We start from the raw sequence: 55411 nt of genomic DNA, 5'->3' as shown, positions 1-55411 counted from the left end.
CCGGCCCCTGGCCCCTTTCCTGGTCCTGTCCCGCGCCCGCGACCTCCACCAGCTCGGTCGTCACCCGCTCGGCCAGCGGAAGCCCGCCGGCCGAGTCCAGGTTCGCCCGCATGCGGGTGGGATCGACCCGCAGGCGGTCCAGGCTGGTGCGTAGCCAGGTCACGGCAGAGCCGGTGCTGCGCAGCAGCTCGCCGAGCGGGCGCCACTCCGCGTGCCACGCGCCCGCCGCACGCTGCAGCTCGTGCGCCGCGCTGCCGAGCAGCGTGCTCACCAGGCCGGGAGCCTGCGCGCTCGCGGCGGCAGCCGCGACGGCGGCGACGGGGTTGCGCTTGTGCGGCATCGCCGACGAACCGCCCGAGCCCGCATCGACCTCGAACACCTCGGCCACCTCGGTCTGCGCGAGCACGGTGACATCCCGCACGATCTTGGACACCGCCGCGCTCACCGCGCCGAGCGCGGAGGCGAGCGCACCGACCCTGCCGCGGTCGGTGTGCCAGGGCAGGCCGGGATCGGCCAGCTCGAGGTGGCGGGCGAGGGCGGTGACCACGTCGGGCCCGCGTGCCCCCAGCGAGGCCAGCGTTCCCGTCGCACCGCCGAGCTGCACGGCCAGCCGCCCGCGCGCCGTGGACAGCTGCTCGCGCGCAGCGCACACCGCGGACAGCCAGCAGGCGGCCGTCAGCCCGAACGTCACCGGCTGCGCCTGCTGCAGCAGTGTGCGGCCGGACTGCACGGTAGCCGCGTGCCGCTCGGCGAGCCGCGCCAGCGCGTCCCCGCACCCGGCCAGCTCGTCGAGCAACACGTCAAGCGCACGGGCGGAGACCAGCATCGTGGCCGTGTCGAGAACGTCCTGGCTGGTCGCACCGAAATGGACATACCGGCGCGCCTGCTCGTCCACCCGGGCGCTCAGCGCCCGGACCAGCGGGCCTGCCGGGTTGCCGATCCCGGTCGCCTCGGCACCGAGCTCGGCCGGGTCGAAGTCCGACGCGTGGCACTGCCCGGCTATGCGCTCGGCGTCGGCAGCCGGGAGCAACCCGCAGTCCGCCTCGGCCCGCGCGAGCGCGGCCTCGAAGTCGAGCATCGCCTGGAGCCAGGCCGTGTCATCGACCGCGGCCCGCACCGGCCCGGCGGCGAGCATCGGATCGAACAGTTCAGACATCGAAGAAGACTGTCTCGCGTTCGCCCTGCACATGCACGTCGAAGGTGTACCCGTCGGTGCTCGGCCGGGCAAGGAGGGTCTGCCTGCGGTCATCGGGCACCGTGCTCAGCACCGGGTCGGCCGCGTTGGCCTCGGGCCGGTCGGCGAAGTACGCGCGGGTGACGACCCGGTGCAGCATGCCCCGCGCGAACACCGATAGGTCCACGTGCGGTGCTTGCAGCACCCCGCTGCGGTCCGGCACACGGCCGGGTATCACGGTGAGGATGCCGTAGTCGCCGCTGCGGGTGTCGCTGCGCCCGAACCCCCGGAATCCGCTGCCGATCTCGGCGGAGCGGGGGTCCTCGGGATGTGCGAAGCGCCCGTGCTCGTCACACTGCCAGGTCTCCACGAGGGCGTCGGTGATCGGCTCACCGGCGCCGTCGATGACCCTGCCCCGGATCCACACCGCCGACGGCGTGCCTTCCGGCACGACGAACGGGCCGTCCTGCCAGGTCAACCCGATGTGCAGGTACGGGCCGACCGTCTGGGACGGGGTGCTGGGCAACGTGCTGCTAGTGGTCATGGTCGTCGTCCTCGAACGGCGTGGCCTCGCGGCCGCGGAGCACGATGTCGAACTCGAACCCGAGCGCCCAGTGGTCGGTCGTGCGGTTCATGTCGAAGCGCGATACCAGCCTGTTCCTGGCCGCCTCCGGAACGGAGTTGAAGATCGGGTCCTGGTCGAACAGGGGGTCGTCGGGGAAGTACATCTGCGTGACGAGCCGCTGGGTGAGCGACCTGCCGAACAGGGAGAAGTGAATGTGCGCGGGCCGCCACGCGTTGTGGTGGTTCTTCCACGGGTACGCGCCCGGTTTGATCGTGGTGAACTCGTACCGCCCGTGCTCGTCGGTCAGCGTGCGCCCCGCCCCGTCGAAGTTCGGGTCCAGCGGGGAGGGCCAGACATCCGCGTCGTGCCGGTACCGGCCACCGGCGTTGGCCTGCCAGATCTCCACGAGCGAGTTCGGCACGGCCCGGCCGTCGCCGTCGAGCACCCTTCCGTGCACCACGATCCGCTGCCCGACGGGTTCGCCGGGGTGCTGCACCGTCAGGTCGTTGTCCCGCTCTCCGATGCGCCCCTCACCGAGCACCGGGCCGGTGATCTCCGTGGCCGACTGCGGCAGCGTCAGCGGCTGCCGCAGCGGATGGCGCAGCGCGGTCGACCGGTAGTCGGGCGAGTCCAGCGGTGGGTGTGTCCCATCGGGGTCGGGCCGGTAGGCGGGCAACGCGAGGGTCCGCTGGTGGCGGGCGCTCACGGCCGGATCCCCTCGACGACCACCGCGAGGCCCTGGCCCACCCCGATGCACAGCGCGGCGAGCCCCCACCTGCCTCCGGAGCGCCGTAGCTGGTGGGCCAGCTGGGTGATGACCCGCCCGCCGGAGGCGCCGAGCGGGTGGCCGATCGCGATCGCCCCGCCGTTGATGTTGACGATCTCCGGGTCGAGCTCGGGCCAGTCGGCCAGGCAGGCAAGCGACTGTGCGGCGAAGGCCTCGTTCAGCTCCACAGCGGCCAGGTCCGGCCAGCCGATCCCGGCACGCCGCAGCGCGGTCTCCGCCGCCTGGACCGGCCCGATGCCGAACACGTGCGGATCCACACCGGCCGCGCCGCGCCCGGCGACCCGCGCCAGCGGCGTACGCCCCAGCCGGTCGGCCGCGGCCTCGTCGCCGAGCAGCAACGCCGCCGCGCCGTCGTTGAGCGGCGAGGAGTTGCCCGCGGTCACGGTACCGTCCGCGCGGAAGACCGGCTTGAGCGCGGCCAGCTTGTCCAGCGAGGTGTCGCCACGCATCGACTCGTCCCGGCTCAGCTCCGTCCCGGGCACGGCGACGACATGGCTGTCGTAGAAGCCGTCGTCCCAGGCGCGTGCCGCCCGCTGGTGGCTGCGCAGCGCGAACTCGTCCTGCCGGGCACGGTCGATCTTGTACTGCTCGGCGAGGATCTCGGTGCCCTCCCCCAGCGACACCGTCCACTGCTCCGGCATGTCCGGGTTCGTCATGCGCCACCCGAGCGTGCTCGAGTGCAGCGTCGCGTGACCGGCAGGGAACGCCTTCTCCGGTTTCGGAAGCACCCAGGGTGCCCTGCTCATCGACTCGACGCCACCCGCGGCGACCAGCGAGGCATCCCCGAGCGCGATGGTGCGGGAGGCCTGCATCGCCGCGTCCATGCTCGAGCCGCACAGCCGGTTGACGGTCGTCGCCGGGACCGAGGTGGGCCAGCCGGCAAGCAGCGCGGCCATCCGGGCCACGTTGCGATTGTCCTCCCCCGCCTGGTTGGCGTCGCCGAGACACACCTCGTCGACCGTCGCCGGGTCGCAGGAGGTGCGCTCGGCGAGCGCACCGAGCACGACCGCGGCCAGATCGTCCGGCCGCACCCCGGACAGCCCGCCGCCGTGCCGGCCGAACGGGGTCCGCACCCCGTCGTAGATGTACACCTCGTTGGTCATGCCGGTCCTTCCCTGCTCAGCCTTCCCCGTTCAGCCTTCCTTGCCGTCCGGACCCCCGGTGAGCGCACGCAACGCCGTCAGCTCCCCGGCCGTCGGGGCCGTCGTGGTGCCCACCTCCGAGGCGACAGCGAGCTCCCAGCCGGTGGCCTCGCGTACCTGCTGCACGGTCACGCCGGGATGAACCTGCTCCAGCACCAGCTCTGCTGTGCCGGGGTCAGGCCGGAACACCCCGAGGTCGGTGATGACCATGGTGGGCCCCGCACCCGGCAGGCCGAGACGCGCGCGGTCACCGGCGCCCGACCCGTGCCCGACCGAGGTCACGAAGTCCACCTTGTCCACGAAGCTACGCCTGCTCTGCTTGACGACGATGAACACCTCGCGGCACGAGGCCGCGATCTCGGGTGCGCCTCCGGCCCCCGGCAGCCGCACACCAGGATTCGCGTAGTCCCCGCCGATGACGGTCGTGTTGATGTTGCCGAACCGGTCGAGCTGGGCCGCGGAGAGGAAGCCGACGTCGATCCGGCCGGGTTGCAGCCAGTAGTTGAACACCTCGGGGACGCCGACCACGGCGTCCGCAGTCTCGGCAAGGATGCCGTCGCCGATGGACAGCGGCAGGCTGTCCGGTCTGGCACCCAGCGCACCGGACTCGTAGATCAGCGTCAGGTTCGGCGCGTGGCCGCGCCGCGCCAGGTTGGCAGCCGTGGACGGCAGGCCGATCCCGACGAAGCACGACGTGCCGTCGCGGAGCGCGCGTGCCGCGGCGACCGACATCATCTCGCTCGCGGTGTGGGCGGCGTGCCCGCTCGTCTCCACGCTCGTCCCGGTCATGTAAGCACCGCCTCTGTCAACCACTTCTCGAACGTTGCCCTGTCCCTGCTGATCGCGTCCCACTCCTGGTAGTAGGTGTTGTCCCGGTCGCTGTAGCCCTGCGCGTACGACGGGTGGGCACCGCCTGCGACCTCGGCGACGGCCGTCACGGCCCAGGACGGCAGCACGACCTGGCCCGCAACCGGACTCAGCTCGTCGGTGACCTCCTCGACAGTGACGATACTGCGCCCAGCGGCCAGCACCGCCTCCTTCTGCACCCCGACCAGCCCCCACATCTGGACGTTTCCCGCCCGGTCGGCCCGCTGCGCGTGGATGACCGTGACATCCGGGTTGATCGCCGGAACCGCGGTGAGCCGCTCGCCGGTGAACGGGCAGGTGATCGGCTTGATCGTGGTGGTGACCGACGGCAGGTCGGTGCCGGTGTAGCCGCGCATCACGGCAAAGGGCAGCCCCGAGGCACCCGCGACGTAGCGGTTGGCCATCCCGGCATGGCTGTGCTCCTCGAGCTCCAGCGGCGCGGGCCAAGCGTTCTGCACCGCGTCCCGGAACCGGTGCAGGGAGCCGACCCCGGGATTGCCGCCCCAGGAGAAGACCAGCTTCCGCGCGCAGCCCGCGCCGATCAGCTGGTCGTAGACGATGTCCGGGGTCATACGCACCAGGGTGAGGTCCCGCCTGCCCTGGCGGATGATCTCGTGCCCCGCCGCGACCGGGATGAGGTGGGTGAACCCCTCGAGGGCCACCTGGTCCCCGTCGCTGACCAGCTCGGTCACCGCTTCGGCGAGCGTCACGATCTCGGCCACGTCATCACCTCACGCAGTCAAGTGTGCGTATGCCGCACATATGTTCTTAATATGAACATAGTGGCTCACCGCTGGCGCGTCAATCCCGGAGCCGGCCCGAGCGACCGCCTGGTATGTTCGACACGATGTCCTCCCCCACGGGTGCGCCTCGCCTGAGCTTCCGGGGCAGGCAAGCCGCTACGGGGCGCGCACTCGTCATGGCCATCGTCAACAGGACGCCGGACTCCTTCTACGACTCGGGTGCCACCTACGGCTTCCGCGAGGCAATGGTCGCGGTCGAGCGGGCCGTCGCCGACGGCGCCGACATCGTCGACATCGGTGGCGTGAAGGCCGGCCCCGGGCCCGACGTCGGTATCGACGAGGAGATCCGCCGCGTGGCGCCACTGGTGGCCGCCGTGCGTGCGCGCTTTCCCGACCTGATCATCAGCGTGGACACCTGGCGCGCCGAGGTAGGCAGGCGTGCCTGCACCGAGGGTGCGGACCTGCTCAACGACACCTGGCAGGGCGTCGACCCACGGCTGGCCGAGGTGGCGGCCGAGTTCGGCGCGGGGTATGTCTGCTCGCACACCGGTGGAGCGACGCCCCGCACCAGGCCGCATCGCGTGCACTACCCGGATGTGGTGCGCTCGGTGCTCGACGAGCTCGTGCGCAGGGCAGAGCAGGTCGTCGAACTGGGTGTCCCCCGAGAGGGTGTGCTCATCGACCCTACGCACGACTTCGGCAAGAACACCTGGCACAGCCTCGAGCTGCTGCGCAGGACACGCGAGCTGACCACGACACCGTGGCCCGTGCTGATGGCGTTGTCCAATAAGGACTTCGTCGGCGAGACCCTCGGTGTCGAGCTCGCCGACCGGCCGGACGGGACGCTCGCGGCGACGGCCGTAGCGGCCTGGGAAGGCGCGGCTGCGTTCCGCGCCCACGACACCCGGCGTACCAGGCAGGTCGTCGACATGGTCGCGAGCATGCGCGGGACCCGCGCGCCTGCCAGGACCGTGCGCGGGCTGGCCTGAGGCGTATCGAACAGCACCCCGTGTACGCAACGCCCCGCGGGTCGGGTGGATCCGCACCACCCGAACGTGCATAGTGATGAACTCGCCCGGATGACGTTCGAGGACGAGAGGAACACACCGTGAAGCGCCCGGCCGTCGTCGTGCTTGCCGCGACCTTCCTCACCGCCTGCACGAGCGGTGCCGACGACCCAGCCGAGCCTGCGGATCCTCCCTCGGCACCTCCTTCCGCGCCCCAGTCGCCGTCCGAGCAGCAGGAGCCGGACTCCACCGTCGTGCACGTGCGGGTGACCGGACCGCAGGACACCGTCATGCTGGTCGCACGGGACGGCCAGCAGTCACAGGTGGAACTGGAGGGCGAGCCGTTCGACTTCGAGTTCACCGAGACAGGGACCGCGTCGGGGCACCTGGACATCCGGGTGTTCGCCAAGTCCGAGCACCCCGAGGAGGAACCGGTCCGGTGCTCGATCTCGCTCGACGGGGAGGTCGCCATCGAGGACTCGGCGTCCACCGTCGACGAGAACGGGATCGCCGAGGTCAGCTGCACCCTGGCCCGCTCGACCTAGCGGTTGCTCCAGGGCCCGGGGCCGTCACAGCGGCCGGACAAGGGCTCGATACACGCCAGAGTCCGGACCCGCCTCACCCGTCCCAGTGCCCGGCCAGCTCGCCTGCCGGCACGATACCCGGCGCGGTGGCGGGCGTCGCGCCGTCGACACCGGCCAGCGAGGCGGGCGGCACGCCCGCGCGGTCCAGTGCGGCGGCGGTCACGGCCACCCTGGCGCGGTCGCCACCGTCGGCGAGCTTGACCGCCACGGCGGTGCCATCGCCGCACGCCGCCACGTACATACCTTCCGCGCCGTCCTTGGCCAGCATCCCGGGTACCGCCGTCATCAGCAGGGTCGCCGAGCGCCCGTTGCCACCCACCATCTCCGGGTGCGCGCGCATCGCCGACGCGACGGTGCCCTCCGGCGTGCCGTCGGCTGCCGCGGCGATCCGGCCGATACAGCGGGCCACCCCGCGCAACGACAGCGCGAACAGCGGGGCGCCGCAGCCGTCCACAGCGACGTGCGCGACCGCCTCGCCGGACAGCTCCGTCACGGTGCGCTCGATCTCGCGCTGCACCGGATGGTCCGGGTCCAGGTAGTTCGCCGTGGAGTGCCCGCGCAGCTTCGACACGGCGAGCATCGCGGCGTGCTTGCCCGAGCAGTTCTGCGGCAGCCGCTCGGCACCGCGCCCTGCGGCCAGCCACTCCCGCCGGGCCGCCTCGCCCGCTGGCAGGCCAGGGGTGTTGCCCAGATCCGGCTCGTCAAGGCCGTAGCCTGCCAGCAACCGGCGGACACCATCGACGTGCCTCGCTTCCCCGGAATGGCTGGCAACAGCGAGCGCGAGCAGCTCGGCGGGCAGCTCGAGCCCGCAGCGCACCAACGCGGTCCCCTGCACCGGCTTCAGTGTCGACCGCGGGTAGCACGCGGCATCCACATCGCCCATCGCGAGCAGCTCGGAGCCGTGCGCGCCGAGCACCACCACAGAGCCGTAGTGCACGCTCTCCACGAGCCCGGAACGCATCACGTGGGCGACCGGCTCGTGCGCCGGAACGCGCCTGTCCGCGGCGGGCATACCCCTCCTCTGCCGTACCGTGCCGCCGTCCGTCACGCGGTGCGCAGCGCCAGTGCCTCCGCATCGACGATGTCGATCGCACCGTAGCGGACCCGGATCAGCCCGTCCCCCTCGAACTCCTTGAGTACCTTGTTCAGCGAGGGCCTGCGCACGCCGAGCATCGCGGCGAGGGTGCGCTGCGGAAGGGGGACCTCTCCGCTGGTGGACTCCTCGATGAGCAACGTAGCCACCTGCTCCGGCAGGCTCCTGCCGAGCACGCCGAGCAGCCTGCTCTGGCTGGCCGCCAGCCGCATCGCTATGCTCGACAGCCAGCGTCGGGCGATCGGTGGCCTCTTGACCAGCAACTTCTCGAACTGGGAGCTGTCGAGGTGCAGCACGGTGGCGTCGTCGACCGCTCGTGCCGTGTACGGGAACGGCATGTCAAGCAGGTACTCGACATCGCCATCCACATCGCCCGGTTGCAGGAGGTGCACGACGACCCGCCTGCCACCCGAGCCGACCGACAGCTCGACCCGGCCGCTGCGCACGATCCACACCCCTGCCGAGGCCGTGCCCGCGGTATAGAGCACCGTCCCCGGCCGGTAACGGCGGGTCCGCAACAGGCCCGCGAGCGCCGAGATGTCCTCGCGCCCCAACGGGGCGGCCTCACCCCTGCCGACGCAGCGGGCGACCCACGCGGCCTGCCGGATCCCCTCCTCTTCCGGGCCTGCGGAGCCGAGCATGCGCAGCGGGCCGTCCAGGAACGAGCCGTACGCACCGAGCAGGGGAGAGTCGGACACCCCGCCAGTGTGTCACGTGCCCCCAACCATGCACGCCCGGAGACCACACGCGGAATGCCGCGGAACGGGACCGGGCCCGGGCCCGGGCTCGGGGCCTCTCAGCGGTCGGTCGTGAGGATCGCGCCCTCGGTGAGGCTGCCGCAGTACAGCGTGCCGCCCTGCTCCCGCACGCCGGTGAGCATCGTGAACCCCTCGACCGTCCCGCCGCGCCGCCGCACGACGCCGCCGGTCGCGTCGAACGCCACGGCGCCGACCTCGCGTCCCGGGGACGGCTGCAGGGAGGTGGGCAGCCTGCGCACGAGCGACCGCGCCGCCGCAGGCATACGCTGCACGAGCGGGAGCGCCGGGACGGCAGGGCTGGGTATCGCGACCCAGATCAACCCGTCGGACCCTGTGGAGGCGTTGTCCGGGTAACCGCTCAGCCCCTCGGCGAACACTTCCCGCTGCCCTGCCCGGTCGCCGGCTATCCAGAGCCGGTGTAGCCGGCAGGTGGTGGTCTCGGCGATCACCACGAACGACTCGTCCGGGGCGAGCGCGACCCCGTTGGCGAACTGCAGGCCACCTGCCACCTCGGTGACCGTGCCGTCCGGGTCGCGCCGGAACACCCTGCCCGTTCCGGTGCGCTCGATCATGTCCGAGCGGAAATCCGGGATGGGGAAGCGCTGCGAGGAGTCGCTGAAGAACACCGTGCCGTCGGCCCCGACCGCGGCGTTGTTGCATCCCAGGATGCGACTGCCCGCGACGCTGTCCACCAGCGTGCGCACCTCGCCTGTCCGGATCGTCACCGCGAGCAGCCCGTGGTCGGATGCGCAGACCAGCAGCTCGTCCGCGCCGTAGAGCTCGATGCCCAACGGCCTGCCCGCGACACGCGCCACCGTGTCGATGCGGTTGCCGCCGCCGGCGACCCGGATGATCCGCCCGTCGTCGAGACCGGCGTAGACCTGCCCGTCGTCATCGACGACGACGTCCTCGGGCCCGGTGCCGTTGACCGGGATGAGCTGCGTACCGGTGAACGAGGTGATCGTCATGGCATCTCCCGTCAGCGATAGGTCAACAGATCGGAGGAGTCGTTCTCCAGGTGGCCGTGCTCGTTGAACGACACCAGGTTGGTCCCGGAGCGACCCGTGACGAGCTTGGTGATACCCCCGTTGCAGGTCACCCTGTGCAGGCCGATGAAGGTCTCCGCCTGCTGGCCGAGCACGCGCGCCACGAGCGCGCCGATCACGCCACCCGAGGTGAACACCACCGCGTCCTCTCCCTTACCGAGCGACCCGAGGACCTCGTCGAACGCGGCGTGCACGCGGCAGGCGAACTCCGGCCACCCCTCGGCCCCGTCCACGGCCGAACCCGCCCGGACCCACTGCCCCAGCGCCGAATCCAGCGCGGCCTGGAACGTGCGGGGGTCGGCCAGCTCGCTGCCGTCGAGCGCGGTGTGCGCGGCGAGCACCTCCTGGTGGGCGTACTCGTTCCAGCGGGCGTCCTGCCGCGCGTCGAAACCCGCGGCCTCCGCGGTGTCGCGCTGGCGCCGCATCGTGCCGCTGAACACGTGGGTGACGCGCGGGCCCCTGCGCCGCAGCTCGTCTCCCACCACGGCAGCCTGCCGCAGTCCCCGCTCGGACAGCGCATCGTAGTCGTGCGAGCCGAACGACGCCTGCCCGTGCCGGACGAGGTAGATCGCACCCATCAGGCGGCCCCTCCCGGACGGTGACCCGCGATGATCTGCTCGCAACGCCACTCGAGGTAGCCGACGAACATCCAGAAGTCGGCGAAGGCCGGGTTCGTCGTGTACCCGTCGTGGTAACGCCGGTAGATCTGCTGGATGATCACGGCGAGCCGGAACAGCCCGTAGACCTCGTAGAACGTCCAGTTCTCCGGGGAGAGCCCCGTCCGCTCGGTGTAGCGGGCGACCACCTCGTCCCTGGTGAGCATGCCGGGTAGGTGCGTTGACTGGCGCCTGCTGCTGTGCATGATCTCGTCGTCGTCGGCCTGCACCCAGTAGGCCAGCGTGGCGCCGAGCTCCATCAGCGGGTCGCCGAGTGTGGCCATCTCCCAGTCGAGCACACCGACGACGTTCATCGTCTCCGGCGCGTCGAACACGATGTTGTCGAAACGGAAGTCGTTGTGGATCAGGCAGATCCGGACATCGTCCGGCTGGTTGGCGTCCAGCCAGCGCATCACGCTCTCGAAGTCGCCGACGTTGTCCGTGCGTGCCTTGCGGTACCGATCCGACCAGCCGTCGATCTGCCTGCGCACGTACCCGGCGCCCTTACCGAGGTCGGCGAGCCCCGCCGCGTGCACGTCCACGTTGTGCAGCTCGACGAGCGTGTCGACGAACCTCCTCGACAGGTCCCTCGCGCCATCCTCGCCGAGCTCGAGCCCCTCCGGGAGGTCGCTGCGCAGGATGATGCCGGGCAGGCGCCGCATGACATAGAACTCCGAGCCGATCACGCCAGGGTCGTCGCAGTAGGCGAGCATCTCCGGCACGTACGGGAACTCGCGTCTCAACCCGGCCTGCACGCGGTACTCCCTGCCCATGTCGTGCGCGGAGGCCGCCTTGACCCCGGCAGGCGGCCTGCGCAGGACCAGCTCCCGGTCGGGGTAGGTCAGCAGGTAGGTGAGGTTGGACGCGCCCCGGGAGAACTGCCGCACCGCAGGCGGGCCGGACAGCCCTGCCACCCGCTCGCTCAGCCAGGCGTGCACAGCGTCCGTGTCGAAGGCGTCCTCCTCGCGGAGGGCATCGGGGTTGTCGAACACGTCTGTCACGAGAACTTCCTCACCCATCCCAGCGGGGCGAAACGCAGGACCTGTGCCAGCAGCGTCCACGGCCACCACGGCACGTAGGCCTTCGGACGTTCCTTCTCGATGGCCGAGACCAGGGCCTTGGCTCCCGTGTTCGCGTCCACCATCAGCGGGGTCTTACCCGCCCGTCCGGTCATCTCCGACTCGATGAAGCCCGGGTACAGCGTGGTCACGGTGATCGGCCCGCGATGGTGTTGCGCCCGGATGCCCTCCGCGAGGGAGGCGGCTGCGGCCTTGGACGCGGCGTATGCGGTGACAGGACCCCGCATGCCGCGCACGGCGGCGACCGACGAGACCACGACGAGATGCCCGGAGCGTTGCTCGGTGAAGATCTCGACGGCGGCCTCGCACTGGGCGAGCAGCCCACCGATATTGGTCTCCAGCGTCTGCTTGTTCGCCTCGAAGTAGCCCGTACCGATCGGCTGCCCCTTACCGAGCCCCGCGTTGGCGATCACGCGGTCCAGCGACCCCAGCTCGGCGCGGAACTCGCCGAAGGTCCGGAACACCGCGTGATGGTCGCAGACATCGAGCTTCTTGGTGACCACGGTGATGTCCGGGTACGAACGGCGCAGCTCCGCGGCGAGCTCGTCCAGCCGGTCCGTGCGGCGGGCACACAGGCCGAGGTTGCAGCCCTTCGCCGCGAACTCCCGTGCCATCCCCTCACCGAGGCCGGAGCTCGCCCCGGTGATCACGATATTGGTCCGTCCCCGTGTCATCCGGCACCCTTCTCTGTCGGGTCCGCTCCCGCCGCGTCGCGTGCGCGCGCGGCTTCCTGGTACGGCGCGAGCTCGTTGCGCGCCACGACCCCGAGGTGCACCTCGTCCGGGCCGTCGGCCATGCGCAGCGAGCGCGCGTTCGCGAAGGCGGCCGCCAGCGGGACGTCGTCGGTGAAGCCCGCAGCGCCGTGCATACGCATCGCCGTGTCGATCACTCGTTCGGCCATCTCCGGAACGGCGGCCTTGATCTGCGACACCTCGGAGTACGCCCCCGCGATGCCCTGGGTGTCGAGCAGCCACGCGGCGTGCAGCACCAGCAGGCGCGCCTGGTTGATCTCGATCCGCGCGCGGGCGATCCGTTCCCGGTTGCCACCGAGGTTGGCCAGCGGCTTACCGAAAGCCACCCGCTCGGTGCCGCGCCGCAGCGCCAGCTCCAGCGCCCGCTCGGCGAGCCCGATCAACCGCATGCAGTGGTGCACCCGGCCCGGCCCCAGCCTGCCCTGCGCGATCTCGAAGCCGCGCCCGAGCCCTGCGACGACGTTCTCGCGCGGCACACGCACATCGGTGAAGGTGACCTCGCCGTGCCCGTACGGCTCGTCCCGGTAGCCGAACACGGGAAGCATCCGCTCGACCCGGAAGCCCGGCGCATCCGTCGGCACGATCACCATCGAGTGCCGCGCGTGCCGGTGCGCGTCCGCGTCCGTCACCGCCATGAAGATCACGAAACCGCAGTTCGGGTGGCCGACCCCGGTACTGAACCACTTGCGGCCGTTCAGCACGACCTCGTCGCCGTCGGCGACCGCGGTCGCGGCCATGTTCGTCGCGTCCGACGAGGCGACGTCCGGTTCGGTCATGCAGAAGGCCGAGCGGATCCGCCCCTCCAGCAACGGTTCGAGCCATTGCTTGCGCTGGTACTGGCTCCCGTAGTGCAGCAACACCTCGGCGTTACCGGTGTCCGGTGCGTTGCAGTTGAAGATCTCCGGCGCGATGAACGAGCGGCCCATCAGCTCGGCGAGCGGAGCGTAGTCCACATGCGACATCCCGCTTCCGTCCGATGCCGGGGGCAGGAAGAGGTTCCACAACCCCTCGGCGCGCGCCTTGCCCTTGAGCTCGTCGATGACGGGAAGGACCACCCACGGATCGTCCAGGCCGCGCAGCGATCGGTGGTACTCCGCCTCGACCGGCTCGATCTCGCGCGCGATGAACTCGGCGACCCGGTGCCGGTACTCGGCGGCCGCCTGCGATGGCGAGAAGTCCATGCCGGTACACGCTACAGTAGCTATCGAGCATTGCTCAACAGCCTGCGAAGGGAGGTCCATGACACGACGGCCCGCTCCGTCCGGCACCGGGCGGAGCGCGACACGGCGCAGCAGGCAGGACCCCGTCCAGCGGCGCGAGCAGCTGATCGGTATCGGGCTGGAGATGCTCACGCGGCGCCCGCTGCACCAGATCACCGTCGACGACGTGGCCGCCGGCGCCGGGATCTCGCGCAGCCTGCTGTTCCACTACTTCCCCACCAAGCGGGACTACTACGCCGAGGTGGTCCGCGCGGCCAGCAGGCGCCTGCTGCACGCGATGTGGGTCCGCGAGGACTCCGCGGGGCGCGCGGGCACCATCGAGGCGATCCTGACCGAGTACCTCGACTTCCTCGAGCGCAGGCACGAGCCGTACCTGGCACTGCTGCGCAGCTCCGGCGCCGAGGACTGGGCGCGGGAGATCTTCGAGGAGACCCGGGCCGCGCTGGCCGGGAAGCTGATCGGCGCGCTCGGGATCGAGCAGCCCAGCGAGCTGGAACGCGCAGCGGTGACCGCGTGGCTGTCCTTCGCAGAGGAGCTCGGACTGACCTGGGCCCGGCACACGATCGGCGACCGTGCCGAGGTGTTGCGCCTGCTCACCGGAACGCTGCGGCGGGCGGTGCACCTCGCCGGGCAGCGGGCCGAGTCCGCACGTTAGCGCTATGCCCCGGACAGCTCGTTGCGGAGCAGCTTTCCGGTGGCGTTGCGCGGCAGGACGTCCAGGAACACCACTTCCCGCGGCACCTTGTAGCGCGCCAGGTTGGCCTTGACGTAGTTCTTGATCTCCTCGGCGTCCGTCTTCGCGCCCTCTGCAGGCACGACACAGGCTTTCAGGCGCTGCCCGAACTCCTCGTCGTCGACCCCGACGACGGCCGCCTCCAGCACGTCCGCACGCTCGGCGAGCAGGTTCTCCACCTCCAGGGGGAAGACGTTCTCCCCGCCCGAGACGATCATGTCGTCGTCGCGGCCAACGACGAACAGCAACCCCTGCTCGTCGAAGTACCCGACGTCACCGCTGGAGAGCAGCCCGTTGATGAGCTCCTTGTTCCTGCCGTCGGTGTAGCCCTGGAAGCTCAGCCCGCTACCGACGAAGATGCGTCCGATCCGGCCCGGCTCGGTCACGCTGTTGCCCTGCTCGTCGTAGAGCTCGATCCGGCAGCCGACGGGAGCCTTCCCCGCGGTGCTGGGGTGGGCGCGCAGCTCCTGCGGTGTCGCCACGCTGGCGACGGCCACCTCGGTGGAGCCGTAGAGGTTGTAGAGCACGTCGCCGAAGACATCCATGGTCCGGGTGACGACATCGCTGGGGATCGCCGAGCCCGCGGCGAAGATGATCCGCAGCGAGGACGTGTCGTACTTGGCGAGCACGCCGGGGTCGAGGTCGATGATGCGTTGCAGCATCGTCGGGACCACGACCAGCGCGGTGCACCGGTGCTCGGCGACGCGCCGCAGCGTGTCCTCCGGATCGAACTTGCGGGTCAGCACCACCTTGCAGCCGAGCGCCCAGGACAGCAGCGCCTGGGACAGCCCGGTGCCGTGGAAGATCGGGGCCGCCATGTAGGTCACGCCCCCCTTGCGCAACGGGATCCGGTCCAGGAACTGCGCTGAGGCCAGCGGGGAGGTCCGTTCCCGGGGCGCGCCCTTCGGCGTACCGGTGGTTCCGCTGGTGAGCAGGATGAACCCGCCCGGTTGGTCCGGCGTGTCCACCGGCTGGTCGTCCGTGCTGGCGATGAGCTCCTCGAGCACCGGGATCGAGCGGTCCGACAGGGTGCTGTCCTGGTCCACCCACGCCAGGTAACGATCGACGTGCGGGTCCACCGCGTCGAGCAGGTCGGTGAACTCCTCGTCGTAGATGAGCGCCTTGACGCCCTCGCGCCTGGTGACGTCGGCGAGCTGCGGCTTGGCGAAGCCGGTGTTCATCATCAGCAGCTTCGCGCCGAGCTTGCCGGAGGCGGCCATCGCGGTCACCAGCCCGCGGTGGTCCCTGCACAGCGCAGCGATCACCGTGCCGGATCGCACGCCCCGCGTCGCCAGCGCACGGGCCAGCGCGTTCGCCCGCTTGTTCAGCTGGTCGTAGGTCAGCTCGCCCAGCTCGTCGGCCAGCGCGACCGAGCCGCCGTGTTCCCGGGCGCCCATGTCGATCACGCCGGCGAACGGGCCGTACTTGCGGATGGCCAGCAACGACCTGATTCCCTCGTCGGGGCGACCGACGAGGCCGGAGCGCCGCAGCACCACAACGCTGCGCCCCAGGACACCGGCCTTGTGCACCGCGTCCTTCAGCAGTGTCGTCGGGCCCATCCGCTGCACCTCCGTTGGCATCATGCACGTCGTACCGCCGGTATCCCTGGCGACCCTAGCGAACCGACCGTCCCGTATCCAGGGCATGGCTCACATTACCTACTAGCGAGTAGATTCTTGCGCCCCGGGCAACACTCACGCCCTGTGTGTTGAATGACGCTTTCAGTCCATCTCGTGGACTGAAAGCGTCATTCAACCTTCCGTACGGAGTGAAAGCGTCATTCAGCACAGGCCTCGTCGAGGGCGCGGCGCACCCGCTTCTCGGAGACGGGGTGGGCGGTGCCGAGGGTCTGGGCGAAGAAGCTCACCCGCAGCTCCTCGAGCATCCAGCCGACCTCGGCGAGCGGCCCGGCACCGCCGTACCCGGCCCGGTCCTCGCGGCATCGCCGGTAATCCTCCTCGAGCTCAGCCACGATGCGCATCCGTTCGGTGTCGCGGTCGGCCGCGGTCGCGAGCTTGTCCACGCGGCGCTCGATCGCGCGCAGGTAGCGTTCGAGGTCCGGCAGGCGGTGCCAGCCCGTGTCCGCGACGAACCCGTCGTAGACCAGGCGGGACAGCTGGGCGGTCATATCGGCGCGGGCCTCGGCGAAGGCCGCTTCGGGTAGCTGCTCGACGGCCTGCACCGCGCGGTGCCAGGCGACGAGCACCCCGCGGACCCGCTCCACGGTCTCGGCGACCGTCGACTCCAGACCGGCACGCACCACCTCGGTGAGCCGCGCGAACCCCTCTGCGTCCCACGCGGGACCTCCCGCCTCGGCGATCAGCTTGTCCGCTGCGCACCGCGTGCAGTCGTCGAGCAGGCCGCCGACCCCGCCGTGCGGGTTGTTCGCCAGCTCGAGCTTGGCGGTGTTCGACAGCGTTCCGCGCAGCGCCTTGCGCGGCGACGGCACGTTGAGCAGCACCAGCTTGCGCGTTCCCTCGGCCATCGCTGCCTGCTGCTCGGCCGGTGTCGCCAGTACCCGGACATCGACGGCCTCGCCCTCGTCGACGAGCGCGGGAAACCCCCGCACCGCACCGGAGGCCGAGTCATCGCCGGAGCCGTCGAACGACCGCGGCAGCTCGTCCATCGTCCAGTCCCGCAGGCCGCTCCGCTCGATGTCGCCGCCCGCCTTGGACAGCTCGGTACGCAACCGCGGCGCGAGGTCGGCCCGCAGCGCCTGCAGATCCTTGCCCTCGCCGAGCGGGCGGTCCTGCTCGTCGACCACCCGGAACGTGATGGTGAGGTGCTCTGGCACCCGGGAGTAGTCCCAGGCGTCCGGGGGGATGTCGATGCCGTACAGCGCGCGCAGCTCGCGCGCGAGCGCCGGACCGAGCGGTTCCTCGTGTGGTGTCAGCCGCGTCAGCACGGCCCGCGCCGTGTCGGGGGCCGGAACCAGGTGGCGACGCAGCTGCTTGGGAAGGGACTTGATCAAGGCCGTGACCAGGTCCTCGCGCAGCCCCGGCACCTGCCAGTCGAACGCCTCCGCCCCGGAGTCGGCGACCTGGTTGAGCACGGCGAGCGGGATGTGCACGGTCACGCCGTCGGCGTCGGCTCCCGGCTCGAACTGGTAGCTCACCGGCAGCTCGATCCTGCCGTGCCGCCACGTCGTCGGGTAGTCGTTCTCGTCGACGTCGGCGGTGCCGGAGTTGATCAGCATGGCCTTGGTGAAGTCCAGCAGGTCCGGCTGCTGCCGCCGGACCTTCTTCCACCAGGTGTCGAAGTGGCGGGCCGAAGTGACCTCGGAACCGATGCGGCTGTCGTAGAACTCGAACAGCGCCTCGTCGTCGACGAGGATGTCCCTGCGGCGTGCCCGCTCCTCCAGCTCGCCGACCTCGGCCAGCAGCTCGGCGTTGTGCTGGAAGAAGCGGTGGTTGGTGTCCCAGTCACCCTCCACAAGCGCGTGCCGGATGAACAGCTCCCTGCACAGCTGCGGGTCGACGCCGGAGTAGGTGACCTTGCGCCCCTCCACGATCGGGACGCCGTAGAGCGTCACCGTCTCGTAGGCCATCACCGCACCGCGCTTGCGTTCCCAGTGCGGCTCGGAGTACGTGCGCCGGACCAGGTGCGCGGCGAGTTTCTCCACCCATTCGGGCTGGATCCCGGCGACCACCCGCGCCCACAGACGTGAGGTCTCGACCAGCTCACCCGCCATGACCCAGCGTGGGCTGCTGGAGAACAGCGCCGATCCGGGAAAGATCGCGAACCGCGCCCCGCGGGCGCCCAGGTAGTCCTTCTTGGCCGCGTCCCGCAGGCCGACGTGCGACAGCAGGCCCGCCAGCAGGCTCTTGTGGATGCGTTGGTACCCGGAGTCGGTGGTCTCGTCGTAGGCGAGCTCGCGTTTGGTCACGTCGATGTTCAGCGACTTCGCTGTCTCACGCAGCTGGTTGTACACGTCCTGCCACTCGCGCACCCGCAGGTAGTTGATGAACTCGGTCTTGCAGAGCTTGCGGAACTTGCTGTTCGAGTTCTCCTTCTGGCGCGCGCGCAGGTGCTCCCAGAGGTTGATCAGCGCGAGGAAGTCGGACCTCGGGTGCGTGAAGCGGGCATGCGCGGCATCGGCGGCACCGGTGTGCTCGGCAGGGCGCTCCCGAGGATCCTGAATGGACAGCGCCGCCGCCACGACCATCACGTGGTGGGCACAGCCGTGCTGCTCTGCCTCGAGAACCATGCGCGCCATGCGGGGGTCGAGCGGGAACCGCGCCAGCTTGCGGCCGACCGACGTGATCCGGTGGGCCGAGTGCGCGCCCGCCCCGCGGGAACCGTTACCCCCGCCGCGTTCCTCCAGCGCCCCGAGCTCGCGCAGCAGCTGCACGCCGTCGGTGATCTGCCGGGTGTCCGGCGGGTCGAGGAACGGGAACTCGGCGATGTCGCCGAGCCCGGCCGAGGTCATCTGCAGGATCACCGAGGCGAGGTTGGTGCGCAGGATCTCCGGGTCGGTGAACCGCGGTCGCGCGGCGAAGTCCTCCTCCGAGTACAGCCGGACGCAGATACCGGGACCGATACGCCCGCAGCGCCCCTTGCGCTGGTCGGCGGAGGCCTGCGACACGCGCTCGATCGGCAGCCGCTGTACCTTCAGCCGGTTGCTGTACCGGGAGATCCTTGCGGTACCCGGGTCGATGACGTAGCGGATCCCCGGCACCGTCAGCGAGGTCTCGGCGACATTGGTGGCGAGCACGATGCGCCTGCCCCGGTGCGACTGGAACACACGCTGCTGCTCGGCGCTGGTCAGCCGGGCGTACAGCGGCAGGATCTCGGTGTCCGGGAGCTTCCGCGCGGACAGGGCCTCGGCCGTGTCGCGGATCTCCCGCTCGCCCGACAGGAACACCAGCATGTCCCCCGGCCCCTCCGCGACGAGCTCGTCGACCGCGTCGCTGATGGCCTGCACCTGGTCCCTGTCCGGATCGGCGTCCGGGTCGTCGGGGTCGACGACCGGCCGGTACCGCACCTCGACGGGGTACGTGCGCCCGGAGACCTCCAGCACAGGCGCCGTCTCGGCCGCACCGCCGAAATGCCTGGCGAAGCGCTCCGGGTCGATGGTGGCCGATGTGATGACCACCTTCAGGTCGGGTCTGCGCGGCAGCAACCGCTTGATGTAGCCGAGCAGGAAGTCGATGTTCAGGCTGCGCTCGTGCGCCTCGTCGATGATGAGGGTGTCGTAGGCACGCAGCATCGGGTCGTGCTGGATCTCGGCGAGCAGGATGCCGTCCGTGGCGACCTTGACGAGGGTGTCCTCCCCGACGTGGTCGGTGAAGCGCACCTTCCAGCCGACCGTCCCGCCCGGCTCGGTGCCCAGCTCCGCCGCCAGGCGCTCGGCCACCGACCGGGCCGCGATACGCCGTGGCTGGGTGTGCCCGATCATGCCGCGTACACCCCTGCCGAGCTCGAGGCAGATCTTGGGCAGCTGCGTCGTCTTGCCGGAGCCGGTCTCCCCCGCAACGATCACGACCTGGTTGTCCCGGATCGCCGCGGCGATGTCCTCGCTGCGCCGGCTGACCGGCAGCTCGGCGGGATAGTCGACGGCCGGAACGGCGGCGCGGCGGGCGGCGACGCGACGCTCCGCGGCCGCGACGTCCTCGGCGATCGTCGCCAGGGTGGAGCGCAGTGCCTCCTGGTCGGAGAGCTTGCGGGTCCCGTCGATCCGGCGGCGCAGCCGATGCCGGTCGCTGATCAGCAGGCCGTCAAGGCGTTCGCGGAGGTCACCGGCTGTGACGGGCCCGCTGCCGGTGACGGCCCCTGCCGGTCGTGATGTAGACATACCGGGGTCCAGGATATCGGGGCACAATGAGGGCATGTACCGCGTCCTCGCGGACGCCACCATGAGCCTGCACCTGGCATTCCTCGCTTACGTTCTGCTCGGTGGGTTCCTGGCCTGGCGATGGCCCCGCGCGATCGTGCCGCACGCGATCGCCACGGGATGGGCTGTCACGATCGTCACGTTCGGGTTCACCTGCCCGCTGACGCCGCTGGAGAACCACTTCCGCGCCGAGGCAGGCGAGCGCGGTGCCGGCAGCGGGTTCATCGAGCACTACCTGGCCGACATCGTGTACCCGCAGCAGCACATCGAGCTGCTGTGGGCGGCCTCGGCAGTGGTGGTACTCGTTTCCTGGGCCGGGCTCGCCGTGCTGCTGCGCAGGCGGTCGGCCGTTCGCGGCTGACGGTGCTTGTCGGTGCCGGTCGGTGCCGGCCGGTGCCGGCCGGTCAGTTCGCGATGCTGGACTGCGCGGCGCGGAGCTTGTTGCACAGCCGTTCCAGGACGCGCAGCTCCTCCTCGTCGAGCGCGCCTCCGACGTACGCGGCGATCGCGTCCGCGTGCGCGCGCCCTACCCTGCGCTGCACGACCGACCCGTGCTCGGTGAGCACCACGAGGGTGCCGCGACCGTCCGCGGGATCACGTTCCCTGCGGACCAGACCGTCGGACTCCATGCGCTCGATGAGCCTGCTCAGGCTGGGCTGGGCGAGCAGGATGTGCTCGTTGAGCTCGTTCAGGCGGAGCCGGGCACCGGGGAACAGGGTCAGGTTGTAGAGCACGTCGTACTCCGAGAGACTGATCTCGGCGGTACGGAAGTTCGCCTTGAACCGCCGCAGCAGGGTGACCTGCGAGCGGAACAACGCTTCCCATGCTTGGACGGCCTGCTTCTGGCCGCGCTCCATCGCCCACCTCCGGTTCGTCCTGGTCGGGTCCAATCCTGCCAGCGACGGGCGAGCAGTGGGGGCCATTCGGCGCGATCATGCGACACGCCCACAACCGTCCATCCGCCGGGCGATCGGCCCGAACTGATGCGCCTCGTGGCGTCACGATCACGCAACGGCGGCGTCACACCTGTCGGAAAGGGCTGGACGACGCGCGAGGAATCAGCACCATGTCTGCTCGAGATACCTGGACGATCGCCTGCCGAGACCTGGCAGGCAGGCGGAGGAACATCACGGTGTTCGCCAGCGACAGCAAGGTCGTGCTCATCGCCCCGCCGGGCGAGTCCGCGGTACTGACCCGGTTGGACGTCGGCAAGCTGCGCGCGGCCCTGCGGGACGCGGTGATCAGCACCGAGGCCGTGGACGACACCCAAACCCAGTGACCGGTCGGCTTCCGGAGCCTCCACCCGGCGGTCGGACCGGAACCGGTCGGGATGACCGGCTAGCGTTACCTACTCGCGAGTAGGTATTGTCGACCTCGCCTGTTCCCGCCCCAGGAGGTCGAGCATGCCCACGTACTTCGTCACCGGCGCGACCGGTTTCATCGGACGTCGCCTCGTCGCACGGCTGCTCGAACGGGACGCCACCGCGACCGTGTACGCGCTCGTTCGCCCGTCGTCGAAACACCGGCTCACCGAGCTCGCTGCCACGCTCGACCGTCCGGGGGCCCTCGTCCCCGTCCCCGGCGACCTCACCGAGAGCTCGCTCGGTGTCGACCCGACGACGCTCGGGTCCGTCGACCACGTCGTCCACCTGGCGGCCATCTACGACTTCACCGCGAGCGAGGAGGCCAACACCGCGGCGAACGTCACCGGCACCCGCAACCTCATCGAGCTGGTGGAACGGCTCGGATCACCGCGCCTGCACCACGTCTCCTCGATCGCGGTCGCAGGCGAGTACGCGGGGCGCTTCACCGAGGCCGACTTCGACCTCGGGCAGTCCCTGCCGTCGCCGTACCACGCCACCAAGTTCGAGGCGGAGAAGCTGGTGCGCGGGCAGCGCGCTGCCCCGGTCACGGTATACCGGCCGTCCGCGGTGGTCGGTGACTCGCGGACCGGGGAGATGGACAAGGTCGACGGGCCGTACTACTTCCTGCCCGCGATCTCGCGGCTGGCCGCGATGCCGTCCGGGCTCCCGCTGCCCGGCATCGACCTCGGTGCCACCAACCTGGTTCCGGTGGACTACGTGGTCGAGGCGATGGCATACCTCATGCACCGCGAGGCGCCCTCGGGGACCACCTACCACCTCGGCGCTGCCGAACCCCAGCCACTGAACGAGGTCTACAACGCGTTCGCCCGCGCCGCGGGCGCGCCCCGCATCGCCGCTGTGGCGCCCGAGCGGGTCTCGACCCTCCTGCGCACCGCCGCAGGCGCGGCAGGCAAACGGGTGCTCTCGGCGGTGGAGTCGGGGCGCAACGGCGCCGAAGCCGTCGCGTCGGTGCTCGCCGAGCTCGGCGTGCCGCGCGAGGTCCTCCCGCACCTGAGCACGCCCGTGCGCTTCGATACCGCCGCCACCAGGGACGCGCTTGCGGGAAGCGGCATCGAGCTGCCCCGTCTCGCCGACTACGCCGGACCGCTGTACCGGTACTGGGCCGAGCACCTCGACCCCGACCGCGCCCGCCGCCGTGACCCGCGCGGAGCCCTGTACGGGCGCACCGTGCTCATCACAGGGGCGTCCTCCGGAATCGGGCGGGCCGCCGCGCAGCAGGCCGCCGACGAGGGCGCGGCCGTCGTGCTGGTGGCGCGCCGCGGCGACGAGCTCGACGCCGTGTGCGAACGCATCCGAGAGTCCGGCGGAACCGCGCACGCGTTCCCCTGCGACCTCACCGACGGCGAGTCGGTCGACACCCTGGTCAAGAACGTGCTCGACGAGGTAGGCGGGGTGGACATGGTGGTCAACAACGCAGGCCGCTCCATCCGCCGGTCGGTGCACCTGTCGACGCAGCGCTTCCACGACTTCGAACGCACAATGGCGATCAACTACTTCGGGCACGTCCGCCTGGTGCTCGGGCTGCTGCCGTCGATGCAGCGGCGCGGGTTCGGGCACGTCGTCAACGTCACCAGCCAGGGGCTGGAGACGGACACGCCGCGGTTCTCGGCCTACCTCGCCTCCAAGGCCGCGCTCGAGGAGTTCGGGCTCGCCGCAGGCAGCGAGACGTTCGTCGACGGCGTGACGTTCACGTCGCTGCGTATGCCGCTGGTGCGCACCGAAATGATCGCCCCGACAGGGGTGTACCGCACGCTGCCCACGATCAGCGCCTCCTCGGCGGGCAAGCTCGTGCTCAAGGCCCTCGTCCGCAGGCCGGTGATCCTGAGCCTGCCCGCGGGCAACGCAGCCGAGCTCGCGGGCCGCCTGAGCCCCCGGGTGTCCCGGCTGGTCGCCAACACCCTCTACCGGATCATGCCCGAATCGGCCCCGGAGGCCGCGGACCGCGGCAGGAGGCCGCTGCCTGCCGTGGCGGCCACGATGACCCGGCTGGTGTGGCGGCGCAAGCCGTGACCGTCGTCGCGGCACCCGCGAGGCGCGCCGACCGCGCTCCCGGGAGCCGCCGGGCCCGTGTACCTTCGGCGACATGCCGGCCTTGATGTCGCTGTCACGAGCCGTGCGGCAGCGCATCACACGGTCACCACTGCTGGTCCAGCTGCTGCGGCAGGGCGCGTGGTACGTCGCTGCGGGTGTGGCTGCCACCGGTATGCACGCCGGACTGTTCCTGCTGCTGCGCGAACCGCTCGGTACCTACCCGGCCAACATCAGCGCGATCGTGGTCACGACCGTGGCCAACACCGAGTTCCACCACTACGTCACGTTCAACGCGCGCGGCAGCTCCAGGCTCCGGCGTCTGGTCGCGATCGCGGTCACCATCACCTTCTACGCCACGTACAGCTCCACGACGCTGGCCGTCCTGCAGCTGGTGGTGCCGGACCCGTCGGCCGCTCAGCAGACCGCGACGATCGTCGCCGCGGCGCTGGTGTTCGGGCTCGTGCGTTTCGTCCTGCTTCGCGTGTGGGTGTTCGCGCGGACCAGCCGGTCCCGCCGCCGCGCCCGCGAACTGCGCGGGGACCGGTAAGCACGCCGCGTTCGCGCCCTCCGCACCGGGTACGAGCAGTCACATTGCCCGGAACGCACCCGGCACCCTACGCTGGGAACGCTGTCCGACGGCAGCCGGAAGCCGGTGAGAGTCCGGCACGGTCGCGCCACTGTAACCGTCCCGCACGGGAGTCAGACCCGGCTCGCCGTCGATCCGCCCCGACTGGGCCGCACGAGCCCGAGGAGGTTGAACATCATGACACAGGCGGTCGCGATTCCCGCCCCGCAACCCGTCAGCATCCCGATCAGGGAGATCCTGCCGTACGCGGTCCTGGTCACCGTGCTCGCGCTGGCCGCGCTGTACTTCGTCAGCACGGACAACAACGCGATGACACTGATGGCCGAGGGCTACGTGCACGAGTTCCTGCACGACGGGAGGCACCTGATGGCCTTCCCCTGCCACTGAGGGGAAGGGGTCACCTCACATGATGCGGACATTGCTGGTCCGCGGCCTGCTCGCCGGCCTGCTCGGCGGTGTGGTCGCGGCCGTTTTCGCGTACGTGGTCGGCCAGCCCCTGATGGACGCCGCGATCGAGATCGAGGAGGCGGCCGCGCACGGGCACGACCACGGTGACGAGCTGATCGGCAGGGGCGTACAGAGCACGATCGGGCTGCTGGTGGCGCACGCCGCCTACGGTGTGGCCATCGGCGGTCTGTTCGCCCTGCTGTTCGCGCTCGCCTACGGGCGCTTCGGAGCGTGGAGCCCACGCGCCTACGCGGCGGTGCTCGCCGCCGGTGCGTTCCTGGCCGTGTCGCTGGTCCCGTTCCTGGCCTACCCCGCCAACCCGCCGGGGGCCGGCGAGGGCGCCAGCGTCAACGCGCGCACGGGCGCCTACTTCGGGCTGCTGGCGATCTCGGTGGTCGCTGCCGGTATCGCGCTGTACGTCGCCACCCGGCTCACCGGCAGGTGGGGCGGGTGGAACACCGGCATCTGCCTCACGGCGGGCTACGTAGCCGTGGTGACGGTCTCCGGCGTGCTGCTACCTGGCTTCGAGGAGGCCGACGGCTTCCCCGGTGAGCTGTTGTGGGACTTCCGAGTCGCCGCGCTCGGCGACCTCGTTGTGTTCTGGGTCGTGCTCGGCGTGGCGTTCGGTGCGCTGGCGCAGCGCTCACTGGCTGGGCACGTGTCCGCGAGCGCCCCGGCGACGGGCCGGGCCGGCGGCGGAGCCCCGGCAGGCCGACGCTAGCTAACCCACCGGTGGCGCGCCGGGCGGCACGAACGGTAGCCCGTCCGGCGCGCCACCGGTGACCAGCCGGAGCAACGCCGCGGTGTCCAGGTGCTCACCGACGGCGTCGGCGAGCCGGTCCAGCATCGCGTCCCGCAGCCGCCCGAAGCCCGGCGCGCCGTGTTCGGGCTCCCACGGGCGACCGGCCTGGGCGGCGGCCTCGGCCAGCCAGGCCCGCCGGAACCCGTCGTTGTCGAAGGCACCATGCCAGGTGGTCCCCCACACCGCTCCGAGACGCCAGCCGTCAAGGAACGTCTCCACCTCGGCGGCTCGCCCGTCGCGCTCGTCGAGGGTGGCGCTGCCGTGATGGATCTCGTAGGCCTCCACGGGATGCCCCCGCCAGGAGCCGCGCGGGGTGCCGAGCACCTTGTCGCTGTGAAAGCGCACCGTCGCCGGTAGCAGTCCCAGCCCGGGGCACGTCCCCGCACCCGACTCCCACTCGTCGTGGATGGCTCCGGCCAGCATCTGGTGTCCCCCGCAGATACCGAGCACCGGCCCACCGGCGTCCGCACGCGTGCGCACCGCGTCGGCGATCCCCCGCTCGCGCATCCACCGCAGGTCGTCGACGGTGGCGCGGGTTCCGGGCAGCACGACGACGTCGCTGGTGCGCACGGTGTCCGGGTCGGCGGTCAGCGAGACGGACACGCCGGGCTCGGCGGCGAGCGCGTCCACGTCGGTGGCGTTCGACGCGCGGGGGAACCGCACGACGGCCACCGACAGCGGGCGGCCGTTCCCGGCGCGCGGGGCGGTGTCGCGCTCCCATCCTGCCGCGGCGAGCGCGTCCTCGGAGTCGATCCAGGCGCCCTCGACCCACGGCAGCACGCCGAGCACCTGCCTGCCGGTGACGTCGGCGAGGCTGTCCAGCCCCGGCCGGAGCAGCCCGAGGTCGCCACGGAACTTGTTGACCACCCATCCCGCGACCAGCCGCTGGTCGGCCGCGTCGAGCAGGGCGAGGGTGCCGAACATGGCGGCGAACACCCCTCCCCTGTCGATGTCCCCGACGACGAGCACGGGCAGGCTTGCCCGCCGGGCGAGCCCCATGTTCACGTAGTCGCCGGAGCGGAGGTTGACCTCGGCGGGGCTTCCCGCGCCCTCGCAGATCACCGCGTCGAACCGGCCGCGCAGCTCGGCGAGCGAGCCGTGCGCGATCTCGGCGAGCGCGGACCTGCCGGTGGCGTACTCGCCGGAGTCCAGCGTGCCGTACGGCTTGCCGAGCGCCACGACGTGGCTACGCCGGTCGGAGCCCGGCTTGAGCAGGATGGGGTTCATCGCGGCCTCCGGCGTCACCCCAGCCGCCCGTGCCTGCAGCCACTGCGCCCGGCCGATCTCGGCACCGTCCGGGCAGACCATCGAGTTGTTCGACATGTTCTGCGCCTTGAACGGCGCCACGGTGTAGCCCTGCCTGGCGAGGTACCGGCAGATCCCGGCCACCACGAGGCTCTTGCCCGCGTCCGATGTGGTCCCGGCAACCAGGAGCCCGCTCACCGCCGCACCCCCCGTTCCGCCACGGCTTCCCGCAGCAGCGCGGCCACGCAGCCACCGGCCAGCGCGGCCAGGCCGACGGCGCGGGACAGCCGGACCGAGCGGCGCAGGTCGCCGGGCCCCGGGGCCGGTCCTGTGCCGAGCTCGCCGCGGTCCTCGACGGCCTCGCCGTAGCGGTTCAGCCCGCCGAGCCGCACCCCGAGGGCGCCCGCGAAGGAGGCCTCGACAGGGCCGGCGTTCGGGCTCGGGTGTCGCGCCGAGTCCCGCGCCCACGCGCGTAGGGCAGCGCGGGGGCGCCCGCCCACGAGCGGCGCGCACGCGGCCGTGGCGGTCGCGCTGAACCGCGCGGGCAGCATGTTGGCGAGGTCGTCGCCGCGCGCACTGGCCCACCCGAACCGGCGGTAGCCGGGCGACCGGTGCCCGACCATGGCGTCGAGCGTGTTCAGCGCGCGGTAGGCGAGCATGCCGGGCACGCCCGCGACGCCGCCCCACAGCAGCGGTGCCACGACCGCGTCGGAGGTGTTCTCGGCGATCGACTCGGTCGCGGCGCGAGCCAGCCCGTCGGCGTCCAGCTCGCGCGCGTCCCTGCCGCACAGGTGGGAAAGCCGGGCACGGGCCGCGGTGAGGTCACCGTCCGATGCGGACTCGTCGAGCAGCCCCGCCATCGACTCCCCCTCGGAGGCGAGCCCGCGGCCGCCGAGCACGGCCCACGTCACGATCGCGGTCGCCGCGGCCCGCGCCAGCGGGGACCGCGCGGTCGCGACCCGCACGGCCACGCCGAGCGCCGTCGCCGCCGTCACCGCCGTCACCGTGTAGCAGGCACCGCGCGCGCGGGAGTCGGCCCACACACCGCGTTCGAGGGCGAGAGCCGCCCTGCCGAACACGGCGACCGGGTGCCCGCGGCGCGGGTCGCCGAAGGCCGCGTCGGCGACGTACCCGGCGGCGAGCCCGACCGCGGCCGGCAGGCCACGAGTCGTCACCGCGCGACCCCGAGTGCCTGCCGCAACGAGGCGCAGATCTCGGCCACAGCCTCGCCCGCGGCGGGCACGAACGGTCCGAAGTGCAGGAAACCGTGAATGAGGCCGTCGAAACGCAGTTCCTCGACGGCCACGCCCGCCTCGCGCAACTCGCCGGCGTAGGCCTCCCCCTGGTCACGCAGCGGGTCGAACTCCGCGGTGGCCACGATCGTCCGGGGCAGCTGGGCGATCTTGGGGTGCAGGATCGGTGACATCCGCGGGTCGGTGAGCAGCGCGAGATCGGTCACGTAGGCCTCGGCGAAGAGCTCGAGCGCCGCCCTGTCCAGGAAGTAGCCCTCGTTGAACGCCGCGCGGGAGGGGTAGTCCCTGCTGACGTCGGTGGCCGGGTAGATCAGCAGCTGCGCGGCCAGGTCGGGCCCGTCCTCGTCGAGCGCGAGCTCCTGGGCGGTGACGGCGGCGAACGTACCGCCCGCGCTGTCCCCGGCCACGGCGATGCGTGCGGGGTCGTTGCCCAGCTCGGATATGTGCTCGGCCACCCACCGCGTGGCCCCGACGCAGTCGGTGAGCCCGGCAGGGAAGGAATGCTCCGGGGCCAGCCGGTACTCCACGCTGACCACGACGGCGCCGACCTGCCGGCAGATCTCCCGGCACACCAGGTCATGGGTGTCCACGCTGCCGACGACATAGCCGCCCCCGTGGAAGTACACCACCGTCGGCATCTCGCCCTCGCCGTCCGGGCGGTACACGCGCGCGCCGACCGCGCCGTCGCCCCCGCGCACGGTCACGTCGCGAACCGAGCCGACGGCGGGCGCCGCGTCGGTGACCGCGGGGCTCGCGGCGACCTCGGCGAACTTGCTCCGCACCTGCTCCACCGTGTCGGATTCGCCGACCAGCGGGGGCATGGTCCTCAGCAGCTGGTCGAAGACCGGGTCAAGTGGCACACGTACCTCCCTGCGTCCTGTGGCCCCCGTGCATCGGACCGACCAGCACGGCCCGGCGGAGGAGCGTCCCGCCCGGCCACCCGTCCGGCAGCCCCGTGTGGTGGCTGTCCGGGCCGGCCCGGGGCAACACTATGCGGGCTCCACCCTCCTCGCAATTGTGCGCGCGGCCACGGTCACACCGGCCGGACACTGCGCCAGTGCCCACCGGGTCCCTGCCTGCTGCCGGCACTGCAACAATGCCTGCCATGCCCCTCTCACCCGCGCGCCGCATCGCCGGTGGCGCTCTCGGCGCGCTGGCGCGGCAGCTGGATCGCGTGGCCGCCACCGTCGACCCGCCTCGCAGGGTGCTCGTGCTCGGCGGCGCGCGGTCGGGAAAGTCACATCTCGCCGAGCGCATGGTGTCGCGGCATCGCGAGGTCGTCTACATTGCCACCGGGCATGTCCCGGACGGCGACGACCCCGAATGGGCCGAACGGGTCAGGGCACACCGCGCGCGCAGGCCCGCGAGCTGGCACACGGTCGAGACCACGGACCTGCCTGCCGCGCTGCGCGGGGCGCGTGCCCCTGTACTCGTCGACTGCCTGGCCACGTGGCTCGCGCGGGTACTCGACGACGCCGGTGCGTGGGACGACGCCGGTGCGTGGGACGGCGACGAGCGGTGGCGGCGGCGTGTGGACGAGCGCGTCGCCGAGCTGGTCGAGGCGTGGCAGGGTCTGACCGTGCCCGCTGTCGCGGTCAGCAACGAGGTCGGCAGCGGTGTGGTGCCCGCGACGCCCGCGGGCCGGTTGTTCCGCGATGCGCTCGGCTCGGTGAACAGCACCGTGGCGGGCGCGTCGGACAGCGTGCGGTTCGTGGTCGCCGGGCGCGCCATCGAGCTGCCGCGGCAGCGACCGTGAAGGAGCGAGGACTTCGATGACCGAGTTCGACATACCGGTGCCCGACGAGCGCGCGCGCACCGCGGCCCAGGACCGGCTCGACGGGCTGGTCAAGCCGGTCGGCGCGCTCGGCAGGCTCGAGGAGCTCGCCGCGTGGCTGGCCGCCGCGCACGGCAGCGTGCCTCCCGCCGAGCTCGAGGACGTGCGCGTGGTGGTCTTCGCAGGTGACCACGGCGTCACGCGCGCCGCAGGGGGCGGTGTGTCCGCCTACCCCCGGGAGGTCACCGCGGCCATGGTGCGCGCCTTCCTCAGCGGCTTCAGCGGGGTGAACGTGCTGGCCGCCCAGGTCGGGGCACGGGTCGACGTCGTGGACATCGCCGTCGACGACGATCTCGACGGGGTGCCCGAGGCCGTCGCCCGGCACAAGATCCGGCGCGGTTCGGGGTCGATCGACTCGGAGGACGCGCTGTCGCCCGACGAGGCGCGCCGCGCGTTCGAGGCCGGGCTCCGGATCGCCGACGAGGCGGTCGACGCGGGCGCGCAGCTGCTCATCCCCGGGGACATGGGTATCGGCAACTCCACGGTCGCGGCCACGCTGGTCGCGGCGAGCCTGGGGTTGCCTGCCGGGGAGGTCGTCGGCACCGGCACCGGGATCGACGAGGTGGGCCTGAGCGGCAAGACGGCGGTGATCGAGGCGGCGCTGCGGCGTGCGGGCGACCGGGCATCCGACCCGTTCGACCTGCTCACCGCACTGGGCAGCGCGTGCGCGGCCGCCACGGCCGGGTTCGTGCTCGGCGGGGCGCGGCGCGCGGTGCCGGTGCTGCTGGACGGGGTCTTCTCCTGCGCGGCCGCGCTCGTCGCCCACGACATCGCCCCGGAGGCGGCGCGATGGTGGCTCGCGGGCCACCGCTCGACCGAGCCGTCCCAGGCCTTCGCGCTCAAGACGCTCGGCCTGAAGCCGATCCTCGACCTCGGGCTGCGGCTGGGCGAGGGCAGCGGGGCGGTGCAGGCCGTGCCGACCCTGCGGGCCGCGCGTGGGGTGCTGGCCGGGATGGGCTCGCTGGCCGACCTCGACATCGGATGATGTTCGACCCCCTGCGCATGGCCGTCGGCACCCTCACGGCGCTGCCGGTGCCGGCGCCCGGCACGATCGACACGCGCGTGGCGCGGCGGGCGATGCTGCTCGCCCCGGTGGCCGTCGTCCCGGCGGCCGTCCTCGCCGGTGCGCTGGTGTGGGCGGGGCAGGCGCTCGGCCTGCCCGCCCTGCTGATCGCGACGGTCGTGCTCGCCGCGCTCGCGCTGGCCAGCAGGGGCCTGCACCTGGACGGCCTCGCCGACACGGCCGACGGGCTCAGCGCGTCCTACGACCGGCAGCGCGCACTGGAGATCATGCGGCGCGGCGACACCGGGCCGATGGGGGCGGCCGCGCTGGTGCTGGTGCTGCTGGCGCAGGCCGCGGCGCTGGCGGGGGCGATCACGGCCGGGCACGGGGTGCTGGCTGCGGCCGTAGCCGTGCTGGCGAGCAGGCAGACCCTGGTGCTGTGCTGCGCGCGCCGGGTACCCGCAGCCCGCGCGGGCGGGCTCGGCGAGACTGTGGCCGGCTCGGTCCCGCTCTGGCAAGCGGCCCTGAGCACGCTGGCGATGCTCGCGCTGGCCGCGCTCGGCGCGGCGGCGGCCGGGCTTCCGCCGTGGCGCGGGGCGCTCGCCGCCGCGCTGGCCGCCCTTTTCGCCGGTGCCCTGCTGCTGCGCTGCACCCGCAGGCTCGGCGGCATCACAGGAGACGTGCTCGGCGCCTGCCTCGAAGCAGCCACACTCGGCGCCCTCCTCGCCCTGGCCGTGTAACCCGCGGGGTGGGAGCCGGGGTGGGAGCCCAATGTGACATTTGGCTCCTTCTATGGAACCGAGGTCACATTGGGCTCCTTCGCATCACGGCTGTTCGTACGCGCCACGCAGGAGACCGCCCGTGAAGGCGACCCAAGTGGCTATCGGGACGGTGAGGCTGTTGCCGTTCGGGACTTTGCTGTCGCGGATACCGGTAACCTCGGCGCGCCGGTCGATCTCGACGCAGGCGTTGTTCTGCCCGCCGGAGTAACTGCTCTTACGCCACCTCGTGCTGCTGGTCATCGGTGTCCAGGGCCCCTATCTGTCGCGTGAGCAACGCCGCCGAGTCACCCGGGGACAGCGCGGCTCGCGCGGCGTCGTCGAACATGGTGGTGAAGCGTTCTACGTCGCTCGCATTATCCACCCAGGAGCCGCCTGCCGGGTACTCGAGGTAGACACCGGGAACCTCGTCCGGCTCAGGATAGTCGACGATGATGCAGGACCCCGCCATGGGTCCGTAGGCGCCGACGCCGAACGGCATGACCTGAATCGTGATGTGCTCTCGGTCGCCGAGTTCGAGCAAGTGCTCCAATTGACCTCGCATGACGTCGGGACCACCGACCATTCGCCTGATCACCGCCTCGTCGATCACGGCGTGAAGCGCCACCGGACCGGATTCTTCGAGGAGGCGTTGCCGAGCCAGCCGTGCACTCACCAACTTGTCCGTTTGTTCGTCCGTGTCGTGGAAGCGATGCCCTGCGGCGATGAGCGCACGGATGTAGGGCTCAGTTTGCATGATTCCTGGCACGACAAACGGTTCGACGGCTCGGATACGCTCCGCTTCCCGTTCGGCGTTGACCAACCTGCGGAACGACTTCGGAGCGCCGGTCGGGAGCCGGATGGAGGGCGGCTCGTCCCGTGCGTTCTCCCACAGCTCGACGGCGCGCGAGCGGCTCTCGTCCGTGGCCCCGTAGCGGTTCAACAGGGCGAGCACGGTCGCCCAGACGGGCATGACTTGACCCGACTCGTAGCGGCTCACGGTGCTGTCCGCGGTCTTGAGCTCGGTAGCCGCATCTTCCAGACGCACACCGGCTTGGACGCGTGACTCGTTGAGGAACCGTCCCAGGCGCCGCTTCGCGCGGGTGGCAGTCTTCATGGACCGCATCCTATCGGCAACTACACGCTATATGGGTACACACGATCGGTACATTGATCGTGCAATTGCGTACTTATATTCTGCATATGTCGGCCGGGTGGGCCGGCTCCGCTCGTGGTGAAGCGTCCATGCCCACCCGGCCGGCCCGACCCATCGGTACGGAGCAAGGGAGCGCGGGAATGTTCAGCAGTCACGGCATCGAGGTCGATTCCTGGGTCAGGATCGACGGTTCGTGCCGGATCACCGGCGAGGTCGTGGGAGACGAGGCCCAGCTCCGCCTGGGCGGTGTGCGATCGAGCGGCCTGGACATGATCGCGGACGAGGCGGGCTTGGAACGGCTGGTCGCGCGGTGCTCGGAGGTGCTGGACACCATGCGTTCCGGAGAGCCGTGACGGGCGCCGCCTCAGCCGTGCCGCAGGGTGGTCTCCAGCTCACCGAACTTGTTGGCGATCGTCATCACGTCCGCGCCGAGGAGGGTGACCCACCCGCCCGTGGTCTCGCTCAGCAGGACACGGCCGGACTCGACGGTGTCGAACCAGCACGGGACCGGGGTCGTGGTGACGTTCCCGCCCCCGTAGCCGTCGCGGACTGCGGCATAGAGCTGCCCGGCGTGGGTGCGTTCCTGCTCGAGGACCCGCTTCATGCGTTTGGCGTCGCGCGAGCTGGCATCGGAGCCGAACGCCTGGTCCTTCTGCGCCGCGGTCAGATCGGCCGGGTCGCAGCTCATCGAGTGCACCCGGGCGGCGGGGGTGGCGGGCAGTGCCGCAGCAACACGCGCCCCCATCTGCTCGACCGGGATGGGTTCGATCTCGATGTCCTGCCCCCGGCTGGTCACCAGTACCGTGTCCCTGCCGTGCGCGGCTGCGCGGATGGTCACCGTCTGCTCGTCGATGGAGGCGATGGTGTAGTACTCGACGGTGGGGCGCTGCATGGTGACCAGCGTGTCGTAGAAGGCCTCGGACACCCGCGTGCCATCCACCAGCCCCTGCTCGCGCAGCTCACCGAGCACCCGCACATCGCGCTCGCGGGCGGCATCCGGCGGATACCACATGGCGCCGCCGAGCAGCGTGGTGTGGGCCTCGCCGAGGTTCTCCTTGTCCAGCAGCGTGGAGTAGGTCTCCAGGCTGATCGTCACCGGCCGCGAAATCACCGCCGCTCCCCCTCTCGTGTACCCGTGGCGCTACTCGCCGATGACCCCATCGATGATGACCATCCCCGTCACCGGGTCGTACTCCTTCTCCCCATGCTCATCCCGCATCACCGGCAACCCACTGTCCAGCTGCTCATCCTGCACGAACTTGCGCTCATGCTCCTCATCACCACCCCCCTGGCCACCACGACCACCACCGGCACCCATCATGCCCCCACCCATCGCACGACCACCCCCGGCACCAGCCTGACCCCCGGCAGCACCGGCCGCACCCCCCGAACCGGTCGGCCCGAACTGGCCCTGCCCGCTATAGGCACCCGCACCACCCGGACCCCCACCAGCAGCAGCACCACCGGCACCAGCCATTCCGCCGGCCACCATCCCCCCAGCGCCACCAGCGCCCGAGCCGGTCGGCCCGAAATCCCCAGCGGCACGCCCCGCCCCCACACCCGAGGCACTCGTGCCACTCGGCGGGATCACCGTCCCATCCGGACGCACCAAACTCCCATCCGGCCGCCGGATCGTGCCATCCGGATACCGAATACTGCCATCCGGCAACCGCACACCACCCTGCCGACCACCAGCACCAGCGCCCCCAGCAGCACCACCGGAACCAGCAGTGCCACCACCAGCGGCACCAGTCCCCCCGACCCCCGGCGCCGCCGTCGAACCACCGCTCCCAGCGGGCGCCGCCCCAGCCGGAGCTGTCGTACCAGCACCACCCGACGCGGTCGGCGCCGTCGTGCCGGGCTGGGTAACCGACGAGGGCGCGGTCGTTCCGCCGCTTGATTTCGAGGAGCCGCTCGAATCCTTGTCCGGGTCGGGGTAGTCCCGTTCCTGGGAGATCCGGACCTGGTTCTCCCCGGACTCCGTGGCGTAGGCAGAGTACGCTTGGCGGTTCTTGGCGTCCTTCTCCCGCCACGCTTCGCGCTGCTCTTCCTTCGAGTCGACCAGTTGAGTCCAGCTCACGTAGTCACGCCAGTCCCCGCCGGTGGCTTCCTCGATAGTGCCCTCGACGGGCTCCACCTCGTTGTAGACGCGGTCGAACGAGCCGTTCTGGCTGCTCATGCTGAAGCTGGACGGGCTGACGGCGGCGGCCGTCTCGGCGGAACGGTTCCGGATCTGGTCCAGCTTGGCCTTGAACGCCTCGGCCGACTCGCCACGCCACACCTCGTCGACGGTGCGATGCAGCGACGCCAGCTCGTCGGAGATGTCCATGTGACGGCTATGGAGGTCGCGAGCGGTCGCCTCACCCTCGCCCAGCGAATCGGTGAACCGACCGTCCTCCGTGATCTTCTTGTAGATCTCGGCACCGGACAGCCCATGCCCCGTAGCAGGATGCCCCATCACCTAGCCCCCTTCATCGTCTCCACAGCCATCGCTGCGATCTCATGTGCCGCACCGCACGGGTCGTTGTAGAACGAGCTCTCCGGAACAAAAGTGCTCAACCCAACATAGAAGCTGAGAACGTCCCGAAGTTCGACTGCAACGTTGCAGTACCCATCCTCTCGATCATCATTCAGATCGACCGCGATAGCAGGATGTCCACTAATCGGATCCAGCTCCATGAACAACTCCGCGCCGTCGTCCTGCGCATTGGCATAGGAGCTGCTCAGTCCTTCACCGTCAGTTGTCAGTAATGCAGTGGTGAACTGCTCGTTTCCAGTCTCGGTTTCCCATCGGCACGTCGGCCCGATGTCGTGATCAACCTCTGATTCTCCCCCACTGATGTCAGCTGGCAAACGATCCCAATGGTCCTCGGGTAACACACTGCAAATATCGTCCTCGAACTCTGAGGTGTCCTTAATCGGATCCCCCACCGCTGGAGCCCCGCTATGCGGCAAATCCGCGCTCTGCTGGTGACCGCAATCGGGGCCTTCCGCCTCGGCGTCGCCACCAGTATCCTCAGAACACCCCGCCAACAGCATCGCAGCAGCCACCATCACACTCACCCCACACCAGACCACGTGACCCCACCCGACATCACTGACCCCCCTTGATGGTCTCCACAGCCATCTCCGCGATCTCATAGGCTGCATCACAAGGGTCATCGTGATACGGACTCGAGTCGCGAATGGCGTCAAGACCAAGATAGAAGCTTAGGTCATCCCGCAGCCCAACCGAAACATTGCAGTATCCATCCTCGCGACCATCATTCAGGTCTACCGCGATTGCTGGATGGCCATCAATCGGATCCAGCTCCATGAATAACTCAGACCCCCCTGCTTCTGCATTCTCATACGAGCTGCTCAAACCCTCGCCATCAGTGGTCAGCAGTGAGCCGCCAAACGATTCGTCGCGCGTATCAGTTCGCCAATTGCAGGTCGGCCCGATGTCGTTCTCCGGATCCGGCTCCGCCTGGGCCACGTCAGCGGACAACCGATCCAACTGCTCATCCGTTAACACGCTGCAGATGTCGGTCTCGAACGCCGAGGTGTCCTCGATCGGATCTTCCACCGCAGGAGCCCCACTGTGCGGCAAGTTCACGTCCTCTTGCTGCTGACCGCTATCCGGGGCCTCCGGCTCAGCCTCCCCACCAGCCTCGTGAGAACACCCTGCCAACAGAAACACCGCTGCAGCCACCACACTCACCCCAGACCAGACCATGCGGCCCCGCCCCACATCACTGACCCCCCTCGATGGTCTCCACAGCCATCCCCGCGATCTCATACGCCGCACCACACGAGTCATCGTGATACGGGCTGGAATCGACATCTGCACTCAATGCCAGATAGAAACTCAAGTCATCTCGCAACCCAACCTCAACGTTGCAGTAGCCGTCTTCACGGTCATCGTTCAAGTCCACAGCGACCACGGGGTGTCCCGCAATCAGATCCAGCTCCTCGAACAGCTCCACGCGATCCGCCTGCTCATCCGCATACGACGTGCTCAGTCCCTCGCCATCAACGGTCAACAACGCGGTCGTGAACGACTCATCGCGTGTCTCGGTTCGCCACCGGCACGCCGGGCCAAAATCTTGCCCATCCTCTTCAGATTGTTGGATTTCAACATCCAGCCGGTCCACCTGCGCCTCAGTCAGCACACTGCAGACGTCGTTCTCGAATGCCGACGTGTCCTCGATCGGATCCTGCACCGCAGGAGCGCCACTATGCGGCAAATCCGCACTCTGCTGCTTACCACTATCCGGGGCCTCCGCCTCGGCGTCGCCACCAGTCTCCTGAGACCGCCCCGCCAACAGCATCGCAGCAGCCACCATCACACTCACCCCAGACCAGACCACGTGACCCCACCCGACATCACTGACCCCCCTTGATGGTCTCCACAGCCATCTCCGCGATCTCATATGCCGCACCACACGGGTCGTCATAGAACGGGCTGTCCGGAACGAACGAGCTCAATCCCACATAGAAACTCAAATCATCTCGGAGACCTACAGCGACGTTGCAATAGCCCTGGTCACGACGGTCGATCAGATCAACCGCGATCGCAGGGTGACCCGCAATCGGTTCAAGTTCGTTCAACAGCCCATCGTCATCAGCATTCTCGTATGAACTGCTCAATCCCTCACCATCAGCGGTCAACAAGGCAGTCGTGAACGACTCGTCACGGGTTTCGGTCCGCCACCGACAAGCTGGCCCGGCCTCATGATCTCGTTCAGTTTCGGTCCCAGCCACGTCAACTGCCAGTCGATGCAGCTCCTCCTCGGGCAACACAGCGCAGGTGTCCTTCTCGAACGCCTTGGTGTCCGCGATTGGATCCTCCACCGCAGGCGCACCACTATGCGGCAACATTGGTGCCTCCTGAGACTCGTTTTCCGAGTCCGTGGGTCCGGCTGTCCCCTCAGCACCGTCCGAGCATCCCGCCAGCACCAGAATCGCCACAGCTACCAACGAAATCAACCCCGTAGCACGTGTCCTCATTCAGGCTTGTCCCTCCAGGCCGGCTGCGACATCGTCCTCGTGTCGTTCCCGCTCAGCCTTCATCTCCTCCGCTTGCTCGATCAAGTCCGTAAGCTCAGCGATCTCCTTCGTCAGGAAAGCGAGGTACGCGGCGCCTCCGTCATTCGCCGTGTCAGCGTAGCTGCTGCTTACCGGGTCACTCTTCTTTTGGATGTTGCGGAGCGGCTCCGCCAACTCTTGCGCATCCGCCAGCTCCTGCCGGATGTCCTTCAGCCGCTTGATCACCTTGTCGACGCCCTCGCTGTCGAAGGCGATGTCCTCCAGCCCGGCTGCCTGCGCTTTCGCATCGGACTGCGCGCGCACCTGCTGCGGGCCTATCGGCATGGGGGCGTCATCCACGTGGGGCAACGGCAGTGGCGGTGCCCCGCTGTCTTCCTCGTCGGCCATCCGTGTCCCTCCCTCGACCGGCGGCCTCAGGCGCTCATCCCCAGTGCCGCCACGCACACGTACCGTATCCGGAGCGTACTATCCCGGCAATCACACCTGGGACGGAGCGTGCTGACGCGCGGTTCCCTCCAGCGCCTGCACCAGCGCGTCGAGGAACCCGCGGGTGGTGTGCTCGTCTCGCACCGCGACCCGCATCCAGTCCGCCGACAGCCCCGGGAACGTATCCCCACGTCGCACCGCGTACCCCAGCTCACGCAGCCGCAGCCGCACCCGCTCGCCGTCGGGCGCGCACAGCAGCACGAACGGCGCCCTCGGTTCCCCCACCAGGTGCACACCTCGCGGCTCCAGCGCGCGCAGCCCGTCCACCAGTACCTGCCGGTCCCGTTCGGCCGCCACGGCCAGCTCGCGGGCCTGCGTCGTCGCCCGCGCCCCACTGCAGGCCACGACGGCTGCCGCCGCCGGTGTCGACACCGACCAGGGCGGCTGCACCGCGCGCAGCCCCTCGATGACCTCGGGCTCACCGAGCACGTACCCGGCGCGCAGCCCCGCGATCCCCCACGTCTTGGTGAGGCTACGGATCACCACCAGCCCGGGGGCACGATCGGCGGCGAGGCTCTCGGGCTCGCCGGGGACGGCATCGGCGAAGGCCTCGTCGACCACCACGATCCTGCCCGGCCGGCACAGCTGCCGGACCGACTCGGCGGGATGCAACACCGACGTCGGGTTGGTGGGGTTGCCGATCATCACGAGGTCGGCCTCGGCAGGCACCTCCTCCGGGCGCAGCGGGAAGCCCTCGTCCGCGTCCAGCACCACGTGCTGCACCGGGTGCCCCGCTGTGCGCAGCGCCACGTCCGGCTCAGTGAACTGCGGGTGCACGATCGCCGCCGAAGCCGGCCGCAGGGCACGCGCCAGCAGCGAGAACGCCTCCGCGGCCCCCGAGGTGACCAGCACCTCGTCGGGGGTGCGGCCGTGCAGGGCTGCCACGGCCTTGGTCGCCTCCGTCGCGTCCGGGTAGGCGGCCAGCCGGTCGAGGCTGGCCACGATCTCCTCGCGCAGCCATCCGGGCGGTTCGGGCAGCCGCACGTTCACCGCCAGGTCCACCAGGCCGTCGGAGACATCCCGGTCGCCGTGGTGGCGCAGGTCCATGCCTTCCGACTCGGCAGGCTCAGCCACGCTCGCTCACCAACCCGGGCGCACGGGCGTGGGCGGCGGCGGCGAATCGGGAGGCCAGCACCGGATACCCCGCCCAGTGCACGTGCAGGTACGAGGCGTGCACCGACGGCGTGACGAACCCTTCCCGGCTGTCCTGCCAGCGCCAAGCCGCGCTCTGTCCGTGCCTTGGCGTGACCTGGGTGCGGTGGAACTCGTGTCCCGTCACCGGCGCCCCCGCAGGCGCGAGGAAACTCTCGCTGTCTACAGTGGCCGTACGGTAGCCGAGTGTGCGGCGGCTCGTCATGGTCGCGGTCGCGTCCAGCACCCCCGTCATCGGCGCGCCGTCGAGCTCGGTACACAGGTAGGTCAGCCCGGCGCACTCGGCGACGATCGGGACCCCGCGCGCCACGGCAGATGCGACCTCGGCGCGCAGCGCCGCGTTGGCCGCCAGCCCCTCGATGTGCACCTCGGGGAACCCGCCACCGAAGTACAGCCCTGCGCAGCCCTCGGGCAGCGACTGGTCGGACAGCGGATCGATGTCGACGACGTCGACGCCTGCCGCGCGCAGCAGCTCGATGTTCTCCGCGTAGCGGAACGTGAACGCCTGACCGGCGGCAGCCGCCACGACCGTGCGCCCGCTCCCGCCCACGGAGGTTCCGGCAACCGGCACCTGCGCAAGCTCCTCGGCGGGATCCCACGCGGGCCCGGACAGCTCGGGCGCCTGCCGGGCCACCCGCATCACCTCGTCGAGATCCACCCCCGCCGTGACCCACTCGCGCAGCCTCCGCAGCATCCCGGCCGCCTCGCGCTCGCGCTCGGCGACGGGGACCAACCCCAGGTGGCGGCTGGGCGCGTGAATGCCGTCCGCGCGGTGCAGGGCACCGAGCACCGGAACGCCGAGCGGTTCCAGCGCCGCGCACAACTCGGTCTCGTGCCGCTCGGAGCCCAGCTTGTTGAGGATCACCCCGGCCAGGTGCACGCGGGAATCGTACGTCGCGAAGCCGTGCACCATCGCCGCGACGCTGCGCCCGGTGGCGCTGGCGTCGACGACGAGCACGACCGGCGCCTCCACCAGCCGCGCCACGTGCGCCGTCGAGGCATACCCGTGCGAGCCGAGCGCGCCGTCGAACAGGCCCATCACACCTTCGACGACCGCCACGTCCGCTTCGGGCGCCACACCGGCGCCGTGCCGCAGCAGCGGCACCACCCGCTCCTCCCCCTGCAGGTAGGGGTCCAGGTTGCGGCCGGGCCTGCCGGTGGCCAGCGCGTGGTAGCTGGGGTCGATGTAATCGGGGCCCACCTTGTGGCCGGACACGGACAGCCCCCGCTCCCGCAGCGCGGCCATCAGCCCCGTGGCCACGGTGGTCTTCCCGTGCCCGGACGCGGGTGCGGCGACGACCAGTCGCGGCAGGGTCACCATTCGATCCCCCGCTGCCCCTTCTGGCCGACATCCATCGGGTGCTTGTGCTTGGTCATCTCGACGACGAGGTCGGCCGCGTCCATCAGCGCGGGCGGTGCCTTGCGCCCGGTGATCACCACGTGCTGGCGGCCTCCCCTGTTGCGCAGCGTCTCGACCACCTCGTCGGTGTCGACCCAGCCCCAGTGCAGCGGGTAGCTGAACTCGTCGAGGACGTAGAAGTCGTGCTGCTGCGCCTCGACCCGGCGCTTGATCTCCGCCCACCCCTCGCGGGCGTTGGCGGCGTGGTCCTCCTCGCTGCCCTTCTTGCGGGTCCAGCTCCAGCCCTCGCCCATCTTGTGCCACTCGACGGGTCCGCCCTCGCCGGTCTGCTCGTGCACGGTGCCGAGCGCGCGCAACGCCGACTCCTCCCCGACGCGCCACTTGGCGGACTTGACGAACTGGAACACCGCGATCGACCAGCCCTGGTTCCACGCGCGCAGCGCCATGCCGAACGCCGAGGTCGACTTGCCCTTCATCTCCCCGGTGTGCACGGCCAGGATCGGCCGGTTCCTGCGCTGGCGGGTCGTCAGCCCGTCGTCCGGGATCACATCCGGCTGCCCTTTCGGCATTACGCTGCCCTCCGTATCGTGCTCGCCTGCGCGGTGCGCGCCTTGATCTCCCCGGCCAGGGCGTCCGCGGCGACCGAGCCCAGCGGGACGTGCTCGCCGCCCAACCGCTCGGCGAGCTCACCGGCGAGCCCGAGCCGCATCCGGCCGGTCTCACAGTCCATCACCACGCTGGCGGTCCCGCTCGCGGCCAGCGCGTCCGCGGCCGCGTGCGAGCGGGCGACCGGCTCGCTACCGCTGGTGGCCCGCCCGTCCGTGACGACGACGAGCAGCGGGCGCCTGCGCGGGTCACGGATCGCCTCGATCCGCAGCGTCTCCGCGGACTTGCGCAGCCCCTCGGCCAGCGGGGTACGCCCACCGGTGGGCAGGTCCTCCAGGCGCGCGGCCGCGGCCTCCACGCTGGAGGTCGCGGGCAGCGCGAGCGTGGCCTCCGAGCCCCGGAACGCCACCATGCCGACCTTGTCGCGCCGCTGGTAGGCATCCAGCAGCAGGGACAGCACGGCCGACTTGACCTCCCGCATGCGTTCCCGTGCCCCCATCGAGCCTGATGCGTCCACGCAGAACAGCACCAGGTTGCTTTCCTTGCCCTCGCGCTGTGCGTAACGCAGGTCGCGCGGCTGGACGACGAGACCGGATCCGGTGCGCCCCCGCGCGCGCTGGTGCGGCGCGGCGGCGCGCAGCGTGGCGATCAGGTGAGGGCTGCGTGAACGGCCCGAATCGCGGCCACCCGGGGGCTGCACACCGATCGTGCGCCCGGTCTCGGTGATCGCCCGGGAGCGCTTGCCCTGCTCCCCGGAGCCGCTGCCGTCCACCGACAGCAACCGCGCCCGGTACGGGCTGCCGGAACCCACGGTGCGTTCGGGGTCCTTGCCCCCGCTCCCGGACTCCTGCTCGCTGTTGCCCTGCTCGCTGTTGCCCTGCTCGCCGTGCTCGCCCTGCTGCTGCGTCCGGTCCTGCCTGCCACCCTGCTGCTCCTGCGGTGCGCCCTCCGGCACACCACCGCCGGGCCCGTCCGGCCCGTCCGGACCATCGGGGCCATCGGGGCCATCCGGACCATCGGGACCGTCCGGGCCGTCCTGCCCGCCGGGCGGGTCGTCGGAATCCGGACCGTCCGAACCGGACGAGTCCAGTTCGGATCGCGCCTGGTCGAGGGCGTTCTCGAGCTCCTGATCGTCGATGCCGGGGGCATCGAACGGGTTGCGCCTACGCCGGTGCGGTAGCGCGAGGCGTGCGGCGACCCGGATGTCCTCGGTGGTGATCTCGTCGCGACCGGCCCACGCGGCGTGCGCCGCCGCGGTGCGCGCCATCACGATGTCCCCCCGCATCCCGTCGACCTCGAACGAGGCGCACACCTCGGCGATCTGCACGAGCGCGCTGTCGGTCAGCCGCACGGACGGCAGCAGCTGCTGCGCCGCGTCGATCTTCTTGGCCAGCTCGGCCTCGGAGTCGGCGTAGGTGTCGGCGAAGTCGTCCGGGTCGCTCTCGTAGGCCATCCGCCTGCGCACGACCTCCACCCGCTCCTGGGCGTCGTGGCTGGTAGCGACCTCGACGGTGAGCCCGAAACGGTCAAGCAGCTGGGGGCGCAGCTCGCCCTCCTCCGGGTTCATCGTCCCGATCAGCACGAACCGCGCGGCATGCGAGATCGACACGCCCTCCCGCTCGACCGTCGACCTGCCCATCGCCGCGGCGTCCAGCAGGACGTCGACCAGGTGGTCATGCAGCAGGTTGACCTCGTCGACGTAGAGCAGGCCACGGTGCGCCGCGGCGAGCAGCCCCGGCTGGTAGTCGGTGACGCCCTCGCCGAGCGCACGCTCCAGGTTCAGCGAACCCACCACGCGGTCCTCAGCGGCCCCCACCGGCAGCTCCACGAGCCGGGCCGGACGCCGGTGATGGCCGCTACCGTCCTCGTGCGGGCCGTCCGGGCACGCCGGGTCCGGGTCGGCCGGGTCGCAGGAGAACCGGCAGCCGTCCACCACGTCGACATCGGGCAGCAGCCCGGCGAGCGCACGGACCATGGTGGATTTCGCGGTGCCCTTCTCGCCGCGCACCAGGACCCCTCCGATGGCCGGTGACACGGCGGAGAGCACGAGGGCGAGCCGCAGGTCGGCCATGCCTACCACGGCGGTGAACGGAAACGGTCGCACGAACGACTCCTTCGCTATCGACGGGTATCCTCGCCCGCTCCAGCTCGGCCACGCCCGGGATATCCCCGGCACGGGCGACGGCCAGCGACGCTCTGGCTCCCGGCCGCCCCGCGAGCCGACGGGTGTCGGCTACCGGCGAGGGCGGGCCGGTCACAGTGGCGGGACCGCCCTGGACTCGCGCTCGCGGCGCTCACCAGGTTCCTCGCTTGGCCGCCCGGCGCATCATCCCACAACCGTATGCGGAGGTGGACGTGAGAAGTCCCATCGTGTACCCACAGTGCTGATCACGCGGTGACACATCGACTCGACGGGAGTGTTCCAGGCGTGCGCAATGCATCCACACCACGCATCGCGGTGATCGCGCTCGGCGGCACGATCGCCATGACCCGATCGCCGGACGGGGATGGCGCGGCACCCGAGCTGGATGCCGATGACCTGCTGGAGTCGGTTCCCGGGCTGGCGGAGCGCGGCGTCGAGCTGACCACGCACACCCTCCGGTCCGTGCCGAGCCCGTCGCTGGGCCTGGCCGACCTGGCCGAGCTCACCACGCTCGTCGACAAGCTCGCCGATTCGGATACCGACGGCGTCGTCGTCACCCAGGGCACCGACACCCTGGAGGAGTCGGCGTTCTTCCTGGACCTCACCGTGCGCGCGGACATCCCGCTCGTGGTGACCGGCGCGATGCGCAGCCCCAGCCTGGCCGGGGCCGACGGTCCCGCCAACCTGCTCGCGGCGATCGCGGTCGCGGCCGAGCCCGCCGTGCGCGGCCTCGGCTGCCTCGTGGTGATGTCCGACGAGATCCACTCGTCCAGGCACGTCCGCAAGACACACACCACCAGCACCGCGGCCTTCGCCTCACCGGACACCGGCCCGATCGGGCACCTCGTGGAGGGCACGCCCCGCCTGCTGGTGCGACCGGAAGCGCGCACCGTCCTGCCGCGACCGGACGCCCCCGACCCGCGGACCGTGCCGGTCGTCCCGACCGCGCTCGGCGACGATCTCGCGCTGCTCCGGCCCTACCGGCCGGGGCTGGACGGGCTGGTCGTCGCCGGGTTCGGGGTGGGCCACGTGCCGGAAGACACGGTCGACCTGCTCGCCACCTACGCCGCGCGGGTACCGGTGGTGCTGGCTACCCGCACCGGAGCGGGTGCGGTGCACCGTGCCAGCTACGGCTATCCGGGCTCCGAGCAGGACCTGCAGCGGCGCGGGCTGATCAACGCCGGGTTCCTCGACCCGTTCAAGGCCCGCATCCTGCTGGTCCGGCTGCTGGAGCGCGATGCCGGCCACACCGAGATCTCCGACACGTTCGCCGCCCTGGCGGGCTGACCTGCCCTGCAGCGCCACCTCCGAGCTCTGGACCGACCGCGCCGCCGGTCAGCCGCTCGGATACCGTGCGAGGCGTGCCCCCCGCCAACCACCCCACGAACGACGTGCTCACCGTCGTCGGTATCGGCGCCGACGGCTGGCCCGGCCTTGCGGACGGGGCCCGGGACGAGATCGGCGCGTGTGACGTGCTGTTCGGCGGCAGGCGCCAGCTCGAGCTCGTCCCGGCGTCCGTCCCGGCGACCAGGGTGGAGTGGCCGAGCCCGCTACTGCCCGCGCTGGACGGGCTGCTCGCCGAGCACGCCGAGCGGCGCAGGTGCGTTCTCGCCAGCGGCGACCCCCTGCTTTCCGGGATAGCGACCACGCTGATCACGCGGTACGGGCAGGCGTCGGTCCGCGTCGTGCCCGCGCTGTCCTCGGTGACGCTGGCGCGCGCCCGGCTCGGCTGGTCATTCGAGGAGACCGAGGTGATCAGCTCGGTCGCGCGCAGCGTGGACCGCGTGGCACGGGCACTGGCACCGGGCAGGCGGCTGCTGGTGCTGTCGTCCACCGCCGACACACCGGGCGAGGTCGCCGGGCTGCTGGCCGACCGCGGCTACGGGCCAAGCACCCTGACCGTGCTGGAGAACCTCGGCGCGGACGGCGAGCGCAGTTACCAGGGGACGGCGCGCGGCTGGTCGCACCCGCCGGGTTCCGACCTCAACGTCGTGGCCGTCGAGTGCGCCGCCGACGCCGGCACGGTCCCGCACACCACCATCGCGGGCCTGCCCGACGACGCGTTCGAGCACGACGGTCAGATCACCAAGCGGGACCTGCGTGCCGCTGCGCTGGCCAGGCTCGCCCCGTTACCGGGCCAGTTGCTGTGGGACATCGGCGCGGGCGCAGGCAGTGTCGCTGTGGAGTGGTGCCGGGTGCACCCGAGTAACCGGGCGCTGGCTGTCGAGCGCGACCCCACACGGGCCGCGCGGATCGGACGCAACGCGCACCTGCTCGGCGTACCCGACCTGCGCGTGGTCACCGACGCCGCACCGGACGGCCTGCCCGCGGACGAAAGACCGGACGCGATCTTCCTCGGCGGCGCGGTGAGCGCGCCGGGGATGGTTCCGGCCTGCGTCGACGCGCTCGCGCCGGGCGGCAGGCTCGTCGCGCACGCGGTGACCGTGGAAGCCGAATCGGCCCTGCTGGCCGCGTATCGCGACTACGGGGGCGAACTCCTCCGCATCGGCGCGGAACACGCCGCGCCGCTCGGCGGGTTCACCGGCTGGCAGCCCGCCCGGACCGTCACCCAGTACAGCCTGCTCGTCAGCGAGCCGGGCCAGGACAGCTCCGGCTAGGAGGGAACACGAGATGACCGTGCATTTCATCGGGGCCGGGCCCGGAGCGGCGGATCTCATCACCGTCCGCGGTCGTGACCTGCTCGGGCAGTGCGCCGTGTGCCTCTACCCCGGCAGCCTCACCCCCGTCGACCTGCTCGCGCACTGCCCGGGCGAGGCCCGGATGGTCGACACCGCCGAGCTCACCCTCGACGAGATCGTCGACGAGCTGATCAGCGCCCACACCGGCAGCACCGGAGACGGACCCGCAGTGGCCCGCCTGTGCTCGGGCGACCCCTCGGTCTACAGCGCAGTCGCCGAGCAGATGCGCAGGCTGGACGCGGCCGGTGTGCCGTACGAGGTGACGCCCGGCGTACCCGCGTTCGCCGCGGCCGCCGCCACACTCAAACGCGAGCTCACCGTGCCGACCGTGGGGCAGAGCCTGGTGATCACCCGCACGCAGGCACGGTCCACCGCCATGCCCGAGGGGGAGGATCTGGCGACGTTCGCCGCCAGCGGCACGACACTCGCGGTGCATCTGGGGGTGGGTCGCATCGAGCAGGTGGTCGAGGAGCTCCTGCCGCACTACGGTCCGGACTGCCCCGTCGCCGTGGTCGCCCACGCCAGCCAGCCCCAGGAGCAGGTGGTGCGTGGCACGCTCGCCGGGATCGCGACACGGGTGCGTGACGCGGGCATCTCCCGTGCCGCCACCATCTTCGTAGGTAAGGTTCTGGCCACAGAGGACTTCCCGGACAGCTTTCTCTACTCGAAGGGCCGGGACCGGCGCACCCAGCCGGAGTCGCTCTGAGGCGGTTCAGAACGGCGGGTCGCCTGGTGGGTCGGTGCCGCTGGTTGTGCGGTCGGTGGGGGTGTCCGGTGGGGTCGGTTCGGGTGGTGCTGCGGGTGGACGCTGTTTCGTGGTGTAGCACCGTCCGGTGGGGGTGGTGATGGTGGTGGTGCCGGTGGTGGGGTTGTGGTGGAGGGTCCAGTGGGGGTGGTCTTTCATGCGGTGGTGCCGGCGGCATTTGGCTCCGCCGTTGGTGTGGGCAGTGGTGCCGTGTTCACCGCGTCCCCATCCGTGGAGGTGGTCGTAGTCGCTGTGCTGGGCGGGCCGGTGGCAGCCGGGTGTGGTGCATTCGGCGTCGCGCACGGCCACCAGGTCGCGGATGGCGGTGGTGGGCCGGTAGCGCCTGCGCCCCACGTCCAGTACCGCGCCGCTGGCGGGGTCGGTGAGGACTGTGCGCCACACGCTGTTCTCGCCGGCCAGGATGTGGCGGGCGATGGGTGCGGGGAGGGGCCCGTAGCCGGAGAGCTCGCAGCCGGTGTCGCTCATGCCCAGTGCGGTGTTGATGGGCATGTGCAGGAACACGGTCGCCGCCGCCTCCGGCACACTCACCCCGGGATCCTGCCCGAGGAGGAGGTTGGCGTGGATATCAGCCCGGAGCTGGTCCAGGGTGCGCTCGTCACCCCGGTGACGTTGCTTGCGGGCCATCGCGTCGATGCGGGCGTAGGCGGAGGCGGCGACTTCGGCGGGCAGGTCGGCGGCGAGGGTGGATAGACCGTCTTCGCCGGGCAGCAGTTCCACCTTGCGCCCGGCACGGGCTTGGCGGGCACGCTCCGTCTGCCCCTCGGGGTCGGCCTGTTCCACGAGCCTGCGGGCGGCGCGGGCCAGGTTGGCCGGATTCGTGGGGCTGATGCGGCCGGATTCGAGTTTCTCCGCGAGCTGCTCGTCCACCTGGCGGGCCTGCTCGTCCTCCACCGTGTCGGTCGCCTCGACCACCCGTCCCGCGGCAGCACCCTCCACGTCCCCGGCTTCCATCGCCGCCAACACCCGCGGCATGCGGGCGGTGAGCTGGCGGGACCGGTGCAGCCGCAGCGCCGCCGTGTGCCGCGAGACCCGCAACTCCAGCGCCGCCTCATCGGCCACATACCGGTCACCACCGCGCAACTCGTCGAGGCGGGCCAGGGCGTGGGCCTCGATCGCATCGGTGTGCGCCCGGATCCGGCGGGCCGCGGCCAGCGTCTCGATCACCTGCTCGGCACTCAACTCGCCGACCTGCTGCCCGGTGAACGTGCGGCACCGGATCTCGGCCTGCTCGGCGGGCGTGAACGCGACCGCAGGCGCCTGCCCGGCCGGGACGAACATCACCCCAGCCGGACCAACCACCTGCACGAACTCCGACACACCACCATGGTATCGCACACACGTTCGACACTGCAGCAGCGACACGCCGGGAATCCCCGGCATCGGCACAGCGAGGAAGCGCGGCGGCTACGGGGACGACGTCGCGCCGGGTTCGGGGGCCCGGCCGACGATGGTCCCGGAACGGTCGATCACCACGATGTCCACGTCCACGGGCGCATCGCCCAGCACGTCGAGGGCGGTGCGGCGCGCCTGCTCCGCCACGAACCCGCCCAGGTCCAGCCCTTCGGCGGTGGCGATGTCCAGCGCGTGCACCGCCGTGTTGGCGTTGCCCATCGGCTCCGCGAGGTGCTCGTACCCCGCGTCCCGCGCGATCGAGGCGAGCAGCCCGAAGTTCACCTGCGAACGCTGCGAGTGCAGGTCCAGGAACCCGGCCGCGAGCTTGGACATCTTCGCGAAGCCACCCGCGATGGACAGCCGGGGCACCGGGTGCTTGCGCAGGTACTTGAGCACCGCACCCGCGAAGTCGCCCATGTCGAGCAGGGCAGTCTCGTCCAGCCCGTACAGTTCGGTGACCACTTGCTCCGAGGTGCTGCCGGTGGAGCCCGCCACGTGACGCACGTCCAGCGCCCGCGCCACGTCGATACCGCGCCGGATGCTGTCGATCCACGCCGAGCAGGAGTACGGCACCACCACCCCGGTCGTGCCGAGCACGGACAGCCCGTCCACGATGCCCAGCCGTGGGTTCCAGGTGTGCCTGGCCATCTCCTCGCCGTGCGGGATGGAGATCTCCACGATCACATCACCGCTGCCCCCGAGCTCGGCGGCGACGCGTTCGACGGCTTCGCTCATCAGGCGACGCGGGACCGGGTTGATCGCCGGCTCCCCCACGTCCAGCGGCAGCCCCGGCCTGGTGACGGTTCCCACACCCGGCCCGGCCACGAAGCCGACCCCGCTGCCGGGAGTGCCGTGCCGGACCGTGGCGACGATCAACGCGCCGTGGGTCACGTCGGGGTCGTCACCGGCGTCCTTGACCACACCCGCGTACGCCGCCTCGCCCGTGTGTCCCTCACTGGCCAGCGCGAACGCCGGTTGCTTGCCCTTGGGTAGCCGTACCTCGACCGGGTCGGGGAACTCGGAGGTCAGCAGCGCGGTGTACGCCGCTGTCGTGGCAGCGGTCGCACATGCCCCTGTGGTCCATCCGTAACGCAGTGTCTGTCCCATAGTCTCGTGGTTGTGGATTATCCCTTGCTCGTTCTCGGCGGTACCGCCGAGGCACGCGCGCTGGCCGCCGAGCTGGTGAAGCGCGGTGTACGTGTGGTTTCGTCCCTGGCCGGACGGGTCGAGGCCCCTCGCCTACCCGAGGGTGAGGTGCGCATCGGGGGCTTCGGCGGGCCGGAGGGGCTTGCCGCCTGGTTGCGCGAGGAGCGGGTCGCCGCGGTGGTCGACGCCACACACCCGTTCGCCGGGCGCATCAGCTCCTCGGCCGTCGACGCTACACACCGGGCCGGAGTGCCGCTCCTGCGGCTCGAGCGGCCCGGATGGTCACCGCACCAAGGGGTCGAATGGCACTGGGCGGCCTCGCTCGACGAGGCGGCCGCGATGCTTCCGGGGATGGGCGAACGGGTCTTCCTCACCACAGGCAGGCAAGGTCTCGTCTCGTTCGCGGGTAACGTCACGCAGTGGTTCCTGATCCGCTGCGTGGACTCCCCGGAGCCACCGCTTCCCGCACGGCACGAGGTCGTGCTCTCCCGCGGCCCGTACACCGTCGAGGGTGAGCGTGCGCTGATGCGCAGGCACGGCATCGACGTGCTCGTCACCAAGGACAGCGGTGGGTCGATGACCGCAGCGAAACTCGATGCCGCAGGCGAGCTGGGAATCCCCGTGCTCGTCGTACGCCGTCCGCAGCGTAGAGATGTCCCGACCACCACCGAGGTCGACGATGCCGTGCGCTGGGTACTGACCAGATTGGATGCGAAGTGACACGCAGCGAACCCGACACCGCGCTCGACGCGTTCTACCAGGTACTCGAGCGCAGGCGGGACGTCCGCGCCGAGTTCACCGGTGAGCCCGTGGAGGACGACGTCCTACGGCGGGTCCTGGGCGCCGCGCACTCGGCACCCAGCGTGGGGTTGTCCCAGCCGTGGGACTTCGTGGTCGTCTCGGACACCGATACGCGTTCGGAGTTCCGCCGGCACGTGCTCGGCGAGCGGGAGGTGTTCGCGGAGTCGCTCAACGCCGACCGCAAGGGCGCGTTCAGCCGCATCAAGATCGAGGGCATTCTCGACTCGAGCCTGGGCATCGTGGTGACCTACGACCCGCAACGTGGCGCTCCGGCCGTGCTGGGCAGGCACGCGATCGCCGACGCTGGCCTGTACTCGGTGTGCCTGGCGATCCAGAACCTGTGGCTGGCGGCCACGGCGGAGAACCTCGGCGTGGGGTGGGTCAGCTTCTACCGGGAGGAGTTCCTCGCGGAGCTGGTGGACCTGCCGGAGGGGGTCAGGCCCGTCGCGTGGCTGTGCCTCGGCCCCGTCCGCGAGCTCGCAGACGTGCCGGACCTGGAACGGCACGGCTGGCGGGAGCGCAGGCCCCTGGACCAGGCGGTGCACTGGGAGCGCTACGGAGGCTGACCCGGCAGCCGGAGGGCGGGCCCGAAGGCCCGGAGACAGCACTTCCGTTCCCGCGAGCCGTGAACCTCACGCGGTGTCGGTACCGTGCTCTACGGTCCGCACCATGGCACTGAGCGTTTCGGAACGCGAGGCGTTCCTGGCTGAGCCGCACGTTGCGGCACTGTCCGTGTCGGCGGGCACTGACCGCGGTCCGCTGACCGTCCCGATCTGGTACCAGTACACGCCTGGTGGCGAGGTGTGGGTGCTGACCTCGGCCGATTCACGCAAGGCCCGGCTCATCCACGAAGCGGGGCGCTTCACGCTGATGGTGGAGCGGCTCGAACCATCGGTCCGCTACGTCTCCGTGGAGGGACCGGTCACCCGGACGTTGCCGGACACGGGCGAACAGATGCGGGAGATGGCCGCCCGGTACCTCCCCGCGGAGAAGGTCGGACCGTACGTCGAGTTCGCCGATGCACAACTGGGTGAGCAGCTTGCCATCGTCATGCGGCCGCAGCGGTGGCTCTCCGCCGATCTCGGCGCGATGTAACCGGACTCGCCGTAACGGCGCCCGTCGTCACTCCTGCTGCCGCCACTCGCCGTAGGTCCGGGGCGTCCACACGGTGGTGGAACCGTCCCGCTCGACCGTCGTGGTCGTCGACGACCCGACGATCAACACGCAGCGCATGTCCACCCGTGCCGGGTCCAGCCCGGCCAGCGTGGTCACCCGCACCGACTCCTCGTCACCGCCGACGTCCCTGGCCACCACGACCGGTGTCTCCGCGGCCCTGTGCCGCAGCAGCACCTCTGTGGCCTTGGCGAGCTGCGTGGTCCGGCTGCGTGAAGCCGGGTTGTAGATCGCCAGCGTCAGGTCCGCCGCACCGGCGGCATCCAGCCTGCGCTCGATCACCTCCCAGGGCTTGAGCCGGTCGGACAGCGAGAGCACGCAGAAGTCGTGCCCCAGAGGGGCACCGACCCGCGCGGCCGCCGCCTGGGCCGCCGTGATCCCCGGCACGACCCGCACCCGCACGCCGTGCCAGCGCGGCTCCTCGGCCCTTTCCAGCACGGCCGATGCCATCGCGAACACTCCCGGGTCGCCGGAGGACACCACGGCCACCCGCGCGCCCTGCGCGGCGAGGTCCAGCGCGTGCGCGGCACGGTCGGCCTCAACCGTGTTGCCAGAGGTGTGCCGCTGCTGGCCCGCCCGCTGCGGCACCCGCGCCACGTACGGCCCGTACCCCACCACGTGCTCGGCCTCGGCCAGCACCTGCTCGGCCTCCGGCGTCAGCCACTCGGCAGGACCCGGCCCGAGGCCGACGACCGTCAGCTCGCCGGTGCGCACGTCCGGCCCAGCCGGCCCGGCGCTCGCGTCCTGCTCACCGGAGGTGCGTGCCGCGTACGCCGGGCTGGGCAACACCGCCACCGAGAAGTACGGCACGGAGTCCGGGTCCACGTCGGCCAGCGGTTCCAGCCGCTGCGCGCCCCAGGTCGCCCGCTCCACGTAGTAGGCCTCGTCGAGCCTGCCTGCCTCGGCCATCGCCGAACGCACCGAGCTGAACGTCCTGCCGAGCTTCATCACCGCCGCCGCGTCGGTGTCGGCCAGCCGCATCGCGAGCTCCGGTTCCGGCATCGTGCCCGGCAGCACCGTCAGCACCTCGTCGCGCTGCGCGAGCGGAAGCCCGAGCTGTGCCGACGCCGCGCTCACCGAGTTCACCCCGGGGACCGCCTCGGCCTCGTACCGGTCACACAAGCGCTCGTGCATGTACATGTACGAGCCGTAGAAGAACGGGTCCCCCTCGCACAGCAGCACCACGTCCCGGCCCGCGTCCAGGTGCTCGGCCAGTCGCTTGGCCGCGTGCTCGTAGAACTCCGCGATCGCGCCCTCGTAGCCGCCGGGATGGTCGGTGGTCTCGGTGGTGACCGGGTACATCAACCGTTCCTCGACCTGGTCACCACGCAGGTGGGGTTCCGCGACCGACCGCGCGATGCTGCGCCCGTGTCGGGCGCAGTGATAGGCGATGACATCCGCCTCACCGATAAGCCGTGCGGCCTTGACCGTCATCAGTTCCGGATCGCCCGGCCCGAGGCCAACGCCCCACAGCTTGCCGGTTGTCGCCTCGCTCACAACTCCGCCTCCGTCGCAATCGCGTTGATGGCGGCGACAGCCATCGCGCTGCCGCCCCTACGCCCGTGCACCACCAGGTACGGTGCCGGAGCGCGCCTGGCCAGCTCGACCTTCGACTCGGCAGCACCGACGAACCCGACCGGGGTGCCGATGATCGCGGCAGGCGCGCCCACCCCCTCGTCCAGCAGCTCCAGCAGCCGGAACAGCGCCGTCGGCGCGTTACCGATCGCCACCACGGCGCCCGGCAGCCGCTCCCGCCACAACTCCAACGCCGCCGCGCTTCGCGTGTTCGCCGTCCGCTCGGCCAGCTCCGGAACCGCCTGGTCCGCCAGCGTGCACAGCACCTCGTTGTCCGCGGGCAGCCGCTTCCTTGTGACGCCACCCGCGATCATCTTCGCGTCGGTGAGTACCGGTGCGCCCCCGGCGAGCGCGCGGTGACCGGACGCCACCACATCCGCCGAGTACTCGAGGTCACCCGGCAGGTCGACCATCCCGCAGGCGTGGATCATGCGCACCGCGACCCGCTCCACGTCGGGCGGCAAGCCGTCGAGCTGGGCCTCGGCACGGATCGTGGCGAACGAGCGACGGTAGATCTCCGAACCGTCGCGGAGGTAGTCGATCACGACCCGGTCCTTTCCTGCTGCGACCTGCCCGGTCGGGCGGGGTGCCCGTGGTCGGCGGCAGCCTCGCCGCCTGCGTCCGTCGCGCGTGCGAGCGCCTCGGCCAGCCGCTCGACGGGAACCCAGTCCCCGTCGACGCGGTAGCCACCGTCCTCGGCGAGCACGTCCACATGCTCGGCGCGCGGGCGCCCGCAGCGCCGCTCACACCCCGAGAAGTGTGCCGCCGTCGCCGCGCCCGCAAGCGCCCCACCTGCCGTACGCATGACCTCACTCACGTCGGCGCGCACGTCCGCGCGGGACTTCGCGCAGCCCGGGCTGCCGATGCACGCACTGACCGCGTGCTCCGGCGCCCCCTGGCTGAGCAGGAAACCGGCCGCGTCGAGCCCCGCGGTCACCGTGTCCACCGCGTCGGCGTCGAGATCGCCGACGACCACCGAACGCCACGGCGTGAGCGTTACCGTCCCGGCGAGCCCGGCGAGCGTGCGCGCCTGCGCACCGGAGAGCGCACCGAACGTGATCCCGGCCACGACCAGCCACCCGCCGTCGTCCTGTCGGGTCGCGCCGAGCGGCGGCTCCGCCGAGCGCGGCAGCGCACGCGGGGTCTGCCGGGGGCAGCCGATCCCGGAACCGAGCCGGGCCGCGACCGCGACCGCGATCCAGTCGGCACGCGTGCCCAGCTCGCGCACCTGCCACGCGTCGCCGCGTACGCGGCCGAATGCCGCGGCGGCCTCCACGAGGGCCTCCGCGGCCTGCCCGGCTGGTACTCGCAGGCCGGTGTCCCGGCCTGCGAGTACCAGCGCCCCGGTCCCGGCATCCAGCGCGTACCAGCAGGCATCGATCCGGTCGTCGGCCACATCCGCCCTGCCGTCGTCCAGGCCGAACAGGAAGCGCCCGGGAAGTGAGGCCAGTTCAGGGCGCGCGCACACCGCCTCGTCCAGCTCGCCGGCCAGCGGGCGCACGTCGGCCACTCCCCCGCTCAACCCGCTCAACGGCGAGGCGACGATGTTGCGCACCCGCTCGTGGCTCGCCGAGGGCAGCAGACCCGCCGCCGCGATCCGGTCCGCGAGGCCGGCATCGGCACCCAGCCCGCGCAGCTGCACGTTGCCGCGCGATGTCAGATGCAGCACACCGTCACCGAACTCCTCGGCACACGCGGCGAGCTCGCGCAGCTGGCCCGCGCCGAGCCGACCACCGGGGACCCTGACCCGCGCGAGCTGCCCGTCGGCCGCCTCGTGCGTGGTCAGCGCACCCGGGCAGGCATCAGCGCGCGCACCGCGGCGGTAGCCTGCCGGAGTCGCTTGGTGAGGATCGGACATGCCTGCCACTGTAGGTTGTCGTTGGCCACCCCAGCTTGACGCGGGCACCCGCGCCGGGCAAGAGTGAGGTGCCAGCCTGCCGCTGGTCGTGGAGGAACCCGGTGCGAATCCGGGGCGGTCCCGCCACTGTGAGAGGGAAGCGAACCCCGTATAAGGTCACGGGCGCGTGCGCCTGGAAGGCCGGGGCGAGCGGCGATCCTCCGAGCCAGGACACTCCAGCCAGTGATGACCAGACCGAACGGGGCGAGGACACCCCGAGAGGAGTCGAGACCACAGTGATCCTTCTGCTGTCCACCTCGGACACCGACCTGCTCAGTGCCCGTGCCAGCGACATGGGCTACCGCCTCGGTAACCCCGCCCGCATCGAGCTCGACGAGTTGCCCGCGATGCTGGAGGGCGCGCTGATCGTCGTCGTGCGCATCCTCGGCGACGAGCGCGACTGGAAGGAAGGGCTGGACATCGTTCGCTCCAGCGGCGCGCACGTCGTGGTCCTCGGCGGTGAGCAGGCCCCCAACGCGGAGCTGATGGCGCTGTCCACCGTGCCGGGCGGCATCGCCCGCGAGGCGCACACCTACCTGGCGCACGGTGGCCCGGAAAACCTCACCCAGCTGCACCGCTTCCTGTCCGACACGCTGTTGCTCACCGGGGACGGCTTCGACCCGCCTGCCGAGCAGCCCGCCTGGG

The 55411-nt window shown here is 71.1% G+C and carries 57 protein-coding genes and 1 riboswitch (2 of these 58 running past the window's edge); of the genes, 20 read left to right on the top strand and 37 right to left on the bottom strand.

What is annotated here, in order from left to right:
* The 6 genes in view from pcaB to CHB84_RS08275 are tightly spaced (at most 30 nt apart) and all read right to left on the bottom strand, a layout consistent with a single transcriptional unit that may run on beyond the window.
* Positions 1-1156, bottom strand: the 5' portion of a protein-coding gene (gene pcaB, locus CHB84_RS08300) for a 3-carboxy-cis,cis-muconate cycloisomerase (RefSeq protein ID WP_089300946.1). It extends 263 nt beyond the left edge of the window; the window shows 1156 of its 1419 coding nt (coding positions 1-1156); its start codon is at positions 1154-1156; its stop codon lies beyond the left edge, outside the window.
* Positions 1149-1718, bottom strand: a complete 570-nt coding sequence (pcaG, locus tag CHB84_RS08295) for a protocatechuate 3,4-dioxygenase subunit alpha (protein ID WP_089300945.1) — start codon at positions 1716-1718, stop codon at positions 1149-1151. Before pcaG ends, pcaB begins: the two co-directional genes overlap by 8 nt.
* Positions 1708-2445: a protocatechuate 3,4-dioxygenase subunit beta gene (gene pcaH, locus CHB84_RS08290; RefSeq protein ID WP_089300944.1), complete on the bottom strand. Its 738-nt coding sequence runs from the start codon at positions 2443-2445 to the stop codon at positions 1708-1710. Before pcaH ends, pcaG begins: the two co-directional genes overlap by 11 nt.
* Positions 2442-3629, bottom strand: coding sequence for a thiolase family protein (locus tag CHB84_RS08285; protein WP_089300943.1), 1188 nt, complete (start codon positions 3627-3629; stop codon positions 2442-2444). Before CHB84_RS08285 ends, pcaH begins: the two co-directional genes overlap by 4 nt.
* A 30-nt stretch (positions 3630-3659) precedes the next feature.
* Positions 3660-4457, bottom strand: a complete 798-nt coding sequence (locus CHB84_RS08280) for a CoA-transferase subunit beta (RefSeq protein WP_089300942.1) — start codon at positions 4455-4457, stop codon at positions 3660-3662.
* The gene (locus CHB84_RS08275) at positions 4454-5257 is read right to left on the bottom strand and encodes a CoA transferase subunit A (RefSeq protein WP_089300941.1); all 804 of its coding nucleotides are present in this window, start codon (positions 5255-5257) and stop codon (positions 4454-4456) included. Before CHB84_RS08275 ends, CHB84_RS08280 begins: the two co-directional genes overlap by 4 nt.
* A 125-nt stretch (positions 5258-5382) precedes the next feature.
* On the opposite strand from CHB84_RS08275, the gene folP reads away from it, so the two are divergent.
* Positions 5383-6267 carry a dihydropteroate synthase gene (gene folP, locus CHB84_RS08270; protein ID WP_089301059.1) on the top strand — a complete coding sequence of 295 codons (885 nt, stop codon included), beginning with the start codon at positions 5383-5385 and terminating at the stop codon, positions 6265-6267.
* A 119-nt stretch (positions 6268-6386) separates the two neighbouring features.
* Positions 6387-6830: a hypothetical protein gene (locus tag CHB84_RS08265; RefSeq protein ID WP_089300940.1), complete on the top strand. Its 444-nt coding sequence runs from the start codon at positions 6387-6389 to the stop codon at positions 6828-6830.
* A gap of 73 nt (positions 6831-6903) precedes the next feature.
* Here CHB84_RS08265 and CHB84_RS08260 read toward each other — a convergent pair whose 3' ends face one another.
* The 7 genes from CHB84_RS08260 to CHB84_RS08230 all read right to left on the bottom strand — a co-directional run bounded on the left by CHB84_RS08260 (position 6904) and on the right by CHB84_RS08230 (position 13434).
* Positions 6904-7881, bottom strand: a complete 978-nt coding sequence (locus CHB84_RS08260; protein ID WP_089300939.1) for an asparaginase — start codon at positions 7879-7881, stop codon at positions 6904-6906.
* A 32-nt stretch (positions 7882-7913) separates the two neighbouring features.
* Positions 7914-8660: a Crp/Fnr family transcriptional regulator gene (locus tag CHB84_RS08255; protein WP_245818629.1), complete on the bottom strand. Its 747-nt coding sequence runs from the start codon at positions 8658-8660 to the stop codon at positions 7914-7916.
* Between the two features lie 98 nt (positions 8661-8758).
* The gene (locus tag CHB84_RS08250) at positions 8759-9688 is read right to left on the bottom strand and encodes an SMP-30/gluconolactonase/LRE family protein (protein ID WP_089300938.1); all 930 of its coding nucleotides are present in this window, start codon (positions 9686-9688) and stop codon (positions 8759-8761) included.
* Between the two features lie 11 nt (positions 9689-9699).
* Complete coding sequence (locus tag CHB84_RS08245) at positions 9700-10344, bottom strand: histidine phosphatase family protein (protein ID WP_089300937.1); 645 nt, start codon at positions 10342-10344, stop codon at positions 9700-9702.
* Positions 10344-11423 carry a phosphotransferase family protein gene (locus CHB84_RS08240; RefSeq protein WP_245818628.1) on the bottom strand — a complete coding sequence of 360 codons (1080 nt, stop codon included), beginning with the start codon at positions 11421-11423 and terminating at the stop codon, positions 10344-10346. Before CHB84_RS08240 ends, CHB84_RS08245 begins: the two co-directional genes overlap by 1 nt.
* Positions 11420-12175, bottom strand: a complete 756-nt coding sequence (locus CHB84_RS08235; protein ID WP_089300935.1) for an SDR family oxidoreductase — start codon at positions 12173-12175, stop codon at positions 11420-11422. Before CHB84_RS08235 ends, CHB84_RS08240 begins: the two co-directional genes overlap by 4 nt.
* Complete coding sequence (locus CHB84_RS08230) at positions 12172-13434, bottom strand: acyl-CoA dehydrogenase family protein (RefSeq protein ID WP_089300934.1); 1263 nt, start codon at positions 13432-13434, stop codon at positions 12172-12174. The genes CHB84_RS08235 and CHB84_RS08230 overlap by 4 nt, the downstream gene beginning before the upstream one ends.
* A 58-nt stretch (positions 13435-13492) precedes the next feature.
* Here CHB84_RS08230 and CHB84_RS08225 point away from each other — a divergent pair, with 58 nt between their 5' ends.
* Positions 13493-14128, top strand: coding sequence for a TetR/AcrR family transcriptional regulator (locus CHB84_RS08225; protein ID WP_176439856.1), 636 nt, complete (start codon positions 13493-13495; stop codon positions 14126-14128).
* 2 nt (positions 14129-14130) lie between these two features.
* Here the strand turns inward: CHB84_RS08225 and CHB84_RS08220 are convergent, their stop codons facing one another.
* Together CHB84_RS08220 and hrpA are read right to left on the bottom strand one after the other, a co-directional pair.
* Positions 14131-15765, bottom strand: a complete 1635-nt coding sequence (locus CHB84_RS08220) for an acyl-CoA synthetase (RefSeq protein ID WP_089300933.1) — start codon at positions 15763-15765, stop codon at positions 14131-14133.
* Between the two features lie 218 nt (positions 15766-15983).
* Entirely contained in the window at positions 15984-20000 is a 4017-nt protein-coding gene (gene hrpA, locus CHB84_RS08215; protein ID WP_089300932.1) for an ATP-dependent RNA helicase HrpA, read from the bottom strand.
* Between the two features lie 34 nt (positions 20001-20034).
* Here hrpA and CHB84_RS08210 point away from each other — a divergent pair, with 34 nt between their 5' ends.
* Complete coding sequence (locus CHB84_RS08210; RefSeq protein WP_089300931.1) at positions 20035-20400, top strand: DUF2784 domain-containing protein; 366 nt, start codon at positions 20035-20037, stop codon at positions 20398-20400.
* A 43-nt stretch (positions 20401-20443) separates the two neighbouring features.
* Here the strand turns inward: CHB84_RS08210 and CHB84_RS08205 are convergent, their stop codons facing one another.
* A complete protein-coding gene (locus CHB84_RS08205; protein ID WP_245818627.1) occupies positions 20444-20962 on the bottom strand; it encodes a MarR family winged helix-turn-helix transcriptional regulator in 519 nt (172 codons plus the stop codon).
* Between the two features lie 143 nt (positions 20963-21105).
* Here CHB84_RS08205 and CHB84_RS08200 point away from each other — a divergent pair, with 143 nt between their 5' ends.
* The 5 genes from CHB84_RS08200 (at position 21106) to CHB84_RS08180 (ending at position 25209) form a co-directional block, all read left to right on the top strand.
* Positions 21106-21318: a hypothetical protein gene (locus tag CHB84_RS08200; protein ID WP_089300929.1), complete on the top strand. Its 213-nt coding sequence runs from the start codon at positions 21106-21108 to the stop codon at positions 21316-21318.
* Positions 21319-21442: 124 nt separating this feature from the next.
* A complete protein-coding gene (locus tag CHB84_RS08195) occupies positions 21443-23434 on the top strand; it encodes an SDR family oxidoreductase (RefSeq protein WP_089300928.1) in 1992 nt (663 codons plus the stop codon).
* 73 nt (positions 23435-23507) lie between these two features.
* Entirely contained in the window at positions 23508-24002 is a 495-nt protein-coding gene (locus CHB84_RS08190; RefSeq protein ID WP_089300927.1) for a GtrA family protein, read from the top strand.
* 216 nt (positions 24003-24218) lie between these two features.
* Positions 24219-24428 (top strand): CbtB domain-containing protein, encoded by a 210-nt coding sequence (locus CHB84_RS08185; protein ID WP_089300926.1) that lies wholly within the window; start codon positions 24219-24221, stop codon positions 24426-24428.
* A 19-nt stretch (positions 24429-24447) separates the two neighbouring features.
* Positions 24448-25209 carry a CbtA family protein gene (locus tag CHB84_RS08180; RefSeq protein ID WP_089300925.1) on the top strand — a complete coding sequence of 254 codons (762 nt, stop codon included), beginning with the start codon at positions 24448-24450 and terminating at the stop codon, positions 25207-25209.
* Here CHB84_RS08180 and CHB84_RS08175 read toward each other — a convergent pair whose 3' ends face one another.
* The 3 genes from CHB84_RS08175 to CHB84_RS08165 are packed head-to-tail and all read right to left on the bottom strand — an operon-like array spanning position 25210 to position 28648.
* Positions 25210-26733 carry a cobyric acid synthase gene (locus CHB84_RS08175; RefSeq protein WP_089300924.1) on the bottom strand — a complete coding sequence of 508 codons (1524 nt, stop codon included), beginning with the start codon at positions 26731-26733 and terminating at the stop codon, positions 25210-25212.
* Positions 26730-27710, bottom strand: coding sequence for a cobalamin biosynthesis protein (locus tag CHB84_RS08170; protein WP_089300923.1), 981 nt, complete (start codon positions 27708-27710; stop codon positions 26730-26732). The genes CHB84_RS08175 and CHB84_RS08170 overlap by 4 nt, the downstream gene beginning before the upstream one ends.
* Positions 27707-28648, bottom strand: coding sequence for an alpha/beta hydrolase (locus CHB84_RS08165; protein ID WP_089300922.1), 942 nt, complete (start codon positions 28646-28648; stop codon positions 27707-27709). The genes CHB84_RS08170 and CHB84_RS08165 overlap by 4 nt, the downstream gene beginning before the upstream one ends.
* Before the next feature lie 245 nt (positions 28649-28893).
* On the opposite strand from CHB84_RS08165, the gene cobU reads away from it, so the two are divergent.
* Genes cobU through CHB84_RS08150 form a run of 3 tightly spaced genes read left to right on the top strand, consistent with a single transcriptional unit; the run spans position 28894 to position 31365 of the window.
* Positions 28894-29544, top strand: coding sequence for a bifunctional adenosylcobinamide kinase/adenosylcobinamide-phosphate guanylyltransferase (gene cobU, locus CHB84_RS08160; protein ID WP_245818626.1), 651 nt, complete (start codon positions 28894-28896; stop codon positions 29542-29544).
* A 16-nt stretch (positions 29545-29560) separates the two neighbouring features.
* Positions 29561-30607, top strand: a complete 1047-nt coding sequence (cobT, locus tag CHB84_RS08155; protein WP_089300920.1) for a nicotinate-nucleotide--dimethylbenzimidazole phosphoribosyltransferase — start codon at positions 29561-29563, stop codon at positions 30605-30607.
* Entirely contained in the window at positions 30604-31365 is a 762-nt protein-coding gene (locus CHB84_RS08150; RefSeq protein WP_089300919.1) for an adenosylcobinamide-GDP ribazoletransferase, read from the top strand. The genes cobT and CHB84_RS08150 overlap by 4 nt, the downstream gene beginning before the upstream one ends.
* 84 nt (positions 31366-31449) lie before the next feature.
* Here the strand turns inward: CHB84_RS08150 and CHB84_RS08145 are convergent, their stop codons facing one another.
* The gene (locus tag CHB84_RS08145) at positions 31450-31647 is read right to left on the bottom strand and encodes a DUF397 domain-containing protein (RefSeq protein WP_089300918.1); all 198 of its coding nucleotides are present in this window, start codon (positions 31645-31647) and stop codon (positions 31450-31452) included.
* Positions 31622-32500, bottom strand: a complete 879-nt coding sequence (locus tag CHB84_RS08140; RefSeq protein ID WP_176439855.1) for a helix-turn-helix domain-containing protein — start codon at positions 32498-32500, stop codon at positions 31622-31624. The genes CHB84_RS08145 and CHB84_RS08140 overlap by 26 nt, the downstream gene beginning before the upstream one ends.
* Before the next feature lie 179 nt (positions 32501-32679).
* Here CHB84_RS08140 and CHB84_RS08135 point away from each other — a divergent pair, with 179 nt between their 5' ends.
* The gene (locus CHB84_RS08135; protein ID WP_089300916.1) at positions 32680-32892 is read left to right on the top strand and encodes a hypothetical protein; all 213 of its coding nucleotides are present in this window, start codon (positions 32680-32682) and stop codon (positions 32890-32892) included.
* Positions 32893-32903: 11 nt separating this feature from the next.
* On the opposite strand, the gene CHB84_RS08130 is transcribed toward CHB84_RS08135, so the two are convergent.
* The 11 genes from CHB84_RS08130 to CHB84_RS08085 all read right to left on the bottom strand — a co-directional run bounded on the left by CHB84_RS08130 (position 32904) and on the right by CHB84_RS08085 (position 43278).
* Positions 32904-33650: an ESX secretion-associated protein EspG gene (locus CHB84_RS08130; RefSeq protein WP_089300915.1), complete on the bottom strand. Its 747-nt coding sequence runs from the start codon at positions 33648-33650 to the stop codon at positions 32904-32906.
* Between the two features lie 30 nt (positions 33651-33680).
* Positions 33681-34997: a WXG100 family type VII secretion target gene (locus CHB84_RS23775; protein ID WP_176439853.1), complete on the bottom strand. Its 1317-nt coding sequence runs from the start codon at positions 34995-34997 to the stop codon at positions 33681-33683.
* Entirely contained in the window at positions 34997-35593 is a 597-nt protein-coding gene (locus CHB84_RS08125; RefSeq protein WP_176439851.1) for a DUF3558 domain-containing protein, read from the bottom strand. Before CHB84_RS08125 ends, CHB84_RS23775 begins: the two co-directional genes overlap by 1 nt.
* Before the next feature lie 40 nt (positions 35594-35633).
* The gene (locus CHB84_RS08120) at positions 35634-36233 is read right to left on the bottom strand and encodes a DUF3558 domain-containing protein (RefSeq protein ID WP_176439850.1); all 600 of its coding nucleotides are present in this window, start codon (positions 36231-36233) and stop codon (positions 35634-35636) included.
* Positions 36234-36273: 40 nt separating this feature from the next.
* Positions 36274-36867 (bottom strand): DUF3558 domain-containing protein, encoded by a 594-nt coding sequence (locus CHB84_RS08115; RefSeq protein WP_176439849.1) that lies wholly within the window; start codon positions 36865-36867, stop codon positions 36274-36276.
* A gap of 40 nt (positions 36868-36907) precedes the next feature.
* Positions 36908-37531, bottom strand: coding sequence for a DUF3558 domain-containing protein (locus CHB84_RS08110; protein ID WP_089300911.1), 624 nt, complete (start codon positions 37529-37531; stop codon positions 36908-36910).
* The gene (locus tag CHB84_RS08105) at positions 37532-37957 is read right to left on the bottom strand and encodes a hypothetical protein (protein ID WP_089300910.1); all 426 of its coding nucleotides are present in this window, start codon (positions 37955-37957) and stop codon (positions 37532-37534) included. It lies immediately after the preceding gene.
* Positions 37958-38047: 90 nt separating this feature from the next.
* Positions 38048-39103, bottom strand: coding sequence for an Rv2231c family histidinol phosphate aminotransferase CobC (gene cobC / locus CHB84_RS08100; protein ID WP_089301056.1), 1056 nt, complete (start codon positions 39101-39103; stop codon positions 38048-38050).
* Positions 39104-39122: 19 nt separating this feature from the next.
* Positions 39123-40511, bottom strand: a complete 1389-nt coding sequence (locus CHB84_RS08095; RefSeq protein WP_425432289.1) for a cobyrinic acid a,c-diamide synthase CobB — start codon at positions 40509-40511, stop codon at positions 39123-39125.
* Positions 40512-40522: 11 nt separating this feature from the next.
* On the bottom strand, positions 40523-41137 hold the full coding sequence (gene cobO, locus CHB84_RS08090; RefSeq protein WP_089300908.1) for a cob(I)yrinic acid a,c-diamide adenosyltransferase: 615 nt from the start codon (positions 41135-41137) through the stop codon (positions 40523-40525).
* Positions 41137-43278: a putative cobaltochelatase gene (locus tag CHB84_RS08085; protein WP_089300907.1), complete on the bottom strand. Its 2142-nt coding sequence runs from the start codon at positions 43276-43278 to the stop codon at positions 41137-41139. The genes cobO and CHB84_RS08085 overlap by 1 nt, the downstream gene beginning before the upstream one ends.
* A 324-nt stretch (positions 43279-43602) precedes the next feature.
* Between CHB84_RS08085 and CHB84_RS08080 the strand changes: the two genes are divergently transcribed.
* The 3 genes from CHB84_RS08080 to cobM all read left to right on the top strand — a co-directional run bounded on the left by CHB84_RS08080 (position 43603) and on the right by cobM (position 46722).
* On the top strand, positions 43603-44604 hold the full coding sequence (locus CHB84_RS08080) for an asparaginase (RefSeq protein WP_245818622.1): 1002 nt from the start codon (positions 43603-43605) through the stop codon (positions 44602-44604).
* A 74-nt stretch (positions 44605-44678) separates the two neighbouring features.
* The gene (cbiE, locus tag CHB84_RS08075) at positions 44679-45935 is read left to right on the top strand and encodes a precorrin-6y C5,15-methyltransferase (decarboxylating) subunit CbiE (protein ID WP_176439846.1); all 1257 of its coding nucleotides are present in this window, start codon (positions 44679-44681) and stop codon (positions 45933-45935) included.
* A gap of 13 nt (positions 45936-45948) precedes the next feature.
* On the top strand, positions 45949-46722 hold the full coding sequence (cobM, locus tag CHB84_RS08070; protein WP_089300906.1) for a precorrin-4 C(11)-methyltransferase: 774 nt from the start codon (positions 45949-45951) through the stop codon (positions 46720-46722).
* Positions 46723-46728: 6 nt separating this feature from the next.
* On the opposite strand, the gene CHB84_RS08065 is transcribed toward cobM, so the two are convergent.
* Positions 46729-48099: an HNH endonuclease signature motif containing protein gene (locus CHB84_RS08065; RefSeq protein ID WP_176439844.1), complete on the bottom strand. Its 1371-nt coding sequence runs from the start codon at positions 48097-48099 to the stop codon at positions 46729-46731.
* 87 nt (positions 48100-48186) lie between these two features.
* The gene (locus tag CHB84_RS08060; RefSeq protein ID WP_089300904.1) at positions 48187-49281 is read right to left on the bottom strand and encodes a cobalt-precorrin-5B (C(1))-methyltransferase; all 1095 of its coding nucleotides are present in this window, start codon (positions 49279-49281) and stop codon (positions 48187-48189) included.
* A gap of 12 nt (positions 49282-49293) precedes the next feature.
* Here CHB84_RS08060 and CHB84_RS08055 point away from each other — a divergent pair, with 12 nt between their 5' ends.
* The 3 genes from CHB84_RS08055 to CHB84_RS08045 all read left to right on the top strand — a co-directional run bounded on the left by CHB84_RS08055 (position 49294) and on the right by CHB84_RS08045 (position 51216).
* Entirely contained in the window at positions 49294-50040 is a 747-nt protein-coding gene (locus tag CHB84_RS08055) for a cobalt-precorrin-6A reductase (protein ID WP_245818621.1), read from the top strand.
* Positions 50037-50687 carry a 5,6-dimethylbenzimidazole synthase gene (bluB, locus tag CHB84_RS08050; protein WP_089300902.1) on the top strand — a complete coding sequence of 217 codons (651 nt, stop codon included), beginning with the start codon at positions 50037-50039 and terminating at the stop codon, positions 50685-50687. The genes CHB84_RS08055 and bluB overlap by 4 nt, the downstream gene beginning before the upstream one ends.
* 103 nt (positions 50688-50790) lie before the next feature.
* A complete protein-coding gene (locus tag CHB84_RS08045; RefSeq protein ID WP_089300901.1) occupies positions 50791-51216 on the top strand; it encodes a pyridoxamine 5'-phosphate oxidase family protein in 426 nt (141 codons plus the stop codon).
* Between the two features lie 27 nt (positions 51217-51243).
* On the opposite strand, the gene CHB84_RS08040 is transcribed toward CHB84_RS08045, so the two are convergent.
* The 3 genes from CHB84_RS08040 to cobG are packed head-to-tail and all read right to left on the bottom strand — an operon-like array spanning position 51244 to position 54727.
* Positions 51244-52791, bottom strand: coding sequence for a precorrin-2 C(20)-methyltransferase (locus tag CHB84_RS08040; protein ID WP_281251738.1), 1548 nt, complete (start codon positions 52789-52791; stop codon positions 51244-51246).
* Complete coding sequence (locus CHB84_RS08035) at positions 52788-53414, bottom strand: precorrin-8X methylmutase (protein WP_089300900.1); 627 nt, start codon at positions 53412-53414, stop codon at positions 52788-52790. The genes CHB84_RS08040 and CHB84_RS08035 overlap by 4 nt, the downstream gene beginning before the upstream one ends.
* A complete protein-coding gene (cobG, locus tag CHB84_RS08030) occupies positions 53411-54727 on the bottom strand; it encodes a precorrin-3B synthase (RefSeq protein WP_089300899.1) in 1317 nt (438 codons plus the stop codon). Before cobG ends, CHB84_RS08035 begins: the two co-directional genes overlap by 4 nt.
* A 91-nt stretch (positions 54728-54818) precedes the next feature.
* Positions 54819-54943, top strand: a riboswitch (cobalamin riboswitch).
* A 59-nt stretch (positions 54944-55002) separates the two neighbouring features.
* Between cobG and cobN the strand changes: the two genes are divergently transcribed.
* Positions 55003-55411, top strand: the 5' end (the start) of a protein-coding gene (gene cobN, locus CHB84_RS08025) for a cobaltochelatase subunit CobN (RefSeq protein ID WP_089300898.1). It continues 3230 nt past the right edge of the window; only the first 409 of its 3639 coding nucleotides appear in the window; the start codon lies at positions 55003-55005; its stop codon lies off the right edge, out of view.

The organism is Haloechinothrix alba (assembly GCF_900188115.1).
GTDB classification, from domain to species: domain Bacteria; phylum Actinomycetota; class Actinomycetes; order Mycobacteriales; family Pseudonocardiaceae; genus Haloechinothrix; species Haloechinothrix alba.
This window is presented reverse-complemented; position numbering and strand designations above follow the sequence as displayed.

Coding starts and splice junctions, on each gene's coding strand:
- pcaG (WP_089300945.1), bottom strand. CDS start 1,718: ATGACCACTAGCAGCACGTTGCCCAGCACCCCGTCCCAGACGGTCGGC.
- CHB84_RS08285 (WP_089300943.1), bottom strand. CDS start 3,629: ATGACCAACGAGGTGTACATCTACGACGGGGTGCGGACCCCGTTCGGC.
- CHB84_RS08280 (WP_089300942.1), bottom strand. CDS start 4,457: ATGACCGGGACGAGCGTGGAGACGAGCGGGCACGCCGCCCACACCGCG.
- folP (WP_089301059.1), top strand. CDS start 5,383: ATGTCCTCCCCCACGGGTGCGCCTCGCCTGAGCTTCCGGGGCAGGCAA.
- CHB84_RS08260 (WP_089300939.1), bottom strand. CDS start 7,881: ATGCCCGCCGCGGACAGGCGCGTTCCGGCGCACGAGCCGGTCGCCCAC.
- CHB84_RS08250 (WP_089300938.1), bottom strand. CDS start 9,688: ATGACGATCACCTCGTTCACCGGTACGCAGCTCATCCCGGTCAACGGC.
- CHB84_RS08245 (WP_089300937.1), bottom strand. CDS start 10,344: ATGGGTGCGATCTACCTCGTCCGGCACGGGCAGGCGTCGTTCGGCTCG.
- CHB84_RS08235 (WP_089300935.1), bottom strand. CDS start 12,175: ATGACACGGGGACGGACCAATATCGTGATCACCGGGGCGAGCTCCGGC.
- CHB84_RS08230 (WP_089300934.1), bottom strand. CDS start 13,434: ATGGACTTCTCGCCATCGCAGGCGGCCGCCGAGTACCGGCACCGGGTC.
- CHB84_RS08225 (WP_176439856.1), top strand. CDS start 13,493: ATGACACGACGGCCCGCTCCGTCCGGCACCGGGCGGAGCGCGACACGG.
- CHB84_RS08220 (WP_089300933.1), bottom strand. CDS start 15,765: ATGGGCCCGACGACACTGCTGAAGGACGCGGTGCACAAGGCCGGTGTC.
- hrpA (WP_089300932.1), bottom strand. CDS start 20,000: ATGTCTACATCACGACCGGCAGGGGCCGTCACCGGCAGCGGGCCCGTC.
- CHB84_RS08210 (WP_089300931.1), top strand. CDS start 20,035: ATGTACCGCGTCCTCGCGGACGCCACCATGAGCCTGCACCTGGCATTC.
- CHB84_RS08205 (WP_245818627.1), bottom strand. CDS start 20,962: ATGGCCCCCACTGCTCGCCCGTCGCTGGCAGGATTGGACCCGACCAGG.
- CHB84_RS08200 (WP_089300929.1), top strand. CDS start 21,106: ATGTCTGCTCGAGATACCTGGACGATCGCCTGCCGAGACCTGGCAGGC.
- CHB84_RS08195 (WP_089300928.1), top strand. CDS start 21,443: ATGCCCACGTACTTCGTCACCGGCGCGACCGGTTTCATCGGACGTCGC.
- CHB84_RS08190 (WP_089300927.1), top strand. CDS start 23,508: ATGCCGGCCTTGATGTCGCTGTCACGAGCCGTGCGGCAGCGCATCACA.
- CHB84_RS08185 (WP_089300926.1), top strand. CDS start 24,219: ATGACACAGGCGGTCGCGATTCCCGCCCCGCAACCCGTCAGCATCCCG.
- CHB84_RS08180 (WP_089300925.1), top strand. CDS start 24,448: ATGATGCGGACATTGCTGGTCCGCGGCCTGCTCGCCGGCCTGCTCGGC.
- cobU (WP_245818626.1), top strand. CDS start 28,894: ATGCCCCTCTCACCCGCGCGCCGCATCGCCGGTGGCGCTCTCGGCGCG.
- cobT (WP_089300920.1), top strand. CDS start 29,561: ATGACCGAGTTCGACATACCGGTGCCCGACGAGCGCGCGCGCACCGCG.
- CHB84_RS08150 (WP_089300919.1), top strand. CDS start 30,604: ATGATGTTCGACCCCCTGCGCATGGCCGTCGGCACCCTCACGGCGCTG.
- CHB84_RS08145 (WP_089300918.1), bottom strand. CDS start 31,647: ATGACCAGCAGCACGAGGTGGCGTAAGAGCAGTTACTCCGGCGGGCAG.
- CHB84_RS08140 (WP_176439855.1), bottom strand. CDS start 32,500: ATGAAGACTGCCACCCGCGCGAAGCGGCGCCTGGGACGGTTCCTCAAC.
- CHB84_RS08135 (WP_089300916.1), top strand. CDS start 32,680: ATGTTCAGCAGTCACGGCATCGAGGTCGATTCCTGGGTCAGGATCGAC.
- CHB84_RS23775 (WP_176439853.1), bottom strand. CDS start 34,997: ATGGGGCATCCTGCTACGGGGCATGGGCTGTCCGGTGCCGAGATCTAC.
- CHB84_RS08125 (WP_176439851.1), bottom strand. CDS start 35,593: ATGGTGGCTGCTGCGATGCTGTTGGCGGGGTGTTCTGAGGATACTGGT.
- CHB84_RS08115 (WP_176439849.1), bottom strand. CDS start 36,867: ATGGTGGCTGCTGCGATGCTGTTGGCGGGGCGGTCTCAGGAGACTGGT.
- CHB84_RS08110 (WP_089300911.1), bottom strand. CDS start 37,531: ATGAGGACACGTGCTACGGGGTTGATTTCGTTGGTAGCTGTGGCGATT.
- CHB84_RS08105 (WP_089300910.1), bottom strand. CDS start 37,957: ATGGCCGACGAGGAAGACAGCGGGGCACCGCCACTGCCGTTGCCCCAC.
- cobC (WP_089301056.1), bottom strand. CDS start 39,103: ATGGACCTGCGCCACCACGGCGACCGGGATGTCTCCGACGGCCTGGTG.
- cobO (WP_089300908.1), bottom strand. CDS start 41,137: ATGCCGAAAGGGCAGCCGGATGTGATCCCGGACGACGGGCTGACGACC.
- cobM (WP_089300906.1), top strand. CDS start 45,949: ATGACCGTGCATTTCATCGGGGCCGGGCCCGGAGCGGCGGATCTCATC.
- CHB84_RS08060 (WP_089300904.1), bottom strand. CDS start 49,281: ATGGGACAGACACTGCGTTACGGATGGACCACAGGGGCATGTGCGACC.
- CHB84_RS08045 (WP_089300901.1), top strand. CDS start 50,791: ATGGCACTGAGCGTTTCGGAACGCGAGGCGTTCCTGGCTGAGCCGCAC.
- cobG (WP_089300899.1), bottom strand. CDS start 54,727: ATGTCCGATCCTCACCAAGCGACTCCGGCAGGCTACCGCCGCGGTGCG.